At 70.2% G+C, this 57,671-nt stretch carries 52 protein-coding genes and 1 riboswitch (2 of these 53 cut by a window edge); of the genes, 22 read left to right on the forward strand and 30 right to left on the reverse strand.

Annotated elements, in window-relative coordinates; translation table 11 throughout:
- Positions 1-841: the 5' portion of a glycosyltransferase family 39 protein gene (locus tag AB0H76_RS28395; RefSeq protein ID WP_357330040.1), read on the reverse strand. Its footprint begins 719 nt before the window's first position; only the first 841 of its 1,560 coding nucleotides appear in the window; the start codon lies at positions 839-841; the stop codon falls past the left edge of the window.
- Positions 842-992: 151 nt separating this feature from the next.
- Positions 993-2,495 carry an alpha/beta hydrolase gene (locus AB0H76_RS28400; RefSeq protein ID WP_357330042.1) on the reverse strand — a complete coding sequence of 501 codons (1,503 nt, stop codon included), beginning with the start codon at positions 2,493-2,495 and terminating at the stop codon, positions 993-995.
- A 159-nt stretch (positions 2,496-2,654) separates the two neighbouring features.
- On the opposite strand from AB0H76_RS28400, the gene AB0H76_RS28405 reads away from it, so the two are divergent.
- Together AB0H76_RS28405 and AB0H76_RS28410 are read left to right on the forward strand one after the other, a co-directional pair.
- Entirely contained in the window at positions 2,655-3,293 is a 639-nt protein-coding gene (locus AB0H76_RS28405; protein ID WP_357330044.1) for a helix-turn-helix domain-containing protein, read from the forward strand.
- A 117-nt stretch (positions 3,294-3,410) separates the two neighbouring features.
- On the forward strand, positions 3,411-4,244 hold the full coding sequence (locus AB0H76_RS28410; protein WP_357330046.1) for a HEAT repeat domain-containing protein: 834 nt from the start codon (positions 3,411-3,413) through the stop codon (positions 4,242-4,244).
- Between the two features lie 9 nt (positions 4,245-4,253).
- Here AB0H76_RS28410 and AB0H76_RS28415 read toward each other — a convergent pair whose 3' ends face one another.
- From AB0H76_RS28415 to AB0H76_RS28425, 3 genes are all read right to left on the reverse strand, one after another.
- The gene (locus AB0H76_RS28415) at positions 4,254-7,526 is read right to left on the reverse strand and encodes an arabinosyltransferase domain-containing protein (RefSeq protein ID WP_357330048.1); all 3,273 of its coding nucleotides are present in this window, start codon (positions 7,524-7,526) and stop codon (positions 4,254-4,256) included.
- Between the two features lie 106 nt (positions 7,527-7,632).
- Entirely contained in the window at positions 7,633-8,136 is a 504-nt protein-coding gene (locus AB0H76_RS28420) for a hypothetical protein (RefSeq protein ID WP_357330050.1), read from the reverse strand.
- Between the two features lie 84 nt (positions 8,137-8,220).
- Positions 8,221-9,603: a DNA polymerase IV gene (locus AB0H76_RS28425; RefSeq protein WP_357330052.1), complete on the reverse strand. Its 1,383-nt coding sequence runs from the start codon at positions 9,601-9,603 to the stop codon at positions 8,221-8,223.
- Between the two features lie 181 nt (positions 9,604-9,784).
- Here AB0H76_RS28425 and AB0H76_RS28430 point away from each other — a divergent pair, with 181 nt between their 5' ends.
- A complete protein-coding gene (locus tag AB0H76_RS28430; protein WP_357330054.1) occupies positions 9,785-10,669 on the forward strand; it encodes a UTP--glucose-1-phosphate uridylyltransferase in 885 nt (294 codons plus the stop codon).
- Here the strand turns inward: AB0H76_RS28430 and AB0H76_RS28435 are convergent.
- The 24 genes from AB0H76_RS28435 to AB0H76_RS28550 form a co-directional block, all read right to left on the reverse strand.
- Positions 10,666-11,619 (reverse strand): hypothetical protein, encoded by a 954-nt coding sequence (locus AB0H76_RS28435; protein ID WP_357330056.1) that lies wholly within the window; start codon positions 11,617-11,619, stop codon positions 10,666-10,668. The genes AB0H76_RS28430 and AB0H76_RS28435 overlap by 4 nt on opposite strands.
- 69 nt (positions 11,620-11,688) lie before the next feature.
- Positions 11,689-12,144 carry an NlpC/P60 family protein gene (locus AB0H76_RS28440; RefSeq protein ID WP_357330903.1) on the reverse strand — a complete coding sequence of 152 codons (456 nt, stop codon included), beginning with the start codon at positions 12,142-12,144 and terminating at the stop codon, positions 11,689-11,691.
- Between the two features lie 415 nt (positions 12,145-12,559).
- Entirely contained in the window at positions 12,560-15,691 is a 3,132-nt protein-coding gene (gene ileS / locus AB0H76_RS28445) for an isoleucine--tRNA ligase (RefSeq protein ID WP_357330058.1), read from the reverse strand.
- Positions 15,692-16,019: 328 nt separating this feature from the next.
- Entirely contained in the window at positions 16,020-16,220 is a 201-nt protein-coding gene (locus AB0H76_RS28450) for a hypothetical protein (RefSeq protein ID WP_357330060.1), read from the reverse strand.
- An 86-nt stretch (positions 16,221-16,306) separates the two neighbouring features.
- Positions 16,307-17,158: a DivIVA domain-containing protein gene (locus tag AB0H76_RS28455; RefSeq protein WP_357330062.1), complete on the reverse strand. Its 852-nt coding sequence runs from the start codon at positions 17,156-17,158 to the stop codon at positions 16,307-16,309.
- Between the two features lie 111 nt (positions 17,159-17,269).
- Positions 17,270-17,557: a YggT family protein gene (locus tag AB0H76_RS28460; protein ID WP_209896955.1), complete on the reverse strand. Its 288-nt coding sequence runs from the start codon at positions 17,555-17,557 to the stop codon at positions 17,270-17,272.
- Between the two features lie 89 nt (positions 17,558-17,646).
- A complete protein-coding gene (locus AB0H76_RS28465) occupies positions 17,647-18,459 on the reverse strand; it encodes a cell division protein SepF (protein ID WP_357330064.1) in 813 nt (270 codons plus the stop codon).
- Between the two features lie 127 nt (positions 18,460-18,586).
- Positions 18,587-19,324 carry a YggS family pyridoxal phosphate-dependent enzyme gene (locus AB0H76_RS28470; RefSeq protein WP_357330904.1) on the reverse strand — a complete coding sequence of 246 codons (738 nt, stop codon included), beginning with the start codon at positions 19,322-19,324 and terminating at the stop codon, positions 18,587-18,589.
- Positions 19,325-19,338: 14 nt separating this feature from the next.
- Entirely contained in the window at positions 19,339-20,067 is a 729-nt protein-coding gene (gene pgeF, locus AB0H76_RS28475) for a peptidoglycan editing factor PgeF (RefSeq protein WP_357330066.1), read from the reverse strand.
- 131 nt (positions 20,068-20,198) lie between these two features.
- A complete protein-coding gene (gene ftsZ / locus AB0H76_RS28480) occupies positions 20,199-21,431 on the reverse strand; it encodes a cell division protein FtsZ (protein WP_357330068.1) in 1,233 nt (410 codons plus the stop codon).
- 284 nt (positions 21,432-21,715) lie between these two features.
- Positions 21,716-22,402 carry an FtsQ-type POTRA domain-containing protein gene (locus tag AB0H76_RS28485; RefSeq protein WP_357330070.1) on the reverse strand — a complete coding sequence of 229 codons (687 nt, stop codon included), beginning with the start codon at positions 22,400-22,402 and terminating at the stop codon, positions 21,716-21,718.
- A 4-nt stretch (positions 22,403-22,406) separates the two neighbouring features.
- Positions 22,407-23,846 carry a UDP-N-acetylmuramate--L-alanine ligase gene (gene murC, locus AB0H76_RS28490; protein ID WP_357330905.1) on the reverse strand — a complete coding sequence of 480 codons (1,440 nt, stop codon included), beginning with the start codon at positions 23,844-23,846 and terminating at the stop codon, positions 22,407-22,409.
- Between the two features lie 105 nt (positions 23,847-23,951).
- The gene (gene murG / locus AB0H76_RS28495; RefSeq protein WP_357330072.1) at positions 23,952-25,091 is read right to left on the reverse strand and encodes an undecaprenyldiphospho-muramoylpentapeptide beta-N-acetylglucosaminyltransferase; all 1,140 of its coding nucleotides are present in this window, start codon (positions 25,089-25,091) and stop codon (positions 23,952-23,954) included.
- Entirely contained in the window at positions 25,088-26,557 is a 1,470-nt protein-coding gene (ftsW, locus tag AB0H76_RS28500; RefSeq protein WP_357330074.1) for a putative lipid II flippase FtsW, read from the reverse strand. Before ftsW ends, murG begins: the two co-directional genes overlap by 4 nt.
- Positions 26,554-27,993, reverse strand: coding sequence for a UDP-N-acetylmuramoyl-L-alanine--D-glutamate ligase (murD, locus tag AB0H76_RS28505; protein ID WP_357330906.1), 1,440 nt, complete (start codon positions 27,991-27,993; stop codon positions 26,554-26,556). Before murD ends, ftsW begins: the two co-directional genes overlap by 4 nt.
- A gap of 49 nt (positions 27,994-28,042) precedes the next feature.
- Positions 28,043-29,119, reverse strand: coding sequence for a phospho-N-acetylmuramoyl-pentapeptide-transferase (mraY, locus tag AB0H76_RS28510; RefSeq protein WP_357330076.1), 1,077 nt, complete (start codon positions 29,117-29,119; stop codon positions 28,043-28,045).
- The gene (gene murF / locus AB0H76_RS28515) at positions 29,116-30,633 is read right to left on the reverse strand and encodes a UDP-N-acetylmuramoyl-tripeptide--D-alanyl-D-alanine ligase (protein WP_357330078.1); all 1,518 of its coding nucleotides are present in this window, start codon (positions 30,631-30,633) and stop codon (positions 29,116-29,118) included. The genes mraY and murF overlap by 4 nt, the downstream gene beginning before the upstream one ends.
- The gene (locus AB0H76_RS28520) at positions 30,630-32,303 is read right to left on the reverse strand and encodes a UDP-N-acetylmuramoyl-L-alanyl-D-glutamate--2,6-diaminopimelate ligase (RefSeq protein WP_357330080.1); all 1,674 of its coding nucleotides are present in this window, start codon (positions 32,301-32,303) and stop codon (positions 30,630-30,632) included. The genes murF and AB0H76_RS28520 overlap by 4 nt, the downstream gene beginning before the upstream one ends.
- 105 nt (positions 32,304-32,408) lie before the next feature.
- Positions 32,409-34,172: a penicillin-binding protein 2 gene (locus tag AB0H76_RS28525; RefSeq protein ID WP_357330907.1), complete on the reverse strand. Its 1,764-nt coding sequence runs from the start codon at positions 34,170-34,172 to the stop codon at positions 32,409-32,411.
- 119 nt (positions 34,173-34,291) lie between these two features.
- Entirely contained in the window at positions 34,292-35,092 is an 801-nt protein-coding gene (locus tag AB0H76_RS28530; protein ID WP_357330082.1) for a hypothetical protein, read from the reverse strand.
- Positions 35,089-36,072 (reverse strand): 16S rRNA (cytosine(1402)-N(4))-methyltransferase RsmH, encoded by a 984-nt coding sequence (rsmH, locus tag AB0H76_RS28535; protein ID WP_357330084.1) that lies wholly within the window; start codon positions 36,070-36,072, stop codon positions 35,089-35,091. The genes AB0H76_RS28530 and rsmH overlap by 4 nt, the downstream gene beginning before the upstream one ends.
- A 186-nt stretch (positions 36,073-36,258) precedes the next feature.
- Complete coding sequence (gene mraZ / locus AB0H76_RS28540) at positions 36,259-36,690, reverse strand: division/cell wall cluster transcriptional repressor MraZ (protein WP_194819414.1); 432 nt, start codon at positions 36,688-36,690, stop codon at positions 36,259-36,261.
- A gap of 398 nt (positions 36,691-37,088) precedes the next feature.
- Positions 37,089-37,502: a DUF3040 domain-containing protein gene (locus AB0H76_RS28545; protein ID WP_357330086.1), complete on the reverse strand. Its 414-nt coding sequence runs from the start codon at positions 37,500-37,502 to the stop codon at positions 37,089-37,091.
- Positions 37,503-37,649: 147 nt separating this feature from the next.
- On the reverse strand, positions 37,650-38,090 hold the full coding sequence (locus AB0H76_RS28550) for an SAV_6107 family HEPN domain-containing protein (RefSeq protein ID WP_357330088.1): 441 nt from the start codon (positions 38,088-38,090) through the stop codon (positions 37,650-37,652).
- A 136-nt stretch (positions 38,091-38,226) separates the two neighbouring features.
- Between AB0H76_RS28550 and AB0H76_RS28555 the strand changes: the two genes are divergently transcribed.
- The 6 genes from AB0H76_RS28555 (at position 38,227) to AB0H76_RS28580 (ending at position 43,700) form a co-directional block, all read left to right on the forward strand.
- Positions 38,227-38,844, forward strand: a complete 618-nt coding sequence (locus AB0H76_RS28555; protein ID WP_357330090.1) for a GNAT family N-acetyltransferase — start codon at positions 38,227-38,229, stop codon at positions 38,842-38,844.
- The gene (locus tag AB0H76_RS28560; RefSeq protein ID WP_357330092.1) at positions 38,841-40,406 is read left to right on the forward strand and encodes an NAD(P)/FAD-dependent oxidoreductase; all 1,566 of its coding nucleotides are present in this window, start codon (positions 38,841-38,843) and stop codon (positions 40,404-40,406) included. Before AB0H76_RS28555 ends, AB0H76_RS28560 begins: the two co-directional genes overlap by 4 nt.
- On the forward strand, positions 40,403-40,735 hold the full coding sequence (locus AB0H76_RS28565; protein ID WP_357330094.1) for a hypothetical protein: 333 nt from the start codon (positions 40,403-40,405) through the stop codon (positions 40,733-40,735). Before AB0H76_RS28560 ends, AB0H76_RS28565 begins: the two co-directional genes overlap by 4 nt.
- On the forward strand, positions 40,732-41,694 hold the full coding sequence (locus tag AB0H76_RS28570; RefSeq protein WP_357330096.1) for a carotenoid biosynthesis protein: 963 nt from the start codon (positions 40,732-40,734) through the stop codon (positions 41,692-41,694). The genes AB0H76_RS28565 and AB0H76_RS28570 overlap by 4 nt, the downstream gene beginning before the upstream one ends.
- A gap of 89 nt (positions 41,695-41,783) precedes the next feature.
- Entirely contained in the window at positions 41,784-42,530 is a 747-nt protein-coding gene (locus tag AB0H76_RS28575) for a DUF3153 domain-containing protein (protein ID WP_357330098.1), read from the forward strand.
- Between the two features lie 21 nt (positions 42,531-42,551).
- Entirely contained in the window at positions 42,552-43,700 is a 1,149-nt protein-coding gene (locus AB0H76_RS28580) for a glycosyltransferase family 2 protein (protein ID WP_357330100.1), read from the forward strand.
- 32 nt (positions 43,701-43,732) lie between these two features.
- On the opposite strand, the gene AB0H76_RS28585 is transcribed toward AB0H76_RS28580, so the two are convergent.
- Positions 43,733-44,362, reverse strand: a complete 630-nt coding sequence (locus AB0H76_RS28585) for a hypothetical protein (RefSeq protein ID WP_357330102.1) — start codon at positions 44,360-44,362, stop codon at positions 43,733-43,735.
- Between the two features lie 192 nt (positions 44,363-44,554).
- A riboswitch (SAM riboswitch) is annotated at positions 44,555-44,649 on the forward strand.
- 186 nt (positions 44,650-44,835) lie between these two features.
- On the opposite strand from AB0H76_RS28585, the gene AB0H76_RS28590 reads away from it, so the two are divergent.
- The 13 genes in view from AB0H76_RS28590 to AB0H76_RS28650 are tightly spaced (at most 56 nt apart) and all read left to right on the forward strand, a layout consistent with a single transcriptional unit that may run on beyond the window.
- On the forward strand, positions 44,836-45,816 hold the full coding sequence (locus tag AB0H76_RS28590; protein WP_357330104.1) for an amino acid ABC transporter permease: 981 nt from the start codon (positions 44,836-44,838) through the stop codon (positions 45,814-45,816).
- Complete coding sequence (locus AB0H76_RS28595; RefSeq protein WP_357330106.1) at positions 45,813-46,592, forward strand: amino acid ABC transporter ATP-binding protein; 780 nt, start codon at positions 45,813-45,815, stop codon at positions 46,590-46,592. Before AB0H76_RS28590 ends, AB0H76_RS28595 begins: the two co-directional genes overlap by 4 nt.
- Positions 46,589-47,548: an ABC transporter substrate-binding protein gene (locus tag AB0H76_RS28600; RefSeq protein ID WP_357330108.1), complete on the forward strand. Its 960-nt coding sequence runs from the start codon at positions 46,589-46,591 to the stop codon at positions 47,546-47,548. The genes AB0H76_RS28595 and AB0H76_RS28600 overlap by 4 nt, the downstream gene beginning before the upstream one ends.
- Positions 47,549-47,551: 3 nt before the next feature.
- Positions 47,552-48,073: a GNAT family N-acetyltransferase gene (locus AB0H76_RS28605; protein WP_357330110.1), complete on the forward strand. Its 522-nt coding sequence runs from the start codon at positions 47,552-47,554 to the stop codon at positions 48,071-48,073.
- Positions 48,070-49,155, forward strand: a complete 1,086-nt coding sequence (locus AB0H76_RS28610) for an LLM class flavin-dependent oxidoreductase (protein WP_357330112.1) — start codon at positions 48,070-48,072, stop codon at positions 49,153-49,155. The genes AB0H76_RS28605 and AB0H76_RS28610 overlap by 4 nt, the downstream gene beginning before the upstream one ends.
- Before the next feature lie 56 nt (positions 49,156-49,211).
- Complete coding sequence (locus AB0H76_RS28615) at positions 49,212-50,771, forward strand: ABC transporter substrate-binding protein (protein WP_357330908.1); 1,560 nt, start codon at positions 49,212-49,214, stop codon at positions 50,769-50,771.
- A gap of 2 nt (positions 50,772-50,773) precedes the next feature.
- On the forward strand, positions 50,774-51,763 hold the full coding sequence (locus tag AB0H76_RS28620) for an ABC transporter permease (RefSeq protein WP_357330114.1): 990 nt from the start codon (positions 50,774-50,776) through the stop codon (positions 51,761-51,763).
- Positions 51,756-51,989, forward strand: coding sequence for a hypothetical protein (locus tag AB0H76_RS28625; RefSeq protein ID WP_357330116.1), 234 nt, complete (start codon positions 51,756-51,758; stop codon positions 51,987-51,989). The genes AB0H76_RS28620 and AB0H76_RS28625 overlap by 8 nt, the downstream gene beginning before the upstream one ends.
- A complete protein-coding gene (locus AB0H76_RS28630) occupies positions 51,982-52,848 on the forward strand; it encodes an ABC transporter permease (protein WP_357330118.1) in 867 nt (288 codons plus the stop codon). Before AB0H76_RS28625 ends, AB0H76_RS28630 begins: the two co-directional genes overlap by 8 nt.
- On the forward strand, positions 52,845-54,545 hold the full coding sequence (locus tag AB0H76_RS28635; RefSeq protein WP_357330119.1) for an ABC transporter ATP-binding protein: 1,701 nt from the start codon (positions 52,845-52,847) through the stop codon (positions 54,543-54,545). Before AB0H76_RS28630 ends, AB0H76_RS28635 begins: the two co-directional genes overlap by 4 nt.
- Positions 54,538-55,665 carry an LLM class flavin-dependent oxidoreductase gene (locus AB0H76_RS28640; RefSeq protein ID WP_357330120.1) on the forward strand — a complete coding sequence of 376 codons (1,128 nt, stop codon included), beginning with the start codon at positions 54,538-54,540 and terminating at the stop codon, positions 55,663-55,665. Before AB0H76_RS28635 ends, AB0H76_RS28640 begins: the two co-directional genes overlap by 8 nt.
- A gap of 12 nt (positions 55,666-55,677) precedes the next feature.
- Positions 55,678-57,051 carry an NtaA/DmoA family FMN-dependent monooxygenase gene (locus AB0H76_RS28645; protein ID WP_357330122.1) on the forward strand — a complete coding sequence of 458 codons (1,374 nt, stop codon included), beginning with the start codon at positions 55,678-55,680 and terminating at the stop codon, positions 57,049-57,051.
- Positions 57,048-57,671, forward strand: the 5' portion of a protein-coding gene (locus tag AB0H76_RS28650) for a DUF1684 domain-containing protein (RefSeq protein WP_357330124.1). The gene runs 189 nt beyond the window's last position; the window shows 624 of its 813 coding nt (coding positions 1-624); its start codon is at positions 57,048-57,050; the stop codon falls past the right edge of the window. Before AB0H76_RS28645 ends, AB0H76_RS28650 begins: the two co-directional genes overlap by 4 nt.

Below are 57,671 nucleotides of genomic sequence, written 5' to 3' on the forward strand. Positions count from 1 at the left end.
GGGCCACCGCCCAGATGCCGATCAGCAGCAGGATGCCGCCGGGTCCGGTGGTCAGGATCAGCTCCCGGACGAACGAGGCGAGCTGGCCGCCGACGGCCATACTGGTCTGCTCCGAACGGATCTCGGCGGGCATCGCGAGCTGCGGCCACCCGTGCTCGGACTGCCACAGCAGCGCCGGAATCGTCGCGAGCACCAGGATCGCCGACCCGGCCCACAGGGCCGGTCGCCGCAACGCCGCGCGCGGCCCCCACAGCAACACGCCGAGCCCCAGCAGCGCCCAGACCACGGGCACCATCCATTTGACCTGGAAGTCCACCGCCGCGACCACACCCGCCGCGAGCAGCAGCAGGTCCCGGCGCGTGCGCACCCACCGGATCAGCAGCCAGCCGAGCAGCGAGACCAGGGCCGCGTCATAGGCGAAGGTGCTCAGCGCCGCCGACTGCTGCACCGCGAACGGCGTGCAGACGTAGGCGAGCGCGGCGATCAGCTGGGCCGCGCGCCCGCCGCCCAGCTCGCGGGCGATGAGCGCGGCCAGCAGCACCGTCGCCAGGGTCAGCGCCACCACCGGAAGGCGAAGCAGCACAGCCGAACCGGGGGCCACCAGATCCGACAGCGCGGCCTGCGCCGGAACCAGCGGTCCCTGATCGGCGAACCCCCAGGACGGCCGCCGCCCGACCGGGACGAGATAGAGCTCGTCGCCCCAGAACGGGTAGCGGCCCAGCCGCACGGTCAGCAGCACCGCGAGCAGACCGATGAGAACCGCTAGTTCGCGCCACGCCAGCGGCGCGAGTTCGGCGGGTGGCGATGCCGCGGTCCGGGCATCCTGGGTGGCGGCGCGCATGGCGTCCTCCATGGCAACGGTTCGAACGTGACGACCGGGCCCCGCCCCACCGCACTAGCTGACGAAAGATGATGCTAGTCACCGGAATCGGGCCTGCCGAGGCTGTCTTGTCACAGCGTTCGGGTGCCGAATTGGTGATCCGCAACGGGCGTCAGGCGGCCGGACAGGTGGTGTCGTCCGGCAGCTTCCCGTCGACCAGATAGCCGGTGACGGTGTCGCGCGCGCAGGGGTTGCCGCCGAGGATGTAGACACCGTGCCCGCCGGCGTCGACGCTCACCAATCGGGACCGCTCGCCGAACTTCTCGCGCAGCAACTCACCACCGCGCAACGGGGTGACCGGGTCGCGCTGGTTCTGCACGATCAGCACGTTCCGCGGTCCGTCGGCGCTGATCCGCACCGGCGGCTCGGCGGGACCGTGCTGCCAGTAGGCGCACGGATTGATGTTGGCCGACGCCGCGCCGTACAGCGGGTACCGGTCGCGATCCTCGGTCACGGCGCGGCGATAGGTGGCATCGTCGTGCGGCCATTCGACGTCGTTGCAGGTCACCGCCAGGAAGACCGACCACGTGTTGTCGTGCGGCGAGGCGGCCGACGGCTCGGCCGGCGGCGCGGGCTCGGGCGCGGCTTCCCCCGTGCCCTGCAACGACATCCAGGCGCGGGCCGCCTGGTCGTAGGAGCCGGGGCTGTACAGGGCCACGAAGGTGCTCAAGCGGAACACCGCCCCGTCGACGCCGGCGACGGGCGCCTTGTCGAGTTGGCCGGCGAGGGTGAGATACCGCTGACGCACCTCCTCGGGGGTGCGGCCCAGCCCGTAGACCTCGTGCCGTTCGGCGACCCACTTCGCGAAGTCCGGGAAGGCCAGCTCCATGCCCATGGCGTAGCGCCGCAGGCCGTCCCGATCGAGGTGGGTATCGCCGATATTGCTGTCCAGCACGATCCGATCGGTGCTGTCGGGGAACATCGCCGCGTACGCGGCGCCGAGGGCGGACCCGTAGGAGTAGCCCAGATAGCTGGCCTTCCGCTCGCCGAGCGCGGCCCGGATCTGGTCCAGGTCGCGGGCCATGTTCGCGGTGCTCAGCTGGGCGAGCCGCCCGTCACCGGCGCCGGCGGCACAGCGCTCGGCGACCTCCCGGGCGAGGGTCGCCTGCGTGGTCACCGTGGCGTCGTCGGGCGCGTAGGGCGGGATATTGCCGTAGTACTCCTGGTCGTTGGTGAATCGGCAGCTCACCGGAGCCGAGCGCCCGATGCCGCGGGTGTCCATGCCGATCAGGTCGTAGCTGTCCAGGACGCTGCTCGGCAGTCCCTTCGACACCAGCAGATTCGCCAGGGCCAACCCGGAACCGCCCGGGCCGCCGGGATGCAACAGCAGCACGCCGCGCCGCTGCTCGGGCTTGGTGCTGGCCAGCCTGGAGATCTCCACCTCGATTTGGGGGCCGTCCGGGTCGGCATAGTCCAACGGGACCTGCACGGTGCCGCACTGCAACTGCGGCGCGTCGGCCGCGACCTCGGCCGGGCAGGCCCCCCACCGCGGTGGCGGCGGCGCGGGCGGCGAATTCGATTCCGGCACGCGGGCTTCGGAGCATGCGGCCAGGGCCAGCAGCAGAGCCGAAGCCCCCGCCATGGCCACCGCACGGATCGGGCGTGACGTCGTCATCGGGAAACTCCTCGAGCACATCGGGGCACTAGCACACTGTGCTAGTCGATTCGTTCCCAAAGTAGCACAGTGTGCTAGTCGGCCATGACCCTGCGGCCGCAGCCTCTACAATCGCCATCGGCGACCGCCACGATCCGACGACCGAGTGAGGTGACCGCGATGTCAGCAACCGACAAGGCGCCGCTCGACTCCCGCGCGAAGGTCATCGTGGCCGCGTGCGAAATGCTCGGCGAGGACGCCGGCGCGCGACTGAGCGTCCGCGCGGTGGCCGCCCGGGCGGGGGTGAGCATGGGCTCACTGCGCCACCACTTCCCGACCCAGCGCGCGCTGCGCGCGACCGTGCTGGAAACGATCTACGCGGTCGTGACCTCCGACGATCAGGTCATCCACGATCGCTCGGTACCGGCCCGCGACCGGCTGGTCCAGTGCCTGCGCCTGACGCTGGCCCCCGGCGTCGGCGCACCGTCCCGCCAAGCGTGGCGCACCGTGTTCGAGGCCTTCATCGCGCGCGAACCCGACGAGCACGCGCGCGAGAACTACCTCGCTATGAGCGCGGAAGGTCAGCGGCGTCTCGAATACTGGCTGACCGTCCTCGCCGAGGAGGGCGCCCTGCCCGCCGACGACGTCGCGCGCTGCACCCGATTTCTCTCGACCGTGCTCAACGGGCTCGCGCTCGACCGCGCGCTGCCGGCCGAGGAGACCATCCTCCGGACCGAAACCGAGTCCCTCTACCTCGCGGTCGACGCGGTCTTGCGCGAAACCGTTGCGCCGCAGGGCAACCGCGCCGCGCGCGACTGATCCGGCTGGCGCACCGCGGCGTTCGAGCCGCTCGGCAACACGCCGCCGTGGTGGAGTTGAGGCTGGTGACGGGGGTCACGCGGGGAGAATGCTGCGCATGATACGGATGCGAAGGCTATGAACGACAAGGCCGGTAACGACCTCGCGGGCGTGGGCTCCGCGGAGTTGCTGGAACGCGCGCTCGTGGTCGGGGATCCGGAGGACGACCGGTGGTGGCGCACCGTCACCGAGCTACAGCACCGGACCGACCGAGACACCTTCGATGCCGTTGCGGCGCTGCTGGATTCCACCGATTCGACGACCCGACTACTCGCCGTCGACATCCTGAGCCAGTACGGCTACGCACACGAGAAACCCTTCCTGGAGGAAGCGCTGCCGCTGTTCGCGGCCGCGGCCCAGGACCCGGACCCGCGGGTGGTCGCCTCGGCGATCGGCGGATTCGGGCATCACTACGATCCGCGCGGCCTGCCCGCGGTGCTGCCGCACATCACCTCGCCCGAGCGCGGCATCCGCTTCTCCGCCGCCGTCGCGCTGGCCACGATCGCCGGGGACCCACCCGCGCCCGAGGCGGTCGACGCGCTGGTGCTGCTGAGCACCGATCCCGAAGACATGGTGCGGGATTGGGCGGTGTTCGGCCTCGGCACCCAGCTCGAGATCGACACTCCGGCGGTGCGGGACGCACTCGCCGCCCGCCTGGACGACCACGATCCGGAGACCGCCGCCGAGGCCGCCATGGGACTGGCCCGCCGCGGCGACGACCGCGCCGTGGCCGCGCTGCACACCATGCTGGCCCACGAACCGAGCACCCTCGCGCTCGAAGCCGCCACCGTGCTCGGCTCCCCCGAGTTCCGGCCGGCGCTGCGCGCCCTGCGCGACGACGCCGGGGCGGCGGAATCCTGGTACATCGCCACCCTCGACGACGCCATCGCCGCCTGCACCCCCGGCGGGTGAAACCCCGGACTACCAGGACACGTTGATGTGTCCCGGCGTCCAGGTGCCCCAGCGATCGACCTGATCCACCGTGACCCGGGCCCGGGTGGCGGTGGGATCGAGCGGAATGTACTGCTCGAGCGAACCCCAGTCCCCGGGGCGGTCCCAGTCGTGGTTCAGGTAGGTCGGCAGGGTGCGGGCGGTGAACAGCAGCTGGGTCCAGCCCAGCGGCCCGCCGCCCACGTGGTCCTGCCACATGTTGGTGATGGACGCGCCGGGGCGATCCGGCAGGATCCGGTACTCGGGGAGATCGGACACCCCGACCCGGGTGGGCAGGTGGTTCTGGCAGGGGAAGTTCATGCCGACGGCCCAGTCCAGCAGCACCGGTGTCCGCGAACCGAGCAGCGCGTTCAGGGTTTTCGTCTGCGGCACCCGGGGCGGGGTCAGGGCCAGCCACTGGTCCTTGCCGAGATCCTTGTCCTGGGCGACCAGCCGGACCACATCGGCGTCGGCGGGCAGCTGATCGAGCGGGACCCGCAGGTTGCGCCACAGCGGCGCCGGTCCGATGTCGATCGGCAGGATTCGCCCGCCCGCGGTGACGCCGCCGTCGGAACGTGTTGTGCCGTATTCGAGTTCGACCTGCTGCCCGGGATGTTCGACACCGTCGGCGTCGATCGAGCGGATGCGGCCGGCCACCGCGACGGCGATGATGTCACCGCGACTGCCACCGACCGCGCCGGGCAGCCGGAACCAGCCGGTCGTCAAGGCGGCCGGGGTCTGCGCGGCCTCGCGGTAGCTGCCGAGCACCGGGGTGGTGGCCGGGTCGAACCCGAAGGGCAGTGTCACGGTGGTGCCGCTGGCGGTATCCGATCCCGACTCCGCGGCTTTCGCGGCGTCCTGCAGGTCTTCGGGGTCGCTGGACACCGTATTCGCGCGGCCGGTCTCGGATTCGGTCTCGTCGGAGACGAGCACCGGCGCGACGCCGGTCGCGCTGAAGCCGGTGGCCTCGGTGCCGGCGAGTGCGGCCGCGGCGTCCCCGCTGAGGGGCGCGAGCATGGAGGCGGTCGGATTCGTCTCCACCAGTACGTCATCGGCGAGACCGCAGCCGCCCGCGAACGCGGCGGCCGCGTTGGACTTGCCGATGGAGTAGGCCGGGTATTGCGCCACCACGGCTTTGGCCATCGAGCCCACCTCGAACAGCACCATGAACGCGGCGACCAGCGCCAGCACCGGCGCCTCGGTGACCCGCCGGGCCCACGGGCGCAGCGTGGTGTGCGGGCGCACGTGCCACCAGCCCGCCACCGCGAGCAGCAGCACGGCGAGCCCGGCCGCCACCGTCGAGAAACCCTTGCCCGCGATCTCCGGCGCCTTGTCCCACCACGGGACACCCCAGGACGAGACATACCAGTACCCGTTGGCCGCCACGAAGGTGATGGCGAGGGTGAAGCTCACCGCCGCCGCGAACAGCGCGCGGTTGCGGACCGCCCGCAGCACCCGCGGGCCGACCGCCACCGCGGTCAGCGCGGCCACACAGGCCGCCAGGCCCGCGAAAACACCGAACTGGTGATTCCACTTGGTCGGCGAGAACATCATCAAAACCATGGCGGCGAAGGTGATCCCGACCAGGCGGCGGGTCGGCCCGACGGCGGTCCCGGGCAGGTGCCCGCCGCGCCGCAGCATGCTCACCACACACACGACCAGGCCGAGGATCAGCATGAACATGCCGAAGCGGCGGGTCAGCCAGCCGTCTCCGCTGGGCGTGATCAGATACTGGTAGCGCAGGTATTCGAAGAACCAGGATTCGCCCGGCTTGATCAGGCCGTGCACCCGCAGCATCTCCTGGACCGCGGCCAGGGTCCGGTCGGCGAACACCACGGTCAGCACCAGCAGGCCGGCCGCGCACAGCGGCAGCAGCAACGGCAGGTAGCCGACCGTCTTCGCCCGCCGCTCCACGATCCGCACCAGTCCACGCGCGCCCGCCGCCAGCGCGCCGAGACAGATCAGCCCGGACGGCGCGGCCGTCAAGGTGAACGCCGCGATGATGATGGCGAGCGCGGCCGGCAGCAGCCGGTGGGTGGCCAGCGCCCGTTCCACCGACACCCAGGTCAGCAGGACGCCGGTGGCGACCACGAACTCGGCGCGCAGGCCGTTGTTGTAGGGCAGCCAGAACGCCAGGAACATCAGCGCGCCGGTCCACACCGCGATCCGGTTGTGCCGCAACGCGACTCCCAGGCGCGGCAGCACCTCGCGGCTGATCACCCACCAGCAGATGACCGCGGCGGCCAGGGTCGGCAGCCGCACCCACGGGCTGACCGTGGACACCTGGGCCAGCCAGCTGATCACATCGGTGTAGGGCGTGTAGAACGGTCCCTCGTCGACGGAGAACCACCGGTAGTAGTTCGACATGTAGCCCGAGCTCTGCGCGCCCCGCGCCATGCCGAGGATGTAGCCGTCGTCGGAGGTGTTGGCGCCGATGAAATGCCACAGCAGCAACGTGGCGAACACGACCCAGTCGACCGGCCGCAACTGCCACCACCGGGTCGGCAGGAACCGGCGGGTACGGCGGCCGTCCAGTCCGTCGAGACGGTGCAGGGCCACCAGCGCGACCAGCGTCGCGAGCGCGCACAGCGCGATGACGGCGAGCTTGAGCGCCGTCGGGGAGGTGGAGAAGCGCGAGTCGACCGTGATGTCCACGCCCAAACCCGCCGGCGGCGCGCCCTTTACGTCGCTGAAGACGCCGACCACCTGGGGACGCAGATCCCGGCCCGCGAGGTCGCCGGAGCTGACCGGCCCGGCGCCGTTCACCGTCACCGCGTTCGTCCCCGCGCCGAGATCGACCGCGACCGAACAGTTCTGCCCGCGCACCGTCTCCAGCGGCGCCGACCACAGCAGCGTGTTCCGCGAGACGACATCGACCCGGCCGGCTCGCTCGGCGGCGTCGGGCACGACTTTCACGACGAACCCGTAGCGCTCCATGTCCGGCGATTGGCGCGGAATGGTCGACATGACGACCCCGCCGGTGTCGGCGAGCGCGGTCACCGCGGTACACGGGATCCGGGCCGACAAGCCGATCGGCGCGTAAGCGGTCAGCGGCGCTTGAATACCGGCGCTCGACCCAGCTTGCGGCCACGACAGGGTGGCGGCGTCCATCCGCACCGGCAGAAAGGGAATCGCGAGCGCGCACACCACGCCGATCAGGGCCGCGATCAACGCGACGGGACGAGCCCACCCCCGGTACTTCGGCGATCTCGCGGACTCGGACTCGTCGACGGACTGCCCCGCCCACACCATAGTGTCAGCCACGGAGCCTGATAGTAGCGGTGGCTGCCCAAAATGGTACTGCCGCAGGATTTCAGCGGCCCGCCGACGGTGCGCGGCCGGTGTCGAGCACCGGCCGCGACCAGGTCGATCAGGCCGTGCAGGCCACCGACTGGATGCTGGCCAGCTGCAGCATCGAGCAGGCCCAGGACTTCTGCACCTTCCACTTGCCGCCCTCGGCGACGAACGGCACGTCGGCGATGTTCTCCTGGCCGTTGATGGTGATCTTGGCCTTGGCGTTGATGGTGTCGCCGAACGCCGTCACCTCGGTGACCTCGGCCTTCGCGCCGGCCTGCTGGACGGCCTGGGACAGGCGGCTCGGCAGCTCCGGATCGGCCTCGGCGCCCTGGACCATCTCCAGCTTCTCGGCGTTGGGCACGTTCGGGTCGAGGGCCTTCTGCAGCTCAGCGTTCAGCTCCGCCACGGTCGGGATCGGCGGCACGTTCGCCGCGCTGGTCGCCGCCTGGGCACTGGTCGTGGAACTCTTCGGCGTCGAAGTGTCCTTCTTGTCATCGCTACCGCAGGCGGTCATGCTCAGTGCGGCGGCCAAGGCCAAGCCCGCGATCGCGATCCGTCCAGTCTTACGAAGCTTCAACTGCTCGTCCTTTGCGTTCGAGTAGGTTCCGTGGTTTCCCGCAGCAGCTTCCACCGGATCGGCGGCACTGCACGGTGCTTCAGATTAGTGCAGGCTGTCGAGCGGATCGGCACGGGACAGACCGATGTCGTCGGCGCTGAACGTACGCGCCGCACCCGGCCCTGTCGAACTCGTCTCGAAACGGATTGTGACCACTCCTAATCCGGCGCCCTGCACCCAGCCGTGCCCGAATTCCGGGTGCGTGACATCCATTCCGGGATACCACAGGGTTGCTCGGGGCTCCGGCGGAGCGTTTTCGGCGGCCGGGACGGGTGTATCGGGCGGCCACTCGGCGGTGGCGTCCTCGACCGGTTCCTGATCCAGCTCGGGGAACAGCGACTCCTGGCGCACCGTGGACAGGCCGCCGAAACCCACGCCCACCAACCGGATCGGGCCCAGCTCGACCGGGTCGATCGCGGAGCGCTGCGCGGCCGTGGTGAGCGTCGCCAGATCGGTGGTGGCGTAGGGCAGGGTGAACGAGCGCGTCACCACGCTCATATCGGATCGCTTCAATTTCAGCACCACGGTGCGCGCGGCCCGGCCGTCCTTTTCCAGCCGGCGGTGCGCGGAGGCGGCCATCACCTCGATGGCCGGCCGCAGCTGAGCGAGGGTGACGATGTTGGTCTCGTAGGTGTTCTCGGCGCTGATCTGTTTGGCCTCGGCGCGCTCGGCGACCGGGCGATCGTCGACGCCGCGGGCCAGCCGGTGCAGCGCCGCGCCCACACTGCCGCCGAGGATCGAGGCGGCCTCGGCCTCGGGCAGCGCGGCGAACGCGCCGACGGTCTCGATACCCAGCGAGCGCAGCCGGCTTTCGGCAACCGGGCCGATCCCCCACAGCTTGCGCACCGGCAGCGTGGCCAGCAGCCGCTGCTGCTCGGCGGGCGAAATCACCCGGATGCCATCCGGTTTCGCCAGCCCGGAAGCGATCTTCGCCAGCTGTTTGCCTGTGCCCGCGCCGACCGAGGCCACCAGACCGGTGCGCGCGTGCACCGCGGCCCGCAGTTCGGTAGCGAATTCGTGCACCCGCGCGACCGTGGCGCCCGCCAATTCCGCGGGCTCGCCGAAGGCCTCGTCGAACGAGAGCGTCTCCAGGACCGGGATCAGGCCGCGCAGCGCCTCGAACACGCGGCCGCTGACCTCCCCGTAGACGGCACCGCGCGGGGGCACGACGACCGCGGCCACCCCGACCAGCCGCCGGGCCTGATGCATCGGCATCGCCGAGCGCGCTCCGTAGACCCGGGCCTCATAACTCGCGCCGGCGACCACACCGCGCCCGCCGGTGCCGCCGACCAGGACCGGCCGGCCACGCAGGGTCGGGCGGGTCAATTGCTCGACGGATGCGAAGAAGGCATCCATGTCGATGTGCAGGACCCAGCGCCGGGCGGCGCGCGAGGCGTCCTCCGGTGGGTACGGCGGGCGCGCGTTCACCGCGACTGCCGCTGGTTCATGGTCCTCACGGCCAGGAATTTACGCCCCGCCACCGACACGTTCGACGAGGCGCGGCAGGCGCGTTGACTGCACGGTAGCTACCGCCCCCGCGGCCCGGTCCACCCGTCTTGACCTGCCCCGATCGGACTTGGCGCCCGAGCCGGTATGTGATGATCGGAGGATGAAGATCCGCAAGGCCGTCATCCCGGCCGCTGGTATCGGCTCCCGGTTACTCCCCCTCACCAAGGCCATCCCCAAAGAGATGCTGCCGGTCGGTGACAAGCCGGTCATCGAGCACACCGTGCGCGAACTCGTCGCGTCCGGCATCACCGACATCACCATCGTCGTCAGTGGCGGGAAGTCGTTGATCCAGGACCACTTCCGCCCGAACCCGGCCCTGGTCGCGCAGCTGCGCTCGGACGGCAAGGACGCCTACGCCGACGCCGTCGCGGAGGTGGGCGAACTGTCGCGGCTCGGCCACATCACCTACCTCGACCAGCACGGCCCCTACGGCAACGGGACACCCGTGCTGAACGCGGCCCGCAACGCCGGCGACGAGCCGATGCTGGTGCTGTGGCCCGACGACGTGTTCGTCGCCGAGGTGCCGCGCGCGCAGCAGCTGGTCGACGCCTACGAGGCCACCGGCGCGCCGGTGCTGGCGCTGATGCCGATGGACCCGTCCGAATCACACCGCTACGGGGTGCCCGTGGTCGCCGACGATCAGGGCAACGGCCTGATGCGGATCACCGGGCTGCGGGAGAAGCCCAAGCCGGTGGACGCGCCCTCCAACTTCGCCGCGATCGGCGGCTACGTCGTGACCCCCGGCATCATCGAGGAACTGCAACGCCAGTCCGACGCCTGGTACGACCATCGCAGCGGCGAGGTCTACCTCACCGACGCGATCAACATCTTCGCCGCCGAACACCCGGTGTACGGCCAGGTGATCCAGGGCCGCTGGTACGACACCGGCAACCCCGCCGACTACCTCGTGGCCCAATTCGCCTCGGCCCTGGCCCATCCCGACTACGGCCCGCTGCTGCGCGGGCTGGTCACCGAGCAGCGCTAGCCGAGCGCGACGACGGCGACCTTGTTGTCGACCATCGCGGGCACGAGCAGGTTCTTCCCGCTGCCGTCGACGGTGAAATCGGCGGGGCCGATCAGGTTCTCCGGGAACTTCACCGCACCTGCCTCGGTGCCGTCCGGACGGTAGATCTTGATGGTGCCGGGCGCCGGGGTGGCCAGGCCGACCCAATCCGACACCGCGAGATTGCCGTCCGGCAGCAGGGCCAGCCCGTCGAGCAGGCCGTGCACGGCGCCGACCTTCTTGGGCTGGGCCGGCGCCCGGGTCAGATCGAGGACGAACAGGTCACCGCCCTGGAAATCGGCGCCGATACCGGCGACATAGGCGGTCTTGCCGGAACTGTCGGCGACGATGCCGTTCGCGCCGGGCACCGCGGTGCTCAGCGTGGCGAACCGCTTGGATTCCAGGTCGAGTTTGTAGACCGAGCCGCGCAGCGAGTCGGTGACCAGCAGGGTCTTGGCGTCCAGCACGGCGATGTCGTTGAGCAGCGTCGGCGCCTCGCCCTCCACCTTCGCCTCGAAGACCTGCCCCAGCGAATCCACGTCGTAGCCGACGATGCGATCGATGTCGGCGACGAAGACCTTGTTGTCGCTGTAGGCCATGCCCTTCGGGGCGTTCAGCGGCGCGTCGCCCGAACGCGGGATGGCCTTCTGCGCGGTGACCTTGCCGGCCCTGTCGAGCTTGGTCAGGAAGCCGTCGCCGTCCTCGGCCGTGGGATCCTGCGCCGCACCGACATTGGAGACGAACCAGCTGTCCCCGGCGACGAGCACGCTCTCCGGATGCGAAAAGCCTTGCAGCACACCCGGCGCCGCACCCTGATCGTGACCGGCGTGCTCGTCGCCGCCACTACATCCGGTCGCCGTCGCGGCCAGCAGTACCGCCGCACCGATGCCGATCCCGAAGCGCCGCAGCCCGCGAATTACCATGTCGTCCATCCGTTCCCACCAGCAGCCCACGCTGCCTCGATCGTGGAAACCTAACCGATCCGCGGGGATCCGGCGATCTCAGAAGAAACGGCGGATGGCGAAGATGTTGAATTCGCGCAGCGGGGTCAGCCCGACGGGGACGCCCCAGTCGTAGGCGTTGAGGACCTGGCCCATGCCCGCGTAGATGCCCACGTGCGAGCCGTCCCGGTTGAGGACGACCACATCGCCGGGCGCGAGACCGATGAACGACACCGGGATGCCCACGCGGGCCTGCTCCCAGGTGGTGCGCGGCAGTTTGATGCCGACCTGCCGGTAGGCCCACTGCACCAGACCCGAGCAGTCCCAGGCGTGCGGGCCGTTGCCGCCCCACTGGTAGGGCTTGCCGACCTGAGAGGTGGCGATCGCGAGCGCGGCCAGCGCCCGCGGGCTGGAGATGGGGACCGGCAGTTCGAACTGGGCCGACCCGGTGCTGCTGCCGACCTCGTTGAGGGTCTCGGCCAGATTCATCCCGGTGGTGGCGAGGAACTCGGCCATCCGAACGGTCTGCTCCAGATAGGTCATCTCGGGGCTGTCCGCGGTGTTGCCCAGCGCGGCAGACCCCGGAGCGGCGGCGGCCGGACTCGGCGCCAGCAGGGTCGCGCAGACCGCGGGCGCGGCGAGCAGCAAGCCCAGAGCGGCCCTGATCCTCGGTCTCTTCGGTCTCTTGTGCACGGCGCGCCTCCTCAGCTAAGGCAACCACAGAAGTCCAGGTAGAACAGTCATCATCCGTAATCACAGGAACAACAGGATTACCCCGCGCCCCAGTGACAACATCGAATTCTGCGCTGGATCGCGCCGCCGGACAAGTTCCTAGCTAATTTTCAGCATTGCATCTCGATCACAGTCCGATACGCAAAAACAGCCGGGGCCGGCTCCCGATACTGGGAGCCGGCCCCGGCCGTGCCGTTGCTCAGGCCTTGGCGAGTGCGACCTTGACCCCGCCGACGATCTCGGCGGCGGCGGCGCCCGCGTCACCGAAAGTCAGCGCGGTGGCCAGGATTTCGCCCGCGATCAGATCGCGGTGCGTCTGCGCCCAGCCGAGTCGCTCGGCCGGCACGTCCAGCACCACGGTGATCCGGTCCGAGACGTCCAGGCCCGCCGACTTGCGGGTCTCCTGCAGGTCACGGATGAGGTCGCGAGCCCAGCCCTCGGCCTCCAACTCCTCGGTCACCACCGAATCGAGCACCACCAGACCGGCATTGCCGGGCAGCGCGACGGTCGACTCCGGCTCGGCGGCCACCAGGCGCTGGGTGTACTCCTCCGGCAGCAGCGCGATGCCGGCGGCGGTCACGACGCCCTCGGCGCTCTCCGACCAGTCACCGGCCTTGACCGCCTTGATCACCGTCTGCACGTCCTTGCCCAGGCGCGGACCCGCGGCGCGCGCGTTCACGACCAGCTCGAAGCGGCCGTGCACGGCGACGTCGGTGGTCAGATCCACCTTCTTGACGTTCACCTCGTCGGCGATGATGTCGGCGTAGGGCCGCATCCGCTCGGCGTCGGCGGCCGCGATGGTGACCTCGGCCAGCGGCAGGCGCACCCGCAGGTTCTGCGCCTTGCGCAGGCTCAGCACCGTCGAGCAGACCGTACGGACCTCGTCCATCGCGGCGACCAGATCCGGATCCTGCGGCAGCTCGCCCTCCTTGGGCCAATCGGCCAGGTGCACCGACCGCTCGCCGGTGAGCCCACGCCAGATCACCTCGGCGACCAGCGGCAGCAGCGGCGCGGCCAGCCGGGTGACCACCTCGAGCACGGTGTGCAGGGTGTCCACGGCATCGCGATCCTCGGACCAGAAGCGCGAACGCGACCGGCGCACATACCAATTGGTGAGCGCGTCGGCGAACTGGCGCAGTTCCTCGCAGGCGCCGGCGATGTCGTAGGTCTCCAGCGCCCGGGTCATCACGTCCCGCGTCGCCGCCAGCTTGGCCAGGATGTACCGGTCCAGCACGTGCGGCGAATCCGTGCGCCACACACCGGATTCCGAGGCGTAGAGCTGCAGGAAGGTCCACGCGTTCCAGAGCGGGCGCAGCGCGTGGCCGATCCCCTCGCGGATACCGCGCTCGGTGACGATGAGGTTGCCGCCCCGCAGGATCGGCGAGCTCATCAGGAACCAGCGCATCGCGTCGGAGCCGTCCCGGTTGAAAACCTCGTTCACGTCCGGGTAGTTGCCCTTGGACTTGGACATCTTCAAGCCGTCCTCGCCCAGCACGATGCCGTGCGCGGCGACGTTCTTGAACGCCGGGCTGTCGAAGAGCGCGGTGGACAGCACGTGCAGGGTGTAGAACCAGCCGCGGGTCTGCCCGTTGTACTCGACGATGAAATCGCCCGGGAAGTGCGAGTCGAACCACTCCTTGTTCTCGAACGGGTAGTGCACCTGCGCGTAGGGCATGGAGCCCGACTCGAACCAGCAGTCGAGCACCTCGGGCACCCGGCGCATCATCGACTTCCCGGTCGGGTCATCGGGATTCGGCCGCACCAGGTCGTCGATCATCGGACGGTGCAGATCGTCGGGGCGCACGCCGAAGTCGCGCTCCAGCTCGTCCAGCGAGCCGTACACGTCCAGGCGCGGGTAGGCCGGGTCGTCGGACACCCAGGCCGGGATCGGGCTGCCCCAGTAGCGATTACGGCTGATGTTCCAGTCCCGCGCGCCCTCCAGCCACTTGCCGAACTGGCCGTCGCGGATGTGCTCGGGCACCCAGGTGATCTGCTTGTTCAGCTCCACCATGCGATCGCGGAACTTGGTCACCGCGACGAACCAGGACGGCACCGCCATGTAGATCAGCGGCTGGCCGGAACGCCAGCTGTGCGGGTAGGAGTGCTCGATCGTCTCGTGCCGCAACAGCTTTCCGGCGGCCTTGAGATCCTTGATGATCACCGGGTTGGCGTCGAAGACCATCAGGCCCTCGTACGGAGGCACCATCGAGGTGAACTTGCCGCCCGGGTCCAGCGGCTGCACGATCTCGATGCCGTTGGCGGTGGCGACATCCATGTCCTCCTCACCGAAAGCCGGTGCGAGGTGCACGATCCCGGTGCCGGAGTCGGTGGTGACGTAGTCGGCCGCGAGCACGCGGTGCGAATTCGGGTGTCCCACGAAGAAATCGAAGGGCGGCCGGTAGCTCAGGTCGACCAGCGCCGCGCCCAGGTGCTCGGACAGCACCTCGGGCTCCTCGCCGAACTCCCGCGTGTAGTGCGAGACCCGCTCCGCGGCCAGCACATAGCGCTTGCCGTCGGCGGCGCGCAGATGCACGTACCGCACCTCGGGGTGCACCGCGACCGCGAGGTTGGACGGCAGCGTCCACGGCGTGGTGGTCCAGATCAGCGCGTTCGCGCCGTCCAGCTCGTGCAGCGGGTGCTCGGCCGGCACGCCCAGCACCATGTCGACGGTGACCGCCGGATCCTGGCGCATCTTGTAGGCGTCGTCGAGGCGGGTCTCCTGATTCGACAGCGGGGTCTGCTCGTACCAGCTGTAGGGCAGCACCCGAAAGCCCTGATAGATCAGGCCCTTGTCGTAGAGCGACTTGAACGCCCACATCACCGACTCCATGAAGTCGAGATCGAGGGTCTTGTAGTCGTTGTCGAAGTCGACCCAGCGCGCCTGACGCGTCACGTAGTCGCGCCATTCACCGGTATACCGCAGCACCGAGGATTTGCAGGCGGCGTTGAATTCCGCCAGACCCATCTCATCGATCTGTGATTTGTCCGTGATACCGAGCTGCTTTTCCGCTTCGATTTCCGCGGGCAATCCGTGGCAGTCCCAGCCGAATCGGCGATCGACCCGGTTCCCGCGCATCGTCTGAAACCTCGGGATGAGGTCTTTCACATATCCGGTGAGCAGATGACCGTAATGTGGCAGACCGTTGGCAAACGGCGGCCCGTCGTAGAAGACGAACTCGCCCGCGCCCGCGCGGTTCTCGATGCTGGCCTGGAAGTTGTCGTCGGCGGCCCAGGCATCCAGGACCTTGCGCTCCAGGTCGGGGAAGGATCCACCGCTGCCGGCGCCGAGATCGACGCGCGGGTACGCAGGCTTACCAGTGCTGTCCGCCATCGCGGATTCGTCTCCTCGTGCCACCGCGCCGGTAGGCGCGTATCTGTTGGGCACGGGGACGATGCCGGCGCCGGTGCGCCGAGACCGCGGTACCACCCCGTTTGACCGGCGAACCGGTCCTCTCGTTGCGAGCTGTGACGGGCTCACCCGTTCGGTTCTAATAGGCGCGGGTCGGCGCCGTTCTTCCGAAGGCTCCCCGGTGATGGCCGGATCGACGCCGTGTGTCCTTCGATTCTAACCAGTGCTGTCCACCAGGTTTCCGCAGACCTGAGCCCGGGTACAAGCAAGTAGCTCTAGATCAACGAAGGTGTCAGGTGTTCGCAGGTTCTCATCGTTTCGCGTGCCGCCCGGGTGGTGGCGCCGCCTCACCGTCCGGCTTACGCATCGACAGTGCGCTGACCAGCAGTAGTACAGCGCCGAGCACGCACACGAGGATGCAGCCCCAGGCCCACAGCACCGACCCGGTGGTCAGTGCCGTGACGAGTAGGGCGAACCCGATCGCGGCGAGAACAAGCGTCAAGACCAGCACAGTGGCCCCCTAGGCATGCCAGGCGGTTCGATGATGCGGCGCACGGCGCGCAGCAACTCCGTACTACTCGAACTTCCGGGCCAGGACTACTTGGCGCCCTTGGCGAACGAGGCGGGCGCGAGGCTGTTCCCGGCGCCGGCATCGGCGAAGGCTTCGCCACCGTCCACCGGAACCGCCGACCCACGGTTCTCCAATTCCTCGAGCTGCGACTCCAGGTACGACTTCAGCCGCACGCGGTACTCGCGCTCGAAGGTCTTCAGCTGCTCGATCCGGCTCTCCAGCACACTGCGCTGCTGGGTGATGGTGGCCATGATCTCGGTGTGCTTGCGCTCGGCGTCGGCCTGCAGGGCGTCGGCCTTCTCCTTGGCCTGGCGCAGCTGGTTGTCCGAGCGGTTCTGCGCGTCGGACAGCATGGCCTCGGACTTCTGGCGGGCATCGCCGATCATCGCCTCGGACCGGGTTCTGGCATCGCCGACCAAGCGCTCAGAGTTGGCGCGCGCGTTCGAGAGCAAATTCTCGGCTTCGACCTTGGCATCGCTGGTCAGCCGGTCCGCCATCTCCTGGGCGAGGCTGAGGACCTTGGCGGCCTGCAGATTGGCATCGGCGCCGGGTGCTTCCTTCGGCGGGGCCGCGACCGGCATCGGCGGCGGGGCCTGCTGCACCGGGGGCTTGATCGGTTCCGGCGGCGGCGGGGGCGCCTGCTGCACCGGGGCCTTCACCGCGACAGGCGCGGCGGGGCGGCTCTTCTTGGCATCGGCCAGTTCGGCATCGAGCTCGGCAACCCGCTGGCGCAGGTCGGCGTTCTCCTCGATCAGACGTGAAAGTTCCTGCTCCACAAGATCAAGGAAGGCATCGACTTCATCCTCGTTGTAGCCGCGCTTCCCGATCGGCGGTTTGCTGAACGCGACGTTGTGCACATCGGCTGGAGTCAGCGGCATGGAAGGATCCCTTCACGCGTCTTTTGGAGATGTAGCAGATCTAGCAAGGTATCTCGGCCCATTCTGTCACACCGGAGCTACCGGTTGGCTGTGCCTGCGAACGATTGGTCGTCACGACACGCGCGCTTCCGCGAACGACATCGCGATGAAGACCGCGAACAGCAGGACCATAATCGACAGATCGAGTCGAATTCCTCCCAATGACACCGTGGGTATCAAACGCCTCAGCAGTTTCACCGGCGGGTCGGTGATCGTGAAGATCACCTCCAGGAGGACGACAACGACACCGGTCGGTCGCCAGTCACGGGCAAAGCTACGGATGAACTCGACAATCACCCGGCTGATCAACAACAGCCAGAAGATGAACAGCACGAGGTACAACACCGCGAACAAGGCCACGACCTCACTCTGCCGCAAAATCCGCGCCGCGCAAAATGACCACACCGCCCCCGGCGCAACGGATCTGCTGAAACCCCCTGATCACAACCCTATTTCTGGGTGTAGAAGCCGGTTTCGGCGATCCGGCGCCGCTCCTCGGCCGTGACGTCGACATCGGCCGGGGAGAGCAGGAACACCTTGGTGGCCACCTTGTCGAACGAGCCCCGCAGCGCGAAGGCGAGTCCGGCGGCGAAATCCACCAGGCGCTTGGCGTCGGCGTTGCTCAGATCGACCAGATCCATGATGACCGGGTTACCTTCGCGGAACCGTTCACCGATGATGCGGGCCTCGGAGTAATCGCGCGGGCGCAGTGTCGTGATCTTGGACAAGGGACCTCCGTCCTCGAAGATCCCGGGCCGGCGCGCGGGGGCCGGTTCGGGGCGCACTCGCTCCTCCAGCCGGCGCTCCTCGGCGTCGGGATCGACAGCGAGCGCACCGCGGGTCGCTCCGCGCATCATCGGCGCGCCGCCACCAGCGGTGAAGCGGCGGCCCGACGACGGGGCCGACTCGATCCGGGTGGGGCGCCGCGGCGCCTCGTACCGATCCTCGCCATAGGGCTCGTCGGCGTAATCGTCGCGGCGGGCGACCGGGTATCCGGCCTTGTACGGCTTGTAGACAGGCGCGGGCTCGGCGTAATCCGCCTCGTCCTCGAAACGCTCGGGGCCGTAGGAATCCTCGGCGTACCGGTCGGCGGGGTAGCCGCCGCCCGAGTAGGGCCCCCGACCACGCGCACCCCTCGACTCGCTCGCACCGCGCGGGGCGGGTGCGGCGGTTCCCCGGAGATCGTCGGCGACGTAGTCGTCTTCGTAATCCTCGAGCGGAACCATGCCGAAGTACGCCTTGAACTTGTGCAGTGTACTCATTACCGCACCTCGTGTTCGCTCATGTGGTCGACCTTCCTTCGGCCCCGGTGGCGGCCGGGTATTGAAGTTTTTCAGCCCTCTTCCGTCCCAAGCATATGTGTCGAATGTGACTGATGAGGTTTCTTTGCTACGCCGAGGTTATCGGTCGGGTGCCCATCAAGGCGGTACCGACACGCACGCAAGTCGAACCGTGTTCGACGGCTTCCTCCAAATCCGAGGACATTCCGGCAGAAAGTTCGGTCGCATCGGGGTGTCGTGCGGCCACCATGGTGTGCAAGGTCGCAAGTCGTGCAAAGGCGCTATCGGTGTCGGCATGCAACGGTGGAATGGCCATCAGGCCCCCCAGCTGCAACGCCTCCGAGGCGGCGATCCGGTCGGCCAGGGCATCGAGTTCGGCCGGTGCGATGCCGCCGCGATCGGGGTCTTCGTCCAGGCTGACCTGCAGAAGTATCCGCAGCGGCGTGTCCCGCTCCCCCGCCGCCAGCGCGTCGGCCGCGGCCTTGTCAAGTGCCATTGCCAGTCGTTCGCTGTCCACCGAGTGCACGGTGTGGGCCCAGCGCGCGACCACCCGGGCCTTGTTGCGCTGCAAGCGTCCGATCATGTGCCACTGCACGTCGCTGAGGTCTCGCTCACCCAGCAGCTCCGGCAGGGCGGCGACTTTCGCCGTCGCCTCCTGCTCGCGGGACTCGCCGAACTCGCGTCGGCCCAGCTCATAGAGGATTTCCACGTCCGAGACCGGGAAGAACTTGGTCACCGGCAGCAAGCGCACCGATTCCGGCGCGCGGCCGGCGGCCCGGCACGCCGCGTCGATCCGCGCCGTCAGAGCGGCCAGATTCGCCGCGAGTTCGGCGGTGCGGGCCTCGATTCGGGTCCCGGTGTTCACGCGCCGGCCTGCATCCAGATCACCCCGGCGAGGCGGCCGGTCGGCGCGCCCCGGCGGTGGCTGAACAGGGTCTTGTCCTCGATCGTGCAGCGCGGATCGACCGCGACCGCGCCGATCCCGGCCTCGGTGAGCTGGCGGCGCAGGCCCGCGCGCAGATCCAGCGACGGCGTGCCGCGCACGGTGGTCGCGGCGCTGCCGGGCAGGTGCTTCTCCACATCCGCGCGCATGGCCGCGGGCACCTCGTACTGCCGGCCGGAGGCGGCCGGGCCGAGGAACGCGCCGATCCGGTCGACGCGCGCGCCGACCGACACCATCGCCTCGAGCACCTTGGGCACGATGCCGATCCGGGCGCCGATCCGCCCGGCGTGCACCGCCGCGATCACGCCGGCCTCGTCATCGGAGAGCAGGATGGGCACGCAGTCGGCGCTGAGGGTGACCAGCGCGAGATTCGGCACGGTGGTGACCAGGGCATCGGTGGCCGGCACCGCCTCGGCCCGGGGCCCGTCCACGATCTCGACATTGCGGCCGTGGATCTGCTCCATCCAGACCAGCCGATCGGGAGTGAGGCCGATACCCTCCGCCAGCCGCTCCCGATTGCGGCGCACCGCCGACGGCTCGTCACCGACGTGGTCACCCAGATTGAACGTGTCGTACGGAGGCGCCGAAAAGCCACCGGTCCTGGTCGTGGTTACCCGTCGGACAGTCAGAGTCGGCGCAGCAGTCATACCGCCGAGCGTAGTAGCCACCCCCGGACCACGGCGAATGCCGCGCGCCCCCCGAGACCCGGCTCACCCCGCAACGCAAAACAGCGGACCACCCAAGGTTTTGGATGATCCGCTGTGCAGCCTGGTGCGGTTTACCGCCGCATGAAGGAAGGAACGTCGACGTCGTCGTCATCGTCGTCCGGCGCCTGGATGTGCGTGCGTTGGTTGTGCGTGACCGTCGGCTCGGCTAACCGGGCACGTTCGCTTTCCACGTAGCTCGGGACCGTGCCGCGCGCCGGGGCCGCGGGCGGGGTCGCCACCGGCGGTTCGGTACGGGCGGTGACGGCGGGCTCGCTGCTGGTGCGGGCACCGCCGATCTCGCCCGCGCGGGCGGAACCGATAGCCGTGCGAGTGGTTTCGTAGCTGCGCCGGGCCGGGCCGCCGCCGTCGAAACCGGCGGCGATGACCGTGACGCGCACCTCGTCGCCGAGGGAATCGTCGATCACCGTGCCGAAGATGATGTTGGCCTCGATGTGCGCGGCCTCCTGTACCAGCGACGCGGCCTCGTTGATCTCGAACAGGCCGAGGTCGGAACCGCCGGCGATCGAGAGCAGCACGCCGTGCGCACCGTCCATGGAGGCTTCCAGCAGCGGCGAGTTGATCGCCGACTCGGCGGCCTTCACCGAACGGCCCTCGCCACGGGCGGAACCGATGCCCATCAGCGCGCTACCGGCGCCGGACATCACCGACTTCACGTCCGCGAAGTCGACGTTGATCAGGCCCGGGGTGGTGATCAGATCGGTGATGCCCTGGACGCCGTTGAGCAGCACCTCGTCGGCGGAACGGAACGCGTCCATCAGGCTCACCGCCGCGTCGCCCAGCTGGAGCAGCCGGTCGTTCGGGATGACGATGAGCGTGTCGCAGGACTCGCGCAGCAGGTTGATGCCGACCTCGGCCTGGTTGCCGCGGCGCTTGCCCTCGAACGAGAACGGGCGGGTGACGACACCGATGGTCAGCGCGCCCAGCTTGCGGGCGATGCTGGCCACCACGGGCGCGCCACCGGTACCGGTGCCACCGCCCTCACCGGCGGTCACGAAGACCATGTCGGCGCCCTTGAGCACCTCTTCGATCTCGTCCTTGTGGTCTTCGGCGGCCTTGCGGCCTACCTCGGGGTCGGCACCGGCGCCTAGGCCACGGGTGAGTTCCCGACCGACGTCGAGCTTGACGTCGGCGTCACTCATCAGCAGCGCTTGCGCGTCGGTATTGACCGCGATGAACTCGACTCCCTTGAGTCCCTGTTCGATCATCCGGTTGACGGCATTCACGCCGCCGCCGCCGATACCGACGACCTTGATCACAGCAAGGTAGTTGTGCGGGGGCGTCATGGGCTCTCGCCTTCCTTCGATCTAAAGCCGTCGTGTTCGGACGGGCAAACCCTAAACCTCAACCATAGGGTTGGCGTTATGTCAAGTATCCGACTGCTGCGGAACGCTATTCGCAGCCGCCGCGATACGCCCGCAGGCGCGCCGAGATGAGTACCAGAATCTTGCCTTATCCCGGTCGCCTCGTCGCACACCACGTCTTATCGTGGACGGTTGCCCCCTGAACCCGATCTTGGTGAGCTGTCGAGATTCGACTTCCAAAAACCGCTGGGCGCAATAGGTGTCGCTCACTTTACCGTGACCAGATTAGGACTCGAAACGTCGAACACAGTGCCCTCACGGGTCAGCAGTGGCAAAACGACCTGCGCCTTACGTTCGGCGTCGTTCGTCCCGCCCCACACTACCGTGCGTCCGTCGGTGAGTTGCAGCGAGATATCCGAAATCGTCCGTGCCACAACCTCGCCCACCTGCGCCACCAGGGCGGGAGGCAGAATCCGCAGGACAGCGACCGCCGCGGCGGTCGCCGGGTCGGCGCCGCCGGGGCGGTCGGTGAGCAGTTTGGGCACCCCGATCGGGGTAGGTTCGACGGCGAATTCGATCCCGTCGCCGTCCACCAGGTGCGCGCCGTCGGGTCCGTCGAAGTACAGCACCGGCGCCCGCTCGGTCACCGTCACCCGGATGGTGGACGGGTACATGCGCTGCACCCGCGCGGTGTGCACCTTCGGGATACCGGCCACCCGCCGCGCCATGGCGGTGGTGTCCATACGCAGCATCGAGGTACCCGCCGGAATCTGGAGTTGCTCGCGCACCGCCGCTTCGGGCACCGCGGTCAAACCTTCGACCTGGACGGTGCGCACCGACAGCACGGGCGTGAACCAGGCCAGCACCATGACAACGGTAAGGACGCAGACCCCCAGCAAACTGAACAACCAGAGCCGGCGATCCTGCCGCCACCGCGAACGGCCGGATTCCACGCGGTCACCGCCCGTACGGCGGACGCGCGCGCAAACCGTCGAGAATCTGGCTGCCGAGCATCGTCACGTCGCCGGCGCCCATGGTGATCACCACGTCGCCGGGCAGCGCGAGCCCGGCTGCTTGGCGGCCCACCCGGGAGATATCGGGTTGGTAGTGCACCGGTTTGGTCACCGCCTGGGCCACCAGCGCGCCGTTCACCCCCGGCAGCGGCTTCTCGCGCGCGCCGAAGACATCGAGCACGACCACCTCGTCGGCCAGGCTCAGCGCGGCGCCGAACTCGGTCGCGAAGGTCGCGGTGCGGCTGTAGAGATGCGGCTGGAAGACCACGATGACCCGGCCCTGCCGGGAGCGGGCGCCGTCGCGGGCCTCCTGCTGCACCAGCTCGGCGGCGGCGCCGAGCACCGCGCGCACCTCGGTCGGATGGTGGGCGTAGTCGTCGAAGACCCGCACGCCGTTCTCCCGGCCCACGAACTGGAACCGCCGGTGCACGCCGCCGAAACCCTCCAGACCCTGGACGATCTCGTCGATATCGGCGCCGGAGGCGCGCGCGGCCAGCAGCGCGGCCAGCGCGTTCATCGCCATGTGCCGCCCCGGCACCGACAGGCGCAGGGTGCGCGGCGCGGACTCGTCGGCCAGCTGGAACTGGGCGACGCCGCCGACATCGCGGGGCTCCCAGTGATGCAGGCGCACGCCGACCGGGATCGGCGCGTCCTCCAGTTCGCCGGAGCCGTAACCCAGGACCCGCACGCCGCGCGCGGCCAGCTTGTCGCCGACCCGCTCGGCCAGTGCGCGGGAACCGGGATCGTCCAGGCACACCACCAGCAGGCCGCCCTCGACGATCCGGTCCGAGAAGTCGTCGAACACCTGGGCGTAGGCCTCGGGGGTGCCGAAGAAATCCAGGTGATCGGCCTCGATGTTGGTCACCACCGCGATATCCGGGGTGTACTGCAACAGCGAGCCGTCGCTCTCGTCGGCCTCGGCCACGAAGCTGTCGCCGGTGCCGTGGTGGGCGTTGGTGCCCGCCTCGTTGAGTTCGCCGCCGACCGCGAAGGACGGGTCGAACCCGCAGTGCTGCAACGCGACGATGAGCATCGAGGTGGTCGAGGTCTTGCCGTGCGTGCCCGACACCAGCAGCGTGCGATGGCCCTGCATGAGCGAGGCCAGCACCGCCGGGCGCAGGAGCACCGGGATCTCGCGCCGGTTCGCCTCCACCAGTTCCGGATTGGTCTTGGGGATGGCCGCGTAGGTCGTGACCACCACGGTCGGGCCGCCGGGCAGCAGGTCCAGGGCGCTGGCATCATGGCCGATGCGCACCTGCGCGCCGCGGGCCCGCAGCGCGAGCACGCCCCGGCTCTCCTTGGCGTCCGAGCCGGAGACCTCGCCGCCGCGGGACAGCAGGATCCGGGCGATGCCGGACATGCCCGCGCCGCCGATGCCGACCATGTGCACCCGCTGCAGGTCCGGCGGCAGTGCCGAATTGCGGCGCTCGCTACTCACTGTGCCCGCCTTTCGCTGTGTCCAATTTGCGCCGCTCGCGGCCCTATGTGGTTACGCATTCGCTGCCGCCTCCGGGCCTGAGCTCGCGGCGCGCCCGATCGCCGCGACGATGCGCGCCACCTCGTCGGCGGCGTCGCGGTGGCCCGCGCCCGCCGCGGCGCGGCCCATCTCGGTCAGCCGCGCGGGATCGCGCAGTAGCGGAATCACCTCGTTGATCACATAGTCCGGGGTCAGATCCTGGTCGGCGACGATTCTGCCACCGCCCTGCGCGACCACCGGCCGTGCGTTGAGTTCCTGTTCGCCGTTGCCGTGTGGCAGCGGCACATAGACCGCGGGCAGCCCGACCGCGGACACCTCGGCGACGGTCATCGCGCCGGAGCGGCAGACCACCGCGTCGGCGGCGGCGTAGGCCAGATCCATCCGGGACAGGTACGGCACCGCGACATAGCGCGCGTCACCGTTGGTGTCGGCCAGGGTCAGCGTGTTCTTCGGTCCGTGCGCGTGCAGCACCGAGATGCCGGCGGCGGTCAGTTCCCGCGCCGCCCCGGAGACGCCCTCGTTCAGCGTGCGCGCGCCCTGCGAGCCGCCGAACACCAGCAGCACCGGCCCCGCGGCGGGCAGGCCGAAGTGCGCGCGCGCCTCGGCGCGCAGCGCGGCCCGATCCAGGCTGGTGATGGCGCCGCGCACCGGAATGCCGACGACCTCGGCGCCGGCCAGCCCCGAACCCGGGACGGCGGCAAGCACCTTGGTGGCCAGGCGCGCGCCGACCTTGTTCGCGATGCCGGCCTTGGCGTTGGCCTCGTGCACCACCACCGGCACGGCGCGCCGGCGGCCGAGCAGGCCGCCGCGCGCGGCCAGGTAGGCGGGCAGCGCGACATAGCCGCCGAACCCGACGATGACGTCAGCGTCCACCTTGTCGATCACGGCGCGGGTCGCGGCCACCGAGGCGCGCACCCGGCCGGGCAGGCGCAGCAGGTCACCGGAGAGTTTGCGGGGCAACGGCACCGGCGGAATCAGTTCGAGCGGGTACCCGCGGGCGGGCACCAGGTCCTTCTCCAGACCGCGCTCGGTGCCGAGGGCGGTCACGCGGATCGACTCGTCGAGCCGGCGCAGCGCGTCGGCGACGGCGAGCGCCGGTTCGATATGTCCCGCGGTTCCTCCGCCGGCCACTATTACCGAAAGCGCGCTCACCTGTCTCTACCTCGTTCTCTCGCGTGGGGCATCGGATAGTTCGGTTCCCACGCCCGGGTCGAGCGCAGGGAGCTGGTGCCGCGTCTCGGCGCGGCGCCCGGTTGCTGTTGCGGCCGTTTCGCGCCCGGCTGCGGGCGCCCGCGCTGTGGCTGCTGCGGCGGCCGTTTCCGGGGCGGCTGCTGGCCTTTGGCGGCGTTGCGGGCCCGGGCCGAGGACGCCTTCGCGGGCGAGTAGACCTCGGGTTTGGGCAACCGCAGCAGCCGGCTGAAGCGCCCGTCGCCGCCGGCGTGCAGCGCGGCGACCGCCTCGGGTTCGTGCCGGGCCGCGTTGGCCAGGATGCCGAACATGAACAGCGTGATCGCCAGCGACGAACCGCCGGCCGACACCAGCGGCAGCTGCAGGCCGGTCACCGGCAGCAGCCCGACCACGTAGCCGATATTGATCAGCGCCTGCGCGGTGATCCAGGTGGTGGCGGTGGCGGTGAGCAGCCGCAGGAACGGGTCGACCGAGCGCGTGGCGATGCGCAGGCCGGTATAGACGAACAGCGCGAACAGGCCGAGCACCAGCGCGCATCCGAGGAAGCCGAGCTCCTCGCCGATGATCGCGAAGATGAAGTCGTTGTGCGAGTTCGGCAGGTAGCTCCACTTGGCGCGGCTCTGCCCGAGGCCGCGGCCCCAGATCCCGCCGTCGGCCAGCGAGTAGAGCGCTTGGCGCGCTTGGTAACCGATGCCCTGCGGGTCGGCTTCGGGGTTGAAGAAGTTGCGCATGCGGTCGGAGCGATAGCCGGCCGACAGCGCGAGCACACCGGCGGCGATCATGCCGGAGACGCTGATGGTGATGAACAGCCGCACCGGCAGGCCGCCGAACCACAGCAGCGAGGCCAGCACCACGCCCAGGGCGATCGTGGTGGACAGGTTGGGCTGCAACACGACCAGCAGGCAGACCAGCAGGCCCGCCGGAACCAGCGGCACCAGAATGTCTTTCAGGCCGGCCCGCTCCGCGCGGCGCGAGGCGAGCAGGTGCGCGCCCCAGATCACCAGCGTCACCTTGACGATCTCCGAGGGCTGCACCGAGATCGGCCCCAGCTGCAACCAGCGCCGCGCGCCCTGTACCTCCGAGCCGATGCCCGGGATCAGCACCAGCGCCAGCATCAGCACCGACAGCGCGAACATCGGAAACGACCACTGCCGCATCCGTTTCAGCGGCAGCCGCAGCGCCAGGTAGAACAGCCCGCAGCCGATGACCGCGAACATGGCCTGCTGGATGAACAGCGAGTACGCCGACCCGCCGTCGGCGTAGGCCTCGACCGAGGAGGCGGACAGCACCATGACCAGGCCGGTCACGGTGAGCAGGGTCGCGATGGTGACGACCAGGTGGAACGACGCGAGCGGGCGGGCCAGCCAGGCACCGGCCCAGCGCGCGTTGAAGCCGCGCTCCGCCCCGCTCTTGGTCGCTGTCGTCGTCATAGCCGCCGCCCGATGTCCCCGTCCTCCAACGCGTTCACGGCGTCAGCGAAGCTGCGGCCGCGATGGGTGTAGTCGGCGAACATGTCCAGTGACGCGGCCGCCGGGGCGAGCAGCACGGTGTCGCCGGCGCCGGCCATCCCGGCCGCGGCGCGCACCGCCTGTGCCATGACGGCGTCGGCCTTCTCCATCCGCACCGCCTCATCCATCAGTGCATCGTCTCCCGCCCACACCTCGATGACCGGGACATCGGGCGCGTGTCGCGCCAGCGCCGAGGCGATCACCGGCGCGTCGGACCCGATCAGCACCGCGCCGACCAGCCGGTCGGCGACCTCCTCGATCAGATCCTCGACGTGCGCGCCCTTCAACTGCCCGCCCGCGACCCAAACCACTTGCGGGTGCGCCAGAATCGAGGATCGCGCGGCGTGCGGGTTGGTGGCCTTGGAGTCGTCGATGAAGGTGACCTCGGCGAGTTCGCGCACGAACGCGGCGCGATGCGGACCCACCTTATGCTCGATCAGGCCCTCGCGCACGAACTGCGGCGCGACATCGATGGCGCGGGTCAGCGCGGCGGCGGCCAGCGCGTCGGCGATGCCGGCCGGCCCGGGCGGGCTGATGTCGCCGGTTTCGGCCAGGATCGCGGCCTTGGTGAAGGCGCGGTCCAGCAGCTTGCCGTCCACCACGCCGAGCTCGCCGTCGGCGGGGACGCCGATGCGGAACCCGACGGTGCGGCGCGCCTTGGACTTGCGGGCCAGCGCGGCCGCGACCGCGTCGTCCAGGCCGACCACGCCGACCCGGCCGTACAGCGCGCGGGCCTTGGCGGCGGCGTAGGCGTCCAGGCCGCCGTGCCAATCCAGGTGATCCTCGGCCACATTCAGCACCACGCCGGCCTCCGGGCGCACCGAGGGCGCCCAGTGCAGCTGGAACGAGGACAGTTCCACCGCGAGCACCTGCGGACCGGGATTGCGGCGCAGCGCGTCCAGGATCGGCAGCCCGATATTGCCGCAGGCGACGCTGGCGATGCCGGCCGCGCGCAGGATCGAGTGCGTCATCTGGGTGGTGGTGGTCTTGCCGTTGGTGCCGGTGATCACCAGCCACTTGCGGGCCGGGCCGTAGATCCGGGCCTGATCCACCCACCAGGCGAATTCGACGTCACCCCAGACCGGGATGCCCTCGGTCACCGCCGAGACCAGCACCGGGGAGTCCGGCCGCCAGCCGGGGCTGGTGATGACGAGCGCGAACCGGCTCAGGTCCGCGTTCTCGAGGTCCACGCAGGGCGCGACCTCGAGTCCGAGTCCGGCGGCCTCGGTGAGCGCTTTCGCGCCGCCGTCGGTGACCACCGGGTGCGCACCGATATCGCGCAGCGGTTCGATCAGCGAACGTCCGGAAACACCCCAGCCCGCCACCAGAACGTCACGGCCACGCAGGAATTCCAGCATGGGCCCCGGTGAACGCAGGGCCCGCGGAGAATGGTCGACCACGCTTGTTTCACCCGACCTTGGAGAGATATTCGCTATAGAACAACCCGAGACCGACTGCGGAGGCCATGGCGGCCAGCAACCAGAACCGGATGATCACTGTTGTCTCGGCCCATTTACTGAGTTCGAAATGGTGATGGAAGGGCGCCATCTTGAACAATCGATTACGCGTGGTCCGGTATACCGCCACCTGCAGCACCACCGAGAGCGCCTCGGCCACGAACAGCGCGCCGATGACGACCATCAGCAGCTCGGTCCGGGTGGTGATGGACAGGCCGGCCAGCATGCCGCCGAGCGCGAGCGAACCGGTGTCGCCCATGAAGATCTTGGCGGGCGCGGCATTCCACCACAGGAAGCCGATGCACGCCGCCGCGCCGGAGGCGCAGACCAGCGCCAGATCCAGCGGGTCGCGCACGTCGTAGCAGCCGCGCTCCACCTCGAACGAGCAGGAGTGGTAGTACTGCCAGAAGGTGATGATGACGTAGCCGCCCAGCACCAGGCTCATCGAGCCCGCGGCCAGGCCGTCCAGGCCGTCGGTCAGGTTGACCGCGTTGGACCAGGCGATCACCAGGATCGAGACCCACACCAGGAAGATGACCGCGCCCATCGACACGGTGGCGATGTCGCGGACATACGACAGGTGCCGGCTGGCCGGGGTGACGCCGTGGTCGTTGCGGAATTGCAGGGCGAGCACACCGAAGACGACGGCCGCGGTGAGCTGGCCGACGTACTTACCGGCCGCGGTCAGCCCGAGGTTGCGCTGCTTGCGGATCTTGATGAAGTCGTCGACGAAGCCGACCGCGCCCAGCGCGGTGGCCAGGCCGAGCACCAGCAGCGCCGAGGCGGAGGGCCCGTCGGCGTTGTACATGATGCCGATCAGGTGCGAGCCGAGGTAACCGGCCCACATGCCGATCAGGATGGCGACGCCGCCCATGGTGGGCGTACCGCGCTTGGCCTGGTGACTGGCCGGGCCGTCGACCCGGATCTCCTGGCCGAAGCCCTGCTTGGCGAACATCTTGATCAGCAGCGGTGTCAACATGATCGACACCGCCAGCGCGATCGCCGCCGCGAATAGTATTTGCCTCAAGACTGATTGGCCTCCGTGCTACCCCTGCGTGTGCTGGCACGTTCCGCGCTGATCAAGTGTTCGGCGACGGTCCACAGACCGACCGACTTCGACGCCTTGACCAGCACCACATCGCCCGCCTCGACTTCTTCGTCGAGTAACGCGATGGCCGCGCCGATATCGGGCACGAGAATCGACTCCTCGCCCCATGAGCCTTCCATCACCGCTCCCTGATGCATCGCGCGGGACGGTCGTCCGGTGCCGACCACGACCAGCCGGTCCACATCCAGGCGCACCGCGAGCCGCCCGATGGCGTCGTGCTCGATGACCGATTCCGGGCCCAGCTCGCCCATTTCGCCGAGCACCGCCCAGCTGCGCCGCGGCGTCGCCTCGGCCTTGGCCATGGTGACCAGGGCTTTGAGCGCCGCGCGCACGGAATCCGGGTTGGCGTTGTAGGAGTCGTTGACGACGGTGATGTTGTCGTCGGTGGTCCGGACATCCATGCGCCGGGCCGAGGCCGCGCGGGCGCCGGACAGCGCGGTGGCGACCGTCGCCAGGTCGGCGCCGCAGTGCAGTGCGACGGCGGCGGCCGAAAGGGCGTTGCCCACTTGGTGTTCGCCGTGCACGGCCAGCTGGACGGCGATGCTGCCCTGCGGGGCGTGCAGCGTGAAACCCGCGCGCGCCCGGTCGTCCATCCGGATGTCGGTGGCGCGGATGTCGGCGCCGGTGGACCGCCCGACCGTCTGCACGGCGGCCACGGTGCGCGCCGCCATGGCGGCGACGTTCGGGTCGTCGGCGTTGAGCACCGCGAGCCCGGTGGCCGGAAGCGCTTCCACCAGTTCGCCTTTGGTCTTGGCGATGGCTTCGCGGCTGCCGAACTCGCCGAGGTGCGCGGTGCCGACGTTGAGCACGACACCGACACTCGGCGGAGTCGTGCGCGCCGCCGCGGCGATGTGGCCGGGGCCGCGCGCGGACATCTCCAGCACCAGGAAGCGGGTCTGCTCGTCGGCGCGCAGCGCGGTCCACGGGTGGCCCAGTTCGCTGTTGAACGAGCCGGGCGGGGCGACGACGCTGCCGAGCGGGGCCAGCACCGCCGCGATCAGGTCCTTGGTGGAGGTCTTGCCCGAGGAGCCGGTGAGTCCGATCACGGTGAGTCCGGTACTCGCCGTGAGCTTTTCGACGCTGGCGTGCGCCAGATTAGCGAGCGCCGCCAGCACCGCCGCGCCCGAGCCGTCGGTGTCCGCGGTCAGTGCGACCGACCGCGAGCGCGCCGCGCCGGTCTCCGGCTCGACCACGATGGCGGGTACGCCGACCGGCCGGGCCGCCAGCACCGCGACCGCGCCGGCGGCGACGGCGGCGGCCGCGAAATCGTGGCCGTCCGAACGCTCCCCGGGCAGCGCCAGGAACAGATCGCCGGAACCGATTTCCCGGGAATCGAATTCGACCGAGCCCGTCACCCGGGCTTCGGGATCGGCGACATCGTGCAGCGTGCCGCCCACGATGTCCGCGATCTCGCGCAGTGTCATCTCGATCATCGAAGCGTCAAGCCCTCCGCGTCGGTAGCGCTGGAACCGCCGGAAAGCTTGTGGCGCACCGCGTCCGCGAGCACCTTCCGGTCGTCGAACGGATGCTTGTGGCCGTTGATCTCCTGGCCTTCCTCGTGTCCCTTGCCCGCGACCAGCACCACGTCGCCCGCGGCGGCCCACTCGACCGCGGCGGCGATGGCCGCGGCGCGATCGCCGATCTCGCGCACCTCGGCCCGCTCGGCGGCCGGGATCCGCTGCGCGCCGTCGAGCACGGCGGCGCGGATGGCGGCCGGGTCCTCGCTGCGCGGGTTGTCGTCGGTGACGATCAGCAGGTCCGCGCCGCGCGCGCCGGCCGCGCCCATCAGCGGCCGCTTCCCGGCGTCACGATCGCCGCCGGCGCCGAGCACGACCGCCAGCCGTCCGGTGTCACGGGTGACCTTGCCGCCCGGGTCGGCCTCGGGCTGATCGGCGGCCTGCGCGTGGAACGCGGCGGATTCGAGATGCCCCCGCAGCGTGGCGATGACCGATTCGACGGCGGCGGGCTTGTGCGCGTAGTCCACCACGGCCAGGAACTCCTGGCCCTGTTCCACCCGCTGCATCCGGCCCGGCACGTCGACCATGCTCAGCGCCGCAGCGGCCGTCGCGGCCTCGACGCCGGCCGCCGCGCACAGCGCGATGGCCAGCAGACCGTTGGCGACGTTGTAGCGACCCGGCAGCCGCAGCCGCACGGGAATGCTCTGCCCGCGGTGCGTGGCGACGAATTCCTGTTCACCGCCGTAGGTTTCGATGGCGCCCGCCAAACCCCAGTCCGCCGAAGACATTTGGATGCCCCAGGTGGACACCGTGATCGGCACCTCCAGGTCGGCGGCCAGCTTGATGCCCCACTCGTCGTCGATACAGACCACCGCGATCTCGGCGGCCACCGGCGAATCCGCCGCGAACAACCGGCGTTTCGCGCCGAAGTAGTCGTCGAAGTCGGCGTGGAAGTCCAGGTGATCCTGGGAGAGGTTGGTGAACCCGCCCACCGCGAACCGGACGCCGTCGACCCGGCCCAGCGCCAGCGCGTGACTGGACACCTCCATCACCACCGCGTCCACGCCCTGCTCGACCATCAGCGCGAACATGGCGTGCAGCTGCGGGGCTTCGGGGGTGGTCAGCGCGCTCGGCACCCGCTGCCCGCCGATGCGGGTCTCGATGGTGCCGATCAGCGCGGTGGACAGTCCGGCGGCCGCCAGACCCGCCTCCACCAGGTAGGCGGTCGTGGTCTTGCCCGAGGTGCCGGTGATCCCGATGACCCGCAACCGCCGCGACGGATGCCCGTACAGCGCCGCGGACAGCTCACCGAGCACCGCGCGCGGCTGTTCGCGCACCAGGACGGGCACCTCGATCGGGCCGATCAGCTCGGCGCCCGCCGCGTCGGTGAACACCGCCACCGCGCCGCGCGCCACCGCGTCCCGGGCGAAGCGGGCGCCGTGCGCCTGCCCGCCGGGCAGGGCCGCGAACAGGTCACCCGGGTGCACCGCGTGCGAACGCTGCTCGATGCCGGTGACCCGCAGTCGTTCCAGCTGGTCGGGGTCGCTTGCGATCGGATCGGCTCCGGTCAGCTCCAGCACGGTGGACAGCTGGGTCGACGGGGAAACCGCCGGCCGCAGTACGTGCGGGTTGGACTGCGAGGGCACCTTGCTCCTTTACTCTCCGCGGTGGCTTGCTCGGCACGGTTGAACGACGAGTCACACTACCGGCGACCGTTCCGAACTCCGCCAGGCAGCCCACCGGGTGTCGCGTTAATCCGCCACCAAGGTGAAGCGCCGGGAGGGCGCCGGTGAGGGCGGGATGCGATCGCGCTGCAGGGCCCAGGACGCGATGCTGTGGAACAGCGGCGCCGCGGAGCCGCCGCCGGTGCCGTCCGAGCTGCGCATGGGAGCGTCGAGCATGAGACCGACGACGTAGCGCGGGTTGTCGGCCGGGGCGATGCCCGCGAAGGTGATCCAGTAGTTGGAGTTGGAGTAGCACTTGCAGCGCGCGTCGATCTGCTGGGCGGTGCCGGTCTTCCCGGCGATCTGATAGCCCTCGATGGCTGCGGGCGCGCCGGTGCCGTTCTGCTCGGCGCGCATCGGGTCTTTCTGCACCACGGATTGGAACAGGGTGCGCAGCGTCGCGGCGGTCTGCGGGTTCACCACGCGGACGCCGTCGGGTTGCGGCTCCTCGGTGCGGGTGCCGTCCGGCGCGACCTGGGCCCGCACGATGCGCGGCGGAATGCGGACGCCGTCGTTGGCGATGGCCTGGTACATGGCGGTCATCTGCAGCGTCGTCATCGAAAGACCCTGCCCGATCGGCAGGTTGGCGAAGCTGGAGCCGGACCACTGATCCCGGGCGGGCACGATGCCGCCGCTCTCGCCGGGCAGGCCGACGCCGGTGCGCTGGCCGAGCCCGAACCGGTGCAGCATGTCGGCGAAGTGATCCTCGCCGACCCGCTGGGCCAGCATCAGCGTGCCCACGTTCGAGGATTTACCGAAAACGCCGGTGGTCGTATAGGGCTGGGTGCCGTGCACCCAGGCGTCGGCGACGGTGACGCCGCCCATGCTGATCGAGCCCGGAACCTGCAGCACCTCGTCGGGAGTGGTCAGGCCGTACTCGATCGCGGCGGCCGCGGTGACCAGCTTGTTGACCGAGCCGGGCTCGTACACGTCCGAGACCGACGGGTTGCTCGTCTTGGCCGAGTCCCAGTTCTGCGGGCCGAGTGCGGGATTGAAGGTGCTGTCGTTGGCCATGGCCAGGACCTGGCCCGACTTGGCGTCCAGCACCACCGCCGAGGCGCCGCGCGCGCCCGACATCTCGCGCGCCTGCTGCACCTGCTGCTGCACGTAGTACTGCAGATCCGAATCCAGAGTGAGCTCGACGCCGTTGCCGTTCACCGCGGGCTGGCGATCGCGCCAGCTGCCCGGGATGACCGCGCCGTCGGAACCGCGATCGTAGGTCTGGGAGCCGTTGGTACCGGCCAGGACCGCGTCCAGCGAGGATTCCAGGCCGATGATCCCGTGCCCGTCCCAGCCGGTGGAGCCCATCACATTGGCGGCCAGCGAGCCGCCGGGGTACTCCCGCAGCGACTGCGGCTCCGCGCCGACCTCCGGGTACTGCGCCTTGATCTCCGAGGCGACGCGCGCGTCCACATTGCGGATCAGATAGACGAAAGTGTCCTCGCCACGCATCTTCTCGAGCAGCGCGGGCACCGGCGGCGCCTGCTTGCCGAGCTTGTCGTGGATGGCCTTGGCGATTTCCTCCAGGCGCTTGTCCGGCTCGGGCGCCTTGTCGCTCTTGGCCCGCTTGGCCTCGAGGTCTTTGCGCACCTGCACCGGCTGGAAGGTCAGGGCCTTCGCGGTGATGGTGAAGGCCAGCTTGTTGCCGTAGCGGTCGGTGATCGGGCCGCGGGTGGCGAGTTCGGGCTCGGTGGTGGTGCGCTGATCCGCCGCCTGCGCCGACAGTTTCGGCGCGGCGATGCTCTGCACCCACAGCAGCTGCAGCGCGACGACGGCCAGGGCGATCAGCATGACGATCCGGCCGACCCCGATGCGCAACCGCAGCGGGTTGGTGTCGGCGCCCTTGCGTGGCCGGGGGCCACCGGGAGGCCGCGGGCCGCGGCGTTGACGCGGCGCGGACCTCGCCTGAGTCACCGAGCGACCTCCGGCTGGTCGAGGGCGGGCAGAACCGGATCGACCTGCGGCACGGGCGATTCCGTCACCAGCTGCGGCGCCTCGGCGACCGGCGCCGCGATCGGCGAGGGCACGGGGCTGGGCGTGGCGGTCGGCGCGACCTGCTGCGCCGCGGGCGCGGGGCTAGGCGTCGTCGTGTGCGCCGTGGCACCGCTGGCCTGGTCGCTGACCTCACCCGGGGTGCGCGGCGGCGCGACCGGAACCACGCGTTCGCCGTGCGCCTGCGCGTGCGGCTGCGGCGCGGGCTGGGCGGGTGCGGTGTTCAGCGGCGGCAGCGGCGGGCCCTGTGCGGGCGTCGGATCACCGATCACACTGATGGTGCCGTCCGGGGCGATGATCAGCCGGGCCGGATCCTTGGCGGGAATCATGCCGAGCTCGCGGGCGCGGGCGGCGAGCTCGGGCGCCGAATCGGCGGCTTCCACTTCACGCTGCAGGCCGGCGCGTTCCTCGGCGAGCTTGCGGTTGAGCGAGCGGGAATCACTGAGCTGGTAGCTGTCCTCGGCGGCGCGCGTGGTGAGCAGCAGGGTGAGCGCGAGGCCACAGCCGAGCAGCGCGATGATCGCGGCCACGAACGGGATCCGGGTGGCCATGGCCGAGGCGCGGCGGCGGGGCAGCTTCGGCGGAGCCTGCTCCTTGGTCTCGGCGCGCAGCTTGCGCTTGGCGTAAGCCCGTTCCGCCGCACCGGATTTCACCCGGTCCGCGGCCTGCACCCGCCGGGCGACCCGACCCGGCTGTGCAACGCGTTCGCGAATACTCATGTTCTCCCCTCCATCTCCTGAATCCGCTCGGCGGCGCGCATTCGCACGGGCGCCGCTCGCGGGTTCTCCTCGATCTCCTGCTCGGTCGCCTTCTCGGCGCCGCGCGTGAGCATCCGGAACTCCGGACCCATCCCGGGCAGTTCGACCGGTAGATCGACCGGCGTGCGCGAGGTGACGCGCGGCGCCAGTTCGTGTTTCACGACCCGGTCTTCCAGTGACTGGTAGGACATGATCACGATGCGGCCACCCACGCGGAGCGATTCCAGCGCGGCCGGCAGCGCGGCGCGCAGCGAATCGAGTTCGCCGTTCACCTCGACGCGCAAGGCCTGGAAGGTCCGTTTGGCGGGATGACCACCGGTCCGCCGCGTCGCCGCGGGGATGGTCGCGTAGAGCAGTTCGACCAGCTCGGCGCTGGTTTCGAAAGGTTTGCGCTCCCGGCGTTTGAGCACCGCGGAGGCGATCTTGCCCGCGAAGCGTTCCTCGCCATAGGTTTTCAGAACCCGCGCGAGATCACCGTGGCCGTAGGTGTTGAGCACATCGGCGGCGGTGAGGCCGGCGGTCGGGTCCATCCGCATGTCCAGCGGCGCGTCCACCGAGTAGGCGAAACCGCGATCGGCCTCGTCCAGTTGCATGGAGGAGACGCCGAGATCCATCAGGATCGCGCTGACCGAACCGGTCGCGTCCAGCCCGGCCTGACTCAGTGCGTCGGCGACGCCGTCATAGCGGGTGTGCACCAGGGTGATTCGATCCTCGTACGGCCGCAGGCGCGCGGCGGCCAGTTCGAGGGCGTTGGTGTCGCGATCCAGCCCGACCAGCCGGGATTTCGGGTAGGTGCGCAGGAAATGCTCTGCGTGCCCGCCCAATCCGAGCGTGGCATCGATGTAGACGGCGCCGGGTTCGGCGAGCGCGGGACCGAGTAGGGCATCGGCGCGGCCGAGCAGGACGGGAACATGGCGGGGGCCGGGCTGTTCTGGGTTCACCTCGACCTCCCGGATCTGCCTCGCGTCGTTGCGCACCGCCTACGGCTCAGCGGCGTGGGTTGAGAAAGCTGCTTGTTCGAAAACGAATGCCGCGTGGTCTCTGACCGAACCTCGGCACCTGGCGTCGGGGAAGTACGTCAGGGTCCGCGTCCGGGCAGAGGCCGCGTGGCACTCGTTGTTTCGGGGCTAGAAGATTCCGCCCAGCGACTCGTCTCTCGCTTGCGCGTAATCCTCCTCGTTCTCGGCGAGGTAGGACTCCCACGCCTGCTTATCCCATATTTCGAGGAAGTCGACCGAGCCGATCACCACGCAATCCTTGTCCAGGTTCGCGTAGCGACGATGTTCGGCTGACAACACGATCCGGCCCTGCGCATCCAGACGTTGTTCATCCGTTCCGGCGGCGAGTGCCCGGACGAACGCGCGAGCCTGCGGATTGCTTCGAGATGCCGCCGCGGCTCGGCGAGCGAGCGCGGTGAACTCATCTTTGGGATACACGGCAAGGCTGTGGTCCTGGCCTTTCGTGACCATCAACCCTCCCGCCAGATCGTCTCGAAACTTCGCAGGCAACGTGAGTCGCCCCTTGTCGTCCAGGCGAGGTGTGTAGGTACCGAGAAACACCTCGATACCTCCCTACTGGATCACCTCGTCGGGATGGCCTCTCCTGTAGTGCGCGCTCCACATTACCCCACTTTCCCCCACTTTCAATCGAATACGTGGGTGATCTCCCTCCCCGGTTTCGCGATTCCGCAGGTCATCACAGCTATCACGGTGGTGCAGAGCTTTCGCGTGTTCCGCCGACACGCGGCGCGGGCATGACAGATCGCCCGGAAACACCCAGCAACCCCATCGGGCGTGGGACGGAGTGGGGGAATCGGGTGGGGCGGGGTGGAGCGGATTGGATGAGGCGCGCAGGGGGTAAGTGATCACAGACATGAGACGGCGACGTCGCACCCGAGATCGGTGCGACGTCGCCGCTGCTGTTCACATATCGAGGGATGGGCCTCGCGGCGCCATACCTACTCTTGTTCGAAGCGTCTCCGGAAGCGGTCCTCCATGCGTTCGGAGAAACCACCGGACTTCTTGCCGCGCCCGGACCCGCTCGGCCCACTGCCGCCGGAGCCGCCGGGCGAGGCGTCGGATGTGCCCGCGCCACCCTTCGAACTGCCGAGCAACAGCAGAACGCCGGCTCCGAACATGACGATGAAACCGATCAGGCTGATGATCGGGAAGCCGCCGAGCTTCGGCAAAGCGATGCCGGCGACGAGCAGAACCAGACCGAGGACAAACAAAGCCGCGGCCTGGAGTCTGCGGCGACTCGAGGTCGAACGAAGTCGTCCGCCGCGGACGGACGAGGCGAACTTCGGATCCTCAGCATAGAGCGCGCTCTCGATTTGTTCGAGCATGCGCTGCTCGTGCTCGGAGAGTGGCACGGTACCTCCCCCGGCACTAGACGTGGGCTGCCGCTTCCGGGTAAGCGACAAACAGCCGACCTTGGCGGCTATCTGAGACCAATGATACGAGTTCGATCAGGGCCGTACCACCTTCTCGCGCATAACTAACTGGTCATGGCGTGGCGTCTATGCGGTCAAGCCGCCGTTCAGGCCGGGTGCGGGGCGTAAACGAGAGGTTGTGGTCAGCATGTCTTCAACGTCGTGGAGGAATGCTCCTACCCGCGAATAGAACTCATCTGCCTGGTGATCATCGATCTCCCGATCCAGCCCGGCCTCCAGCGCGGCCCGCAAATCCGAGTGCGCGCTGAAGTAGTCCGCCCACATGACGAACTCGGGCGCGGCGCGCTGTAGCAGCACCCAGGCGTTGCGCGAGCGGGCCCGCGGGGCAGCGTCAGCCCCGGTAAACGCGAGCACCGCGCCCGCCCCGCGCAGCGCGGCCAGGTAGCCGGTGCGGAACCGTTCGGCCGGATCGTGCTCACCGGCCGCTTCCATGAGCAAGCCGTCCGCCCTTTTCAGCAGCTTGACCGCCCGGCCGGCGTGGCCCGGCTGCTCCATCCGAGATGACATTTCCCCATTCCTCCGCTCCTCGACACCCGGAGTCCTGGAGTGCTCTTCACCCACCGAGCGGACCGAACAGGCATTCGAACGTTTGAATTACGCTTGAATATAGGGACACCCACCGACAACTTTCCGTCCGAGAGCCATGACTGCCGTCAAGCCCGAACACAGATCAGCACCCGCACCCGTCGTCGTCGACCTCTCGGTGACCGAGCTGCGCCACCGACTGCACGACGCGCTGTCGGTGTATGTCGCCGCGATGGGATATCCGCACGGCACCGAGAACCATCGCGCCCCGATGTGGACCGAGCACACCACCCGGCCCGGCTGGCAGGCGGTGGCCGCGTTCCTGCCCGACGACGACGGGCGCATCGACCTGCGCAAGGCGCCGCTGCTGGCCATCGCCTACGGCTACAGCGGCGCGCCGCACCAGTGGTGGCATCAGCAAGTGCACAGCGGGATGCGCCGCAACGGCTGGCCGGAGCATTCGGCAAGGGAGTTGCTCTCGGACTATTTCGAGCTCACCGAGCTGCACGTGCACCCGGCGGCCCAGGGCCAGGGGCTCGGCGCGATGCTGCTGACCCGGCTGCTGCGGCGCCGGCACGAGGGCGCGGTGCTGCTGTCCACGCCCGAGGTCGAGGGCGAGGACAACCGGGCCTGGCGGCTGTACCGGCGCGAGGGGTTCGGCGACGTGGTCCGCAACTTCGTGTTCGCGGGTGACAACCGCCCGTTCGCGATCCTGGGCCGGCGGCTGCCGCTGTGACGACGGTGGTGCTCGGGTCGGGGCACAACGCGCTGGTCGCGGCCTGCTATCTGGCCCGGGCGGGTGAACCGGTCGAGGTGCTCGAACGCGACGAGGTGCTCGGCGGCGCGGTGTCGACCGTCGAGCGGTTTCCCGGGCACCAGGTCGATCGCGGGTCCTCCGCGCACATCATGGTGCGCCACACCGGAATCGTCGAGGAGCTCGAGCTGGAGCGCTTCGGGCTGCGCTACATCGACTGCGACCCTTGGGGATTCACACCCGGTGCGAACGGCGCGCCGCCGATCGTGTTCCATCGCGCGCTGGACCGCACCTGCGCGTCCATCGCCGCCGCGTGCGGCGCCCACGACGCCATCGCCTACCGGCGCTTCGTCGATGTCTGGGGTACCCGCAGCGATCGGGTGATGCGCGCGTTCGGCGGCCGGTCCACGCCGGGGCGGCTGCTGCGCTCGTTCTGGGGCCTGGACGCGAGCGACGGCGGCAGCGCCCTGTCCCGGGAATTCCTGCAGCCCGGAGACGCGCTGCTGGACAGCTACTTTCGCGACGAACGGCTCAAGGCCTCGCTGGCCTGGTTCGGCGCGCAATCCGGGCCGCCGATGTCGGAGCCCGGCACCGCGCCCATGGTCGGGTTCGCCGCGCTCATGCACAAACTGCCGCCCGGTCGCGCCGTCGGCGGAAGTGGCGCGCTGACACAGGCTCTGGCGGCCCGGCTGCGGTCCGACGGCGGCACGGTCACCACCGGTGACGCGGTCACCGCCGTGCGGCGCGCGGGCGCGGGCTGGGAGGTGCGCACCGCCGCGGGCCGAAACCTGCGGGCCGACACCGTGATCGCGGGCACCCACATTCTCACCACGCTGGATCTGCTGCGCGCGGGCGGTTTCGACGCCGAGCCGCTCGACGACTGGCAGCGGCGCATCCGCGTCGGCCCCGGCATCGGCATGGTGGTCCGGCTGGCCACCAGCGCGCTGCCGAACTATCCCGGGGCCACGGCCGCGGAATCCGCGCACGGACTGCAATTCCTGGTGTCCGACCGGGCGCAGCTGCGGCGGGCGCACGGCGCGGCCCTGGCCGGTGACCTGCCGCCGCGCCCCGTGGTGCTGGCGATGAGTTTCAGCGCGCTGGACCCGAGCATCGCGCCCCCGGGCGAACATCAGCTCTCACTGTGGGCCCAATGGCATCCTTATCGGCTGGCCGACGGCAGCGACTGGGCCGGGCACGCCGAGCGGGAGGCCGACCGGATCATCGCCGAAGTCGACTCCTACGCACCCGGTTTCGCGGACACGGTGCTGCGCCGCCATGTGCAGACACCGGTCGACCTGGAACGCGAGATGGGGCTGCGCGGCGGCAACGTGATGCACGTGGAGATGTCGCTGGACCAGATGATGCTGTGGCGGCCGATTCCGGAGCTGTCCGGGCAGCGGGTGCCGGGTGCGCCGGGGCTGTATCTGACCGGGGCCTCGACCCATCCGGGTGGCGGCGTGTCCGGCGCGAGCGGCCGCAGCGCCGCACGACTGGTGTTGCGCGATGCCCGGCGCGGCCGATTCGCCCTGTCACGCAGGCGATGATCGGCTACGACGAGATGACCGAGCACGGACGGGAACTGCGCTACACCGTCAGCTTCCCGGAGTACCTGGACGGCTACGAATTCGAGACCGAGGCCAAGGGCTATCTGGTCGAGTTGAGCGTGGCGACGGTCGCGGCCGCGTTCACGATCACGGTCTTCGATCCCGCCCGTCTGACCCAGGAGATCGCGGACGAGGTGGCCGAGTTCGGATACTGCACGCTGTCGAACGTGCTCGTGGTTCCCGCGGTGACCAGGGCCGAGATCCTGCGCGGCGTCGAACGCCTGGCCCGCGGCGGTTTCGACGGGTTGCATCCGCAGGCCGCCGGGTGAGGACGAGCGATCGGGCGCTGGTTCCCGCGGTGCTGGCGGTCGCTCTCGTCGCGGCGCAGATCTGCTATCCGCTCACGCAGGGCGGCGCCCGCGATCGGGTGACCGTGGTCGTGGTGCTGCTCGCGGCGGCCACTGCCCTGGCCCACGCCGCCCGGACCCGCGGGTCGGGTTACGCGGCGGGGTTTCTGGTGATCGTGTCCGGGCTCGGGCTGCTGGCGGAGGTGATCGGCACCGCGACCGGGTTCCCGTTCGGCTGCTACGACTACGCCGTCGACCGGCTCGGGCCGGCGCTGGCCGGGGTGCCGCTCATCGTGCCGCTGGCGTGGACCGGCGGGCTGTACCCGGTGTGGATCGTGGCCGGGTTGCTGGCGCGGACAGTAGCGGCGCGGATCGGACTGACGGCGGTAGGCGCGGTCGGGTGGGACCTGTTCCTGGATCCGCAGATGGTGGCGGATGGCCAATGGCGGTGGTGCGATGCCGGTTCCGGGTTGCCGGGGCTGGAGCAGATCCCGTTGACGAACTACGCGGGGTGGTTCGCGGTGGGGTTGGTGATGGCAGGGCTGTTGGCCGTTTTGGAGCGCGGCAGTGCGCACTCGCGTGCAGCGTCGGCGGGGGCGCAGGGCGGCAGCGCGCACTCGCCGGCAGCAGCGCGGCCGGAACACGGCGGTGCGCACTCGGCGGAGGTGGCGCGGCCGGAACACGGGAGTGTGCGCTCGGCGGAAGTGATACGGGCGGAACACAGCAGTGCCCACTCGGCGGGCGGGGCGTGGGCCCGGGGCATTGCGGGAGCGCGCGACGCGTCGGTGGCGGTGCCGGTCGCGGTGTTCCTGTGGACCTGGCTGGGGTCGGCGCTGGCGCACGCGGTGTTTCTCGGGTTGCCCGCCTCGGCCGCCTACGGGGCGCTCGGGATGGGGCTGCTCGGAATCCCGTTGCTGGGGTGGCTTGCCCGTTATCGGTGATTCCGGTCGATCGGCAGACCGTCTACGGGTTGTCGCGTGGCAATTGCGGGGTCGGGCCTGGCACGATGTGAGCCGTGCAACCTAGCCCGATGACCACGAAGCCCGCTGCCCCGGTTCCCGCGTCGCCGCGCCGCACCGGCGTCCGGATAGCGGGGGCGGTGGTGCTGGCCGCGCTGCTGGTGCCGATGCTCGCGGCCTGCCTGCGGGTACAGGTGTCCATGGGCGTGTCGTCGAACGACCGGGTGTCCGGGCGGATCGTGGCCGCGGTGGTGCCGGCCGACGCCAACGACAAAGGGCCGCAGCTGAAGGCGCCCGAGTCGCTGGCCGCCAAGGTGCGGGTCGAGTCCTACACCCAGGACGGGTACGTGGGCAGCAAGGTCTTCTTCGAGGATCTGTCCTTCGGTGAGCTGTCCCAGCTGGGCGGGCTGTCCGAGCAGAGCCAGGGCATGTTCCAGCTGAGCATGCAGCGCACCGGCGATCTGGTCAGCCTGAGCGGGCGCGTCGATCTGAAATCGGTGCCGCCGCACGGCTCCGACGTGCAATTCACCGTGGCCTTCCCGGCGCGCGTCGCCAAGACCAACGGCAACCGCGAGGACGACTCCACCGTCTCCTGGAAGCTGCCGCCCGGCGATGTGTCCCAGATCCGCGCCGAGGTCAGCTACGCCGACCCCAACACCCGCTCGTTCGCGGGCTGGGCGGGCATCGTCGGCGGCATCACCCTCGCGGTCGCCGCGATCGTCGCCGCGATGGCCTACATGGATCGCAATCCCCCGGCGCCGGGCACCGGCCGGTTCTCGCTGAACGAGTGGTGGCGCACGGTGAAGGAACATCGCTGAGCCGCTCGGGTGCGGACCGACGTGAACTCCGGGCGGTGCTACCCCGTGGTGCGGGCGGGCACCGCGGTGGCCGTGGCCGGATGTGCTGTCGCGCTGTACAACCGGGTGACGATGCCACGTCTGGCCGCGTCCGCGGCCGTGGTCGAGCCGGTGACGGTGTGCGTTCCGGCGCGCGACGAGGCGGGCCGGTTGCCCGCGCTGCTCGCGGATCTTCGGGTCCAGACCGGGGTCCCCGACCTGCGGGTCCTGATTCTCGACGACGCCTCCACCGATGGGACCGCCGCCGCGGCGGCCGCGGTGATCGCGGGCGACGACCGCTTTCTGGTGATCCGGTCCGAGGACGAACCCGACCCCGGCTGGACCGGTAAGGCCGCGGCCTGCCAGCGGCTGGGCGAGCTGGCGGACACCGCCGCGCTGGTCTTCCTCGACGCCGATGTGCGGCTCGGGCCCGGCGCGATCGCCGCCGCCGTGCACGAATTGCGCAGGCGCGAGGTGGCATTGGTCGCACCGTGGCCCGCCCAGGTGGCGGGCTCCGCGGCCGAGGCGCTGGTGCAGCCGCTGCTCTGCTGGTCCTGGGCCGCCGCCCTGCCGATCACCGCCGGCAATCGCAGCCGCAGACCGTCGACGGCGGTGGCCTGTGGCCAGTTCCTGGTCTTCGACACCGCCGCCTACCGCGCCATCGGCGGCCACCGCGCGGTAGCCGCGAGCCCGACCGAAGACCTGGATATCGCCCGCGCCCTGCGCCGCAGCGGCCGCCACACCGCCGTGGTCGCGGCCGGGCGGCTGGCGAGCACCCGAATGTACTCGGGCGCGGCCGAACTCGACGCCGGCTACACCCGCTGGCTGTGGTCCGCCTACGGCGGTTCGCGTGTCGCCGCCGCGGCAGTCGGAGCCGTTGCCGCCCTGGCCTATTGGATCCCGCCCTTGGCCGCCGCCACCGGCCGCGGATCGGTACGGCGCGCCGGGCTGCTCGGGTATTCCGCCGCCGTCGCCGGCCGCCTGCTCACCCGAACCACCGAGACGGCGGCCGCACCGACCCGCACCGATATCGTTGCCGCGCTCTCCCACCCGGCCGCCGTCGCCGCCTACGCGGCACTCACGGTCCGCTCGCACCGCGCCCACCGCCGGGGCACGCTGCGCTGGAAACAGCGGGCCCTGCGCGCCGGCTGAGCATCGAACACCCGCGCTGCCGTGTCCGCCGGCTAGGCGTCGATGATTCCGACCGTGGGCAAATAGAAACAGCTGCGCGCGCCGTCGACCGTGCTGCCGAAGACTGCGGCCAGGACGGTGCCCCGGCCGGTGTCGACCGGGACCGCGCGGATGCCGCCGGTGGGGACGTTGGTGGCGAAGAAGTCGCGGACGGCCTGTTCGGCGAGAGGGCGGAGCACAGCGGGCACCTCGGGCGGGACCATGCTCGCGAAGACCTCGTTCAGGGGGCCCATCGACGCCATGCCGCCGCGACCGGTGTCGATGTTCAGCCAGGCCACCCGCATGCCGGAGCCGTCGGAGCGGCTCGGGTCCGAGGGCAGGAAGGTGAACATGGTCTGGCCGGATTTCACGGCGGTCAGGTCCAGCCCGGGGATCGCCAGGGTGTGCGCTGGCCAGGGGCCCGGGACCGCACCCGCCATGGCGGGATTGGTGAGGGTGACGCCCGTGCCGCTGCACAGGGCCGCCGTGGGATAGAGGAACGGCGTCACGCCGAGGGCTTGCAGGGCGCCGGCGGTGCCGTCGGAGGCGGCCGGTGCCGCGACGGCCGGCGCCACCGGGGCGAGAGCGAGCGCGGCCAATGCCGCCGGGGCTGCGAGATACGAGAGCCGACTTCGAGCGAACACCGCGAACCTCCTCACGTCGAAACGATCGAGGTTCACACCGTACGCCCGCTACCTCCCGAAACCGGGCATTTCCGGCGGGGCCAGCAATCGGGCCGCGACCATAGTCCGCCACGAACGCCCCGGTGACCAGGACTGCGCTCATCGTGATTTCTAACCTTGAATCCGAGTTCACTTGCTCCCCATGATGTTCGAGCACCATCCAGAGCGATTGAGAGACCTGGCTCGCCGACGTCGCAGCAACCCCCCGGCATGCCGGGTGCGGGTGCTTCCGCCAGGACCGATGGAGGAACCCCACCATGAGCACCGCATACCGCGCCACCCGCTGGGGGCGCCTGCACATCGACCACTGCCGCAGCACCTCGACGGGTTGTCGCGGCTGAGCCGCCGCCAGACCCGCACCCGACGCTGGCCGGGTGATGCGACCGACGCCGACGGCGTGGTCGCGTTCATTTTTTCTTTCGAGGATCATCGTTATGAGTGCGTCGATCGCACCACCCGACGCCGGAGCGCCGCCCGGCACGCCGGAGCCGGCGGAGCTCGCGCCGCCGACGGTGGCGAAGCCGTGGCATCCGTGGCGCTGGGTGATCAGCGCGGCGGCCCTGCTGCTGCTGGCCCAGTTCGTGCACGGCCTGGTGACCAACCCGGGCTGGGAATGGGCGACGTTCGCGCGCTACTTCACAGCCAAGTCCGTGCTCGCCTCGCTGCGGGTCACCCTGGAGCTGACGCTGTGGGGTACGGCGCTGGGGTTCCTGCTCGGCACCTTGCTCGCCATCGCCCGGCTGTCGAACAACCCGGTGCTGCGGGTCATCTCGTGGGTCTACATCTGGGCGTTCCGATCCATTCCGATGATCGTGCAGCTGCTGTTCTGGTTCAACATCGCCTACCTGTATCAGAAGATCTCGCTCGGCATCCCGTTCGGCCCGGCCTTCTTCACCTTCGACGTCAACAACGTGATCAGCGGCTTCACCGCCGCCGTGATCGGCCTGGCGCTGCACCAGGCGGCCTACTCGGCGGAGATCATCCGCGCGGGCATCATCTCGGTGGACGCCGGGCAGCTGGAAGCGGCCGCCGCCCTGGGCATCCCGCGCTGGCGGCAGTTCCGGACGGTGATCGTCCCGCAGGCCATGCGCTCGATCCTGCCCAACGCCACCAACGAGGTGATCAGCCTGTTCAAGGGCACCTCGATCGTGTCGGTGATGGCGATCGCGGAGCTGTTCTATCAGGTCCAGGTGATCTACGGCCGCAACGGCCGGGTGGTGCCGCTGCTGATGGTGGCCACGGTCTGGTACATCGTGCTGACCACGGTGCTCTCGGTGGCGCAGTACTACATCGAGCGGCACTACGCCAAGGGCGCGCAGCGCGAGATCCCGCCGACGCCGTGGCAGAAGGCGCAGCGCAAGTTCCGTGAGATCGCCGCCATCGGCGTGGCCACACCGCGCGGAGCGACCCGATGAGCGCCGCGGCGACGCCCGCGGTCGAGGTGCGCGGAGTCCGCAAGTCCTATGGCGCGCAGGAGATTCTGCGCGGTATCGATCTGACGGTGCGCTCCGGCGAGGTGGTCGCGGTGATCGGCCCGTCCGGCGGCGGCAAGTCCACGCTGCTGCGGGTGCTCAATCACCTGGAGACGCTGGACGCCGGAACTGTGCACATCGACGGCGAGCTGATCGGCTATCGGTTGCGCCGCAACGTCTTACACCCGTTGACCGACCGCGAGGTGCGCCGCCAGCGCTCCCGCATCGGCTTCGTCTTCCAGCAGTTCAACCTCTTCCCGCACCTGACCGCGCTGGAAAACGTCACGCTCGCACCGCTGTCGGCGCAGGGCCGGCCCAGGGACGAGGTCGAGCGGGAGGCCCGCGAGTTGCTGGCCCGGGTCGGCATCGCCGCGTTCGCCGACGCCTATCCGCGCACGCTCTCCGGCGGGCAGCAGCAGCGCGTCGCGATCGCTCGCGCGCTGGCCCTGCGCCCCAGGGTGATCCTGTTCGACGAACCCACCTCGGCGCTGGATCCCGAGCTGGTGGGCGAGGTGCTCGCGGTCATCCGCGATCTCGCCCACACCGGCACGGCGCTGGTGATCGTCACCCACGAGATCGGTTTCGCCCGTGAGGTCGCCGACACCGTGGTCTTCCTCGACGACGGCGCCATCGTCGAACAGGGCCCGCCGGCCCAGGTCCTGGACCATCCCGAACATCCCCGCACTCGCGCATTTCTCTCCAGAACAGGTATTCGATGAAGCTCTCCGCCCTGGCCGCCGCTACTGCCGCGCTGGCCGTCCTGGTCACCGGCTGCGGCACCGATCCCGATGCGGGCCACGAGGTCCAGCAGGCCGGCGCGGTCTCCTACGACCTCTCCCCCGCCCAGTCCGGGCGAGTCCGCGGCACCAAGGTCGACGCCATCGCCGCGACGGTGCCGCAGGCGATCCGCGATCGCGGCAGCCTGGTGATCACCGGCTCCAGCGGAGCCGCGCCGCCGCTGCGGTTCTACGCCACCGACGACAAGACCACGGTCGGGTCCGAGGTCGATTTCGCCTCGGCGATCGCCGACGTGCTCGGCCTGAAACTCGAGGTGCGGGTGGCGGACTGGGCGCAGAACTTCGTCAAGGTGGATTCCGGTGAGGTGGACGCGTTCATCTCGAACGTCACGGTGACCGAGGAGCGCAAGGAGAAGTACGACTTCGCCACCTACCGCACCGACACCGTCGCCCTGGAGGTCCCGATCCAGAGCGATCTGGTCTTCACCGATCGGAAGAGCCTGGCGGGCAAGCGCATCGGCGTCGGCACCGCCACCAACCAGGAGCAGTTGCTGGTGCGCTGGAACGAACTCAACCGCGCCGAGGGGCTGGCCCCGATCGATCTGGCCTACTTCCAGCAGACCACCGACTACTACCTCGCGCTGGCCTCCCAGCGCCTGGACGGCTTCGTCGGTCCCAACCCGAGCGCGATCTACCACTCCGCCACCGCCAAGCAGACGAAGATCATCGCGAGCTTCTCCGGCGCGGGCGAGCAGTTGCAGGGCGAGATCGCGGTGCTGACCAAGAAGAACAACGCCCTGATCGGGCCGGTGCACAAGGCGCTCGAGCACCTCATTCAGGACGGCACCTACCAGAAGATCCTGGACCGCTGGGGCCTGGCCTCCGAGGCCGTCACCGCGTCGCGGATCAACCCGCCCGGCCTGCCGAAGAAGGGCTGAGCGGTGTCACAACGCTTCCCCGACAACGGCCTGCGGGTGCACCGGGTGGCCCAGGACGATCCGCTGGCCGCGCCGCTGCTGGCCGAACTCGCCGTCGAATACAGCAGCCGCTACGGCCGCAGCGCCGGTCAGATGCACACCGAACTCCGGAACTACCCGCGCACCCGTTTCGCGGCGCCGCACGGCGGCCTGCTCGTGGTGACCCGGGATACCGAACCGGTGGCCGGCGGCGCGTTCCAGCGCTACGACGACGACACCGCCGAACTCAAGCGCATCTGGACCGCCAAGGAACACCGCAGGCAGGGCCTGGGCCGCTTCGTGGTGGCGCAGCTGGAGCTCGAGATCACCCGGCTCGGCTACCGGCGCGTCTACCTCACCACCGGCTGGCGCCAGCCCGAGGCGGTCGCGCTCTATCTGGCCGCGGGCTACACCGCGCTGTTCGACCCGGCGCTGCCGGCCGAGGAGATCGGCGCGCACCCGTTCGAAAAGTTCCTGCCCGCAGCCGATCTGGAGGCGATCGCATGAAGTTCCTGCTGTTCACGCTGGTCACCCGGACGCCGGATCCGCACACCGGCGTGCTGCCGGACACGCACGAGCGGCTGCGGTCGGTCGTCGACCAGGCCCGGGTCGCCGAGGAACTCGGCTACGACGGCTTCGCGGTCGGCGAGCGGCACGAGGATCCCTTCCTGTCCGCCTCGCCGCCGGTGCTGCTCAGTCATATCGCCGCGGTCACCTCGCGGATCACGCTGTTCACCGCCGTCACGACGCTGAGCCTGCTGGACCCGGTGCGCGCCTTCGAGGACTACTCGACGCTGGACAACCTCTCCGGCGGCCGCCTGGAACTGATCATCGGCAAGGGCAACGGCGCCGCGCAGGCGGAGCTGTTCCACGTCACCACCGACGATCAGTGGGACCGCAACCGCGAGGGGTACGAGCTGTTCCGGGCGCTGTGGGCCAGCGACCAGGTGACCTGGTCGGGCCGCTTCCGCCCGGAACTGGTTGCGGCCAAGGCCCTTCCGCGCCCTTACCAGCCCTCGATCCGGATCTGGCACGGCAGCGCCACCAGCCGGGATTCGGTGGAACTGGCCGCGCGCCACGGTGATCCGCTGTTCTCGGCCAACGTCACCAATCCCATCGAGCCCTACGCCGAACTGGTCCGCCACTACCGGGAGCGGTGGGCGCACTACGGCCACGAGCCGGCCGACGCGCTGGTCGGGGCGGGCACCGCGGGCTTCCACCTGGCGCCCACCTCGCAGCAGGCGCTCGACGTCTATCGCCCGATCTTCCAGGCCCGGCTGGCGCTCTCGCGCAAGCTCGGCCTGCCGATCGTGTTCGAGACCCTGGAGGACTTCGCCGCCCGCTCCTCGGCGCTGATCGGCAGCCCGGAGCAGGTGCTCGACAAGGTCGGCCGCCAGCACGAGCAGTTCGGCCACGAGGTGATCCACCTGTCCTCCGAACGCGACGGACGCACCGAGGCGCAGCACCGCGGCAGCCTCGAGTTGTTCCAGCAGGAGGTGGCGCCCGAGTTGCGCCGCCGCATTCCCAGTCGTCCCCTGGCCGCCGGCCGCACCATCCCCCGACCCGAATTATCTGGAGTTACACCGTGATCCGCACCCGTCATCGCCTCGCCACGCTCGCCGGCGCGCTCGCCGCGGCCAGTACGCTGGTCGCCTGCGGCAGCGACACCGGCGGCGCCGGCGGCGACGCCGGTCCCCCGCAGCCCGGCGGCGCCCTGCGCTACGGCCTGTCGCAGGCGCCGTCCTGCTCGGATCCCGCGCAGGCCGGCAGCAACCAGACGCTCTACGTCACCCGCCAGATCGTCGACTCGCTGACCGATCAGGATCCCAAGACCGGCGAGCTGAAGCCGTGGCTGGCGCGCAGCTGGGAGGCCAGCCCGGACGCGAAGGTGTTCACCTTCCACCTGGCCGACAATGTCACCTTCAGCGACGGCTCCCCGCTCACCGCCGACTCGGTGCGCAAGACCTTCGAGTCGGTCGTCAAGCTCGGCGCGGCCAAGGCTCCGCTGGCCAACGGCTTTCTGATCAATTACGTCGGCACCACCGCGGTGGACAAGCTGACCGCGCGCGTCGAGTTCAGCAAGCCCAACGCGCAGTTCCTGCAGGCGTCCTCGAGCACCCAGCTCGGCATCCAGGGCGAGGCCACCACCGCCAAGCCCGCCGAGCAGCGCTGCGACGGCAGCAATGTCGGCTCCGGCCCGTTCGTCTACACCGCCTACCGCCAGGATGTCTCGACCACGCTGACCAAGCGTCCCGGATACGCCTGGGGCTCCGATGTTTTCGGGCACAAGGGCGAGGCCTACCTGGATCGCATCGACTTCACGGTGGTGCCCGAATCCGGCGTGCGCACCGGCAGTCTGACCTCCGGGCAGCTGGACGCGGTCAGTGACGCGCTGCCCCAGGATCTGCCGCTGCTGGAGGCCGCGAACGCGCGCCTGCTGACCACGCCGAACCCGGGCATCCCGTTCGGCTTCCAGCCCAACGTGACCCGCGGCCCGCTGCGCGACGTCGCGGTGCGCCAGGCGCTGCTGCCCGCGATCGACCGCCAGCAGCTGGTCGACACCGTGCTCGGCCCGCAGTTCAAGCCCGCCACCAGCACCCTGGCCAGCACCACCCCCGGCTACCAGGACCTGTCGGCCAAGCTGGCCTACGACCCGGCCAAGGCGCGCACCCTGCTGGATCAGGCGGGCTGGGTGCCCGGCGGCGACGGCATCCGGGTGAAGAACGGTGAGCGGCTGAGCTTCAACGTGGTGTTCAGCCAGGTGTTCGCGGGCAACAAGGCGATCATCGAGCTGGTGCAGCAGCAGCTGCGCAAGGTCGGCGTGGATCTGCGCCTGGACCTGGTGTCGCTGCCGGAGAGCACGGCCCGGCAGAACGCCAAGGACTACGACAGCTACTACTACAACACCACCCGCGCCGACGGCGACATCCTGCGCAACTCGTTCACCGTCGAGGGTCGCAATCTCAATGTCCGCGAGCGTATTCCGGCGCTGGACGAGGTGCTGGAGAACCAGCTGAGCGCGGGCGACACCACGGCCCGCCTGGCCCTGATCCGGACCGCGCAGGAGCGCATTCTCGACAACGGCCTGTGGATCCCGACGGTCGAACTGTCCCAGGCCATCGGCGCCGCGGGCACCGTGCGGGATCTGAAGTTCGAGGCCTCGGCCCGGCTGCAGTTCTTCGACGCCTGGCTGAGCGGGCGCTGATCATGGTCCGGTATCTGGCTTTGCGGGTGGCACAGGCACTCTGGGTGCTCTGGGCGGCGTTCACCGTCTCCTTCGTGGTGCTCTACCTGCTGCCCGCCGACCCGGTCTCGATCGCGGCCGGCGGCGCGGAGACCGGCTCGCCGACCGACCCGGCGGCCATCGCCGAGTTGCAGGCCAGGTACGGGCTGGATCAACCGCTGTGGCAGCAGTATTGGACCGCCCTCGGGCACGCCGTGCGCGGCGACCTCGGGCATTCCATCAGCACCGGTCAGCCGGTGACCACCGCCATCGGCGAGGCACTGCCCTCGACCCTCGGGCTGGCCGCGCTGACGCTGCTCTTCGCGCTGCTGGGCGGCGTCGGCCTGGCCTTCGCCGCGGCCGGCACCCGGCGGTCGTGGCTGCGCAACGGCCTGGCCGCGCTGCCCTCGATCGGGGTGGCGGTGCCGACCTTCTTCACCGGACTCGTGCTGCTGCAACTGTTCTCGTTCCAGTGGCGGCTGGCGCCGGCGTTCGGCGGGCAGGGGTTCGGCGGCACGGTACTGCCCGCGCTGACCCTCGGCCTGCCGATCGGCGCGGTCATCGCCCAGGTCCTGACCTCCGGGCTGGAGAGCACCTGGCGCCAGCCGTTCGTGGATGTCGCCCTGGCCAAGGGCGGCTCGCGCTGGTGGGTGCGGCGCAAGCACGTGCTGCGCCCGGCCAGCGTGCCGACCTTCACCATCGCCGGTGTGCTGGTGGGCAATATCCTCGCCGGCGCCGTGGTGGTGGAGAGCGTCTTCGCCCGGCCCGGCGTCGGGCGGCTCACCCAGACCGCGGTGCTGGCACAGGACATTCCGGTCGTGCAGGGCATCGTGCTGCTCAGCGCGCTGGTCTTCGTCACCGTGAACCTGGTCGTCGACCTGATCTACCCGCTGCTGGATCCGCGCATCGCCGGCCACCGCCGCACGTCCCCGACCGAAATCAGCGCTACCGAGGAGGTGGCTGCCCGTGTATGACACTGCCCCGGCACATCCCGAACTCGACCGGTCCACCACGGCGATCCTCGCGAACTTCTTCGAGCTGAGCCGCGGCCCGCTCGCCGCCGGATTCGGCTTCACGCCCTGGCTGCTCGCCGAACCCGGCGCGGCCCCGCGCGCCCGGCGGTGGAGCTGGTTGCGTGCCGACGCCGCGTCGCCCTGGGCCTTCGCCGCGATCGTCGAGGCGGTGCGCACCCATGGTTGACCTACTCGGCGAGCGCGGCGCGCTGCTGCGGCTGCGCCGGCCCGCGATCGGCTGGACCTGGCTGCGCGCCAACGCTTTCGTGCTGCTCGCCGCCGCGGTGGCGCTGCTCGCGGTCGGCTGGGCCCTGTTCCCCTCGTTCTTCGCCGGCGGGGATCCGCTGACCGGGGTGCCCGCCCAGAAGTTCCAATCCCCCAGTGCCGAACACTGGTTCGGCACCGACAACCTCGGGCGCGACCTGTACACCCGGATGGTGCACGGCGCCGGGCTCTCGCTCTCGGCCACCCTCACCGCGGTCGCGATCGCGCTGCTGGTCGGTTCGCTGCTGGGCCTGCTCTCGGGCGGGATCGGCGGCATCGTGGACGCGGCCGTCATGCGCGTGGTCGACGTGCTGCTCGCCATCCCCTCGCTGCTGCTGGCGCTGGCGCTGGTCACCGCGCTCGGCTTCGGCACCCGCAATGTGGCCGTCGCCGTGGGTGTTTCGCTGATCGCCAACTTCGCCCGGGTGATGCGCTCGGTCGTGCTGCGGGTACGCGGCGAGGTCTACGTGGAGGCGGCGCACGCCAGTGGCGTGCGCTGGTACACCGTGCTCGCCCGGCACATCCTGCCGAACTCCGTGCAGCCGGTGCTCGCGCTGGCCGCGGTCGAGTTCGGGATGGCGGTGCTGTCGGTCTCCGCGCTGAGCTTCCTCGGCTACGGCGCCAAACCGCCTACGCCGGAATGGGGTTCGCTCATCTCCGAGGGCCGCAACTACCTCGCCATCGCCTGGTGGCTGACCACGCTGCCCGGCCTGGTCATCATCGCCGTCGTGGTCGCCGCCCAGCACCTCGGCCGCGTCGCCGGACGGGAGGAGCACCGATGACCACCGAGACCACCGGCCGCGCGGCACTGGAAAAGACCGCTCCGCGCGCAGACCCCGAGCAGCCCGCGGCGGGCAGCGAGAACGCGCTGCTTGCGGTGCGCGATCTGCACGTGCGATACCGCTCCGCGCGCGGACCGGTGACGGCGCTCGCCGGAGTTTCCCTGACCCTGGCGCCCGGCGAGGTGGTCGCCCTGGTCGGGGAATCCGGTTCGGGCAAGTCCACGCTCGGGCACGCGGTGCTCGGCCTGCTCGGCGCCCCGGCCGAGATCACCGGCGGCACCCTCGCTTTCGACGGCCGCGTGATCGACCCGGCCGACGAGGGCGCCTGGCGCACACTGCGCGGTGCGCGGATCGGCTTCGTCCCGCAGGATCCCGGCCTGTCGCTGAATCCCGTGCAGCGCGTCGGCGATCAGGTCGCCGAGACGCTGCTGGTGCACGGCCTGGCCGACCGCAAGGACGCCCGGGAGCGCGCGGTGCGCCTGCTCGCCGAGGTCGGGCTGGATCGCCCGGAGCTGCGCGCCGCCCAGTACCCGCACGAACTGTCCGGCGGACAGCGCCAGCGGGTGCTGATCGCCGCCGCGCTGATCGCCGAGCCGGATCTGGTCATCGCCGACGAACCGACCAGCGCGCTGGACGCGACGGTGGCGCGGCGAGTGCTGGACCAGCTCACCGCGCAGACCACCGCCCGCGGCACCGCGGTGCTGCTGATCACCCACGACCTGGCGGTGGCCGCCGAGCGCGCGGATCGGCTGATCGTGCTCAACGGCGGCGAGATCGTCGAAACCGGGCCCACCGCCGCGATTCTGGCCGACCCGCAGCACCCGTACACGCGGCGGCTGCTGGCCGCCTCGCCGAGCCTGGCCCCGTTCGGCGGCTTCCGGACGCCACCGGCCGGCGAGACCGCCACGCTGCTGACCGTCAGCGCGGTCAGCAAGCGGTTCCACGCCAAGGCCGGCGGCTCGGTCACCGCCGTGGACGGTGTCGGGTTCGAGCTGCGGCGCGGTGAAACCCTGTCGCTGGTCGGCGAATCCGGCTCCGGGAAGTCGACGACGGCGCGCATCGCCCTGCGGCTCACCGCCCCGGACACCGGTTCGATCACCTTCGACGGGCACGACCTGACCCGCCTGCGGGGCGCGCGCCTGCGCGCGCTGCGCCGGCGCTTCCAGGTCGTCTACCAGAACCCGTACGCGTCCCTGGATCCGCGCTGGCAGGTCTCGAAGATCATCGAAGAACCCTTGCGCGCCTATGGGATCGGCGACCGCGCGGCCCGCCGCGCGCGCGTCCGGGAGCTGCTCGATCAGGTGGCGCTGCCGGAGCAGTTCGCGCACCGCCGCCCCGCCGAACTGTCCGGCGGGCAGCGGCAACGGGTGGCGATCGCCCGGGCCCTGGCCCTGCACCCGGACCTGCTCGTGCTCGACGAGCCGGTCTCCGCGCTGGACGCCTCGATCCAGGCGCAGATCCTCGAACTGCTCGACCGGCTGCAAACCGAGCTCGCGCTGAGCTACCTGTTCATCTCGCACGACCTGGCCGTCGTGCGGCGCATCAGCGACCGGGTCGCCGTCATGCGGCACGGGCGCATCGTCGAAACCGGCAGCACCGCCGAGATTTTCGACGCACCACAGCACGAATACACCCGCGAGCTGCTGGCGGCGATCCCCGCGACCGGCCGACTGGAAAGGACTGCCGTACATGGCTGATTCGACGCTGTTCCTCGGAGTGGAGCTCACCGGCACCGGTGTGCACCCCGCCTCCTGGCGGCGGGCGGACTCCCGGGCCGAGGACCTGTTCACCGGCGCCTACTGGGTGGACGCCGTCGGCACCGCCGAAAACGCCGGTGTCGACGCGGTTTTCCTGGCCGACGGGTTCGCGCTGCAACCGGGCGGCGCGGGCGTCACCCGCGGCCGGCTCGACGCGGTCGCCCTGGCCGCCCGGGTCGCGGCGCCCACCCACGCGATCGGGTTGCTGCCCCAGGCCCCGGTCACCCACACCGAACCGTTCCACCTGTCGAAGGCGATCGCGAGCCTGGACTTCGCCTCGCTCGGGCGCGCGGGCTGGGAGGTCACGGTCTCCGAGACGAACACCGAGGCGAAGTCGTTCGGGCGCAAGGACGTCCAGGACGCCGCGTCGCTGTGGCACGAGGCGGACGAGGCCGTCGAGGTGGTCGCCCGGCTGTGGGACAGCTGGGAGGACGACGCCGAGATCCGCGACGTGCCCACCGGCCGCTTCATCGATCGGGACCGGCTGCACTACATCGACTTCGCCGGGGACAACTTCTCGGTGAAGGGTCCCTCGATCACCCCGCGCTCGCCGCAGGGCCAGCCGGTCGTCGTGGTCCGCGCGGCCGACCCGGCGAGTACCGCGGTCGCGGTGCGGCGGGCCGACCTGATCCGGATCAGCGCCGCGACCCTCGAGCAAGCCCGCACCCGGCGGGCCGAACTGAGCGCGGCCCTGGCCGCCGCCGATCGCGACCCCGACAGCGTGCGCGTCCTGCTGGACCTGGACGTACACCTGGCCGACACGGTCGAGGCCGCCGCCGCCGAGGTGCTCGAGCTCGACCGCTGGGCGCCCCCGGCTACCGCACCGCGCGCGGGCGCGGCGCCGCTGCGCCACCTCGGCACCACCGCGGGCCTGCGCACCCTGCTCGACGAGATCGGCGCCGGCAGCGCCGACGGTGTCGTGCTGCGCCCCCTCGCGGCGCCGCCCGTGCTCGCCCGCCTCACCGAACTCGGCCGGAAACCACTGGCCGGCACCGCCTTCCGCCATCGCCTCGGCCTCCCCCGCCCGGTCAGCCGGTACGCGACCGCGCCGTCGAACTGAAGGACCTCCGCCATGACCGCGAAACCACGCAAGCAAGTCCACCTCGCCGCGCACTTCCCCGGCGTCAACAACACCACCGTCTGGGCCGACCCGGACTCCAAGAGCCAGATCGACTTCGCCTCGTTCGAGCACCTGGCCCGCACCGCCGAACGCGGGCTGTTCGACTTCTTCTTCCTGGCCGAGGGCCTGCGGCTGCGCGAGCACCGCGACCGTGTCCACGATTTGGACGTCGTCGGCCGCCCCGACACCTTCACCGTGCTCAACGCGCTCGCGGGTGTCACCGAGAAGCTCGGCCTGGCGGGCACCATCAACACCACGTTCAACGAACCCTTCGAGCTGGCCAAGCAATTCGCCTCGCTCGATCACCTCTCCGGCGGCCGGGCCGCCTGGAACGCGGTCACCTCCTCCGACGCGTTCACCGGCGAGAACTTCCGCCGCGGCGGCTATCTGGAGCACAGCCAGCGCTACCGCCGGGCCGCCGAGGTGGTCGAGGCCACCCGGGCGCTGTGGGACAGCTGGCCCGGCGACGCCCTGGTCGTGGATCGCGAGGCGGGCGTGTTCGCCCACGACGTCGCCGAAACCCAGATCCGCAGTTCGCAATTCGAGATCGACGGCACCTTCGTGCTGCCGCCGAGCCCGCAGGGCTATCCGGTGCAGCTGCAAGCCGGCGATTCCGACGACGGCCGGGAATTCGGCGCCGCCACCGCCGATGCCATCTTCACCGGCCACGGCACCCTGGAGGCGGGCCAGAAGTTCTACGCCGACATGAAGGGCCGACTCGCGAAATACGGCCGCACGCCGGACGAATTGAAGATCCTGCCCGCCGCCACCTTCGTGCTCGGCGACACCGAGGCCGACGCGCACGAGCGCGCCCGCCACATCCGGTTGCAGCAGGTCGGCCCGCAGACCGCGATCGCCTTCCTCGAACAGGTCTGGGGCCGTGACCTTTCCGGCTACGACCCGGACGGCCCGCTGCCCGAGGTCGAACCCGCCGACAACGTCAACATCACCCGCGGCCGGGTCCGGCACGCCAAGGATCCGCGCGCGGTGGCCGAGGCCTGGCGCGCCAAGGCCGAGGCCGAAAAGCTGAGCATCCGGCAGCTGATCATCGAGGTCACCGCCCGCCAGCAGTTCGTCGGCACACCCGCGCAGGTCGCCGCGCAGATCGACGAGTACGTCCAGGCCGACGCCGCGGACGGCTTCATCCTCGTCCCGCACCTCACCCCCGGCGGCCTCGACGAATTCGTCGACCGCGTCGTCCCGGAACTGCAGCAGCGCGGCAGCTTCCGCACCGAGTACACCGGCTCGACCCTGCGCGAGCATCTCGGCCTCCGGCATCCCCGCCAATCCCGTCACACCGTCCACGAAGGAGCTCGCGCGTCATGACCACCAGCACCGCCACCGAATTCGATACCGCCTGGACCCTGTGGCATCACGCCCGGGAAGACCAGCTGCGGGACCCGCTGGGCTTCCTGAGCCTGACCGCACTGCACTGGCTCACCGACCGGCCCGAACGGCTCGCCGACGTCCCGGGCACCTGGTGGGTGACCGACGACAAGGTCTTCATCACCGCCCAGCCCGGCGACCGGCTCGAGTTCCAGGGCGTGAACATCGCCGGCGTGCAGATCCTGACCCCGGCCGAAGGCGCGCCGGGACTCGAAGTGCGCCACGGTGATCGGGTCCTGGAAGTGATCCGGCGCACCGGTCAGCACGCGGTGCGCGTGCACGATCCGGCCGCACCGGCGCTGGTCACCTTCGAGGGCATCCCGGCCTACGAACCGGATCCGCGCTGGATCGTCGCCGGGCGCTACCGGCCGTTCGAGTCGCCCCGCACCATCACCACCGGTGCGGTCGTCGACGGCCTCGAACACCACCACACCGCCACCGGCACCATCGAATTCGCCATCGGCGCGGTGACCGAGCGGGTCCTGGCCTTCGGCAACGGCGACGACCTGCGGGTGCTGTTCACCGACGCGACCAGCGGCGTCACCACCTACCCGGCGGCC

Origin of the sequence: Nocardia sp. NPDC050712, from assembly GCF_040654295.1 — a bacterium.
GTDB lineage: Bacteria > Actinomycetota > Actinomycetes > Mycobacteriales > Mycobacteriaceae > Nocardia.

Coding starts and splice junctions, on each gene's coding strand:
- AB0H76_RS28440 (WP_357330903.1), bottom strand. CDS start 12,144: ATGGCCGAGTTCCTCGCCACCACCGGGATGAATCTGGCCGAGACCCTC.
- AB0H76_RS28640 (WP_357330120.1), top strand. CDS start 54,538: ATGGCTGATTCGACGCTGTTCCTCGGAGTGGAGCTCACCGGCACCGGT.
- AB0H76_RS28600 (WP_357330108.1), top strand. CDS start 46,589: ATGAAGCTCTCCGCCCTGGCCGCCGCTACTGCCGCGCTGGCCGTCCTG.
- AB0H76_RS28595 (WP_357330106.1), top strand. CDS start 45,813: ATGAGCGCCGCGGCGACGCCCGCGGTCGAGGTGCGCGGAGTCCGCAAG.
- AB0H76_RS28410 (WP_357330046.1), top strand. CDS start 3,411: ATGAACGACAAGGCCGGTAACGACCTCGCGGGCGTGGGCTCCGCGGAG.
- ftsW (WP_357330074.1), bottom strand. CDS start 26,557: ATGACGACGACAGCGACCAAGAGCGGGGCGGAGCGCGGCTTCAACGCG.
- AB0H76_RS28620 (WP_357330114.1), top strand. CDS start 50,774: ATGGTCCGGTATCTGGCTTTGCGGGTGGCACAGGCACTCTGGGTGCTC.
- AB0H76_RS28645 (WP_357330122.1), top strand. CDS start 55,678: ATGACCGCGAAACCACGCAAGCAAGTCCACCTCGCCGCGCACTTCCCC.
- AB0H76_RS28590 (WP_357330104.1), top strand. CDS start 44,836: ATGAGTGCGTCGATCGCACCACCCGACGCCGGAGCGCCGCCCGGCACG.
- AB0H76_RS28455 (WP_357330062.1), bottom strand. CDS start 17,158: ATGCCGCTGACTCCAGCCGATGTGCACAACGTCGCGTTCAGCAAACCG.
- AB0H76_RS28630 (WP_357330118.1), top strand. CDS start 51,982: ATGGTTGACCTACTCGGCGAGCGCGGCGCGCTGCTGCGGCTGCGCCGG.
- murF (WP_357330078.1), bottom strand. CDS start 30,633: ATGATCGAGATGACACTGCGCGAGATCGCGGACATCGTGGGCGGCACG.
- AB0H76_RS28565 (WP_357330094.1), top strand. CDS start 40,403: ATGATCGGCTACGACGAGATGACCGAGCACGGACGGGAACTGCGCTAC.
- ileS (WP_357330058.1), bottom strand. CDS start 15,691: ATGGCGGACAGCACTGGTAAGCCTGCGTACCCGCGCGTCGATCTCGGC.
- AB0H76_RS28525 (WP_357330907.1), bottom strand. CDS start 34,172: ATGCTGATCGCCCTGGCCGTCGTCGCGCTGCAGCTGCTGTGGGTGCAG.
- AB0H76_RS28430 (WP_357330054.1), top strand. CDS start 9,785: ATGAAGATCCGCAAGGCCGTCATCCCGGCCGCTGGTATCGGCTCCCGG.
- AB0H76_RS28400 (WP_357330042.1), bottom strand. CDS start 2,495: ATGACGACGTCACGCCCGATCCGTGCGGTGGCCATGGCGGGGGCTTCG.
- AB0H76_RS28465 (WP_357330064.1), bottom strand. CDS start 18,459: ATGAGTACACTGCACAAGTTCAAGGCGTACTTCGGCATGGTTCCGCTC.
- AB0H76_RS28530 (WP_357330082.1), bottom strand. CDS start 35,092: ATGAGTATTCGCGAACGCGTTGCACAGCCGGGTCGGGTCGCCCGGCGG.
- pgeF (WP_357330066.1), bottom strand. CDS start 20,067: ATGACTGCTGCGCCGACTCTGACTGTCCGACGGGTAACCACGACCAGG.
- AB0H76_RS28405 (WP_357330044.1), top strand. CDS start 2,655: ATGTCAGCAACCGACAAGGCGCCGCTCGACTCCCGCGCGAAGGTCATC.
- AB0H76_RS28635 (WP_357330119.1), top strand. CDS start 52,845: ATGACCACCGAGACCACCGGCCGCGCGGCACTGGAAAAGACCGCTCCG.
- AB0H76_RS28550 (WP_357330088.1), bottom strand. CDS start 38,090: ATGTCATCTCGGATGGAGCAGCCGGGCCACGCCGGCCGGGCGGTCAAG.
- AB0H76_RS28575 (WP_357330098.1), top strand. CDS start 41,784: ATGACCACGAAGCCCGCTGCCCCGGTTCCCGCGTCGCCGCGCCGCACC.
- AB0H76_RS28610 (WP_357330112.1), top strand. CDS start 48,070: ATGAAGTTCCTGCTGTTCACGCTGGTCACCCGGACGCCGGATCCGCAC.
- AB0H76_RS28555 (WP_357330090.1), top strand. CDS start 38,227: ATGACTGCCGTCAAGCCCGAACACAGATCAGCACCCGCACCCGTCGTC.
- murC (WP_357330905.1), bottom strand. CDS start 23,846: ATGGTCGGCATCGGCGGCGCGGGCATGTCCGGCATCGCCCGGATCCTG.
- ftsZ (WP_357330068.1), bottom strand. CDS start 21,431: ATGACGCCCCCGCACAACTACCTTGCTGTGATCAAGGTCGTCGGTATC.
- AB0H76_RS28435 (WP_357330056.1), bottom strand. CDS start 11,619: ATGGACGACATGGTAATTCGCGGGCTGCGGCGCTTCGGGATCGGCATC.
- murD (WP_357330906.1), bottom strand. CDS start 27,993: ATGCTGGAATTCCTGCGTGGCCGTGACGTTCTGGTGGCGGGCTGGGGT.